50 protein-coding genes and 1 tRNA gene (2 of these 51 running past the window's edge) are annotated in these 56615 nt (G+C 64.5%); 19 read left to right on the top strand and 32 right to left on the bottom strand.

Annotated elements, in window-relative coordinates:
- The 3 genes from CKW37_RS13555 to CKW37_RS13545 all read left to right on the top strand — a co-directional run.
- Positions 1-1440, top strand: partial view of a bifunctional diguanylate cyclase/phosphodiesterase gene (locus tag CKW37_RS13555; RefSeq protein WP_095156215.1) — the 3' portion only. Its footprint begins 1251 nt before the window's first position; 1440 of the gene's 2691 nt are visible here — the last part of the coding sequence; the start codon falls outside the window, past its left edge; it ends in the stop codon at positions 1438-1440.
- A 90-nt stretch (positions 1441-1530) separates the two neighbouring features.
- Positions 1531-2196 carry a peptide-methionine (S)-S-oxide reductase MsrA gene (msrA, locus tag CKW37_RS13550; RefSeq protein WP_095156214.1) on the top strand — a complete coding sequence of 222 codons (666 nt, stop codon included), beginning with the start codon at positions 1531-1533 and terminating at the stop codon, positions 2194-2196.
- Between the two features lie 9 nt (positions 2197-2205).
- Positions 2206-2838, top strand: coding sequence for a glutathione S-transferase N-terminal domain-containing protein (locus CKW37_RS13545; protein WP_095156213.1), 633 nt, complete (start codon positions 2206-2208; stop codon positions 2836-2838).
- Positions 2839-3046: 208 nt separating this feature from the next.
- On the opposite strand, the gene creD is transcribed toward CKW37_RS13545, so the two are convergent.
- The 4 genes from creD to CKW37_RS13520 all read right to left on the bottom strand — a co-directional run bounded on the left by creD (position 3047) and on the right by CKW37_RS13520 (position 7153).
- A complete protein-coding gene (gene creD / locus CKW37_RS13535) occupies positions 3047-4381 on the bottom strand; it encodes a cell envelope integrity protein CreD (RefSeq protein ID WP_095156211.1) in 1335 nt (444 codons plus the stop codon).
- An 84-nt stretch (positions 4382-4465) separates the two neighbouring features.
- Entirely contained in the window at positions 4466-5899 is a 1434-nt protein-coding gene (gene creC, locus CKW37_RS13530; protein WP_095156210.1) for a two-component system sensor histidine kinase CreC, read from the bottom strand.
- Positions 5899-6585: a two-component system response regulator CreB gene (gene creB, locus CKW37_RS13525; RefSeq protein ID WP_095156209.1), complete on the bottom strand. Its 687-nt coding sequence runs from the start codon at positions 6583-6585 to the stop codon at positions 5899-5901. Before creB ends, creC begins: the two co-directional genes overlap by 1 nt.
- A 70-nt stretch (positions 6586-6655) precedes the next feature.
- Positions 6656-7153: an ATP-dependent zinc protease gene (locus tag CKW37_RS13520; RefSeq protein WP_095156208.1), complete on the bottom strand. Its 498-nt coding sequence runs from the start codon at positions 7151-7153 to the stop codon at positions 6656-6658.
- Positions 7154-7333: 180 nt separating this feature from the next.
- Between CKW37_RS13520 and CKW37_RS13515 the strand changes: the two genes are divergently transcribed.
- The gene (locus tag CKW37_RS13515) at positions 7334-8221 is read left to right on the top strand and encodes an acyltransferase (RefSeq protein WP_095156207.1); all 888 of its coding nucleotides are present in this window, start codon (positions 7334-7336) and stop codon (positions 8219-8221) included.
- On the opposite strand, the gene CKW37_RS13510 is transcribed toward CKW37_RS13515, so the two are convergent.
- The 8 genes from CKW37_RS13510 to CKW37_RS13480 all read right to left on the bottom strand — a co-directional run bounded on the left by CKW37_RS13510 (position 8213) and on the right by CKW37_RS13480 (position 17212).
- Entirely contained in the window at positions 8213-8800 is a 588-nt protein-coding gene (locus CKW37_RS13510; RefSeq protein ID WP_095156206.1) for a DUF2780 domain-containing protein, read from the bottom strand. The genes CKW37_RS13515 and CKW37_RS13510 overlap by 9 nt on opposite strands.
- Before the next feature lie 159 nt (positions 8801-8959).
- Positions 8960-9115, bottom strand: a complete 156-nt coding sequence (locus CKW37_RS32960; protein WP_177454421.1) for a hypothetical protein — start codon at positions 9113-9115, stop codon at positions 8960-8962.
- Entirely contained in the window at positions 9112-10224 is a 1113-nt protein-coding gene (locus tag CKW37_RS13505; protein ID WP_095156205.1) for a PepSY domain-containing protein, read from the bottom strand. The genes CKW37_RS32960 and CKW37_RS13505 overlap by 4 nt, the downstream gene beginning before the upstream one ends.
- Positions 10225-10380: 156 nt before the next feature.
- On the bottom strand, positions 10381-12807 hold the full coding sequence (locus tag CKW37_RS13500; RefSeq protein ID WP_095156204.1) for a TonB-dependent receptor: 2427 nt from the start codon (positions 12805-12807) through the stop codon (positions 10381-10383).
- Between the two features lie 148 nt (positions 12808-12955).
- A complete protein-coding gene (locus tag CKW37_RS13495) occupies positions 12956-13921 on the bottom strand; it encodes a FecR domain-containing protein (protein ID WP_095156203.1) in 966 nt (321 codons plus the stop codon).
- Entirely contained in the window at positions 13918-14436 is a 519-nt protein-coding gene (locus tag CKW37_RS13490; RefSeq protein WP_095156202.1) for an RNA polymerase sigma factor, read from the bottom strand. Before CKW37_RS13490 ends, CKW37_RS13495 begins: the two co-directional genes overlap by 4 nt.
- Positions 14437-14553: 117 nt before the next feature.
- Entirely contained in the window at positions 14554-15264 is a 711-nt protein-coding gene (locus CKW37_RS13485; RefSeq protein WP_095156201.1) for a PolC-type DNA polymerase III, read from the bottom strand.
- 10 nt (positions 15265-15274) lie between these two features.
- Positions 15275-17212, bottom strand: coding sequence for a DUF294 nucleotidyltransferase-like domain-containing protein (locus CKW37_RS13480; RefSeq protein ID WP_095156200.1), 1938 nt, complete (start codon positions 17210-17212; stop codon positions 15275-15277).
- Between the two features lie 199 nt (positions 17213-17411).
- Between CKW37_RS13480 and CKW37_RS13475 the strand changes: the two genes are divergently transcribed.
- On the top strand, positions 17412-17858 hold the full coding sequence (locus CKW37_RS13475; protein WP_095156199.1) for a response regulator: 447 nt from the start codon (positions 17412-17414) through the stop codon (positions 17856-17858).
- A gap of 120 nt (positions 17859-17978) precedes the next feature.
- On the opposite strand, the gene CKW37_RS13470 is transcribed toward CKW37_RS13475, so the two are convergent.
- The gene (locus CKW37_RS13470) at positions 17979-20156 is read right to left on the bottom strand and encodes a malate synthase G (RefSeq protein WP_095156198.1); all 2178 of its coding nucleotides are present in this window, start codon (positions 20154-20156) and stop codon (positions 17979-17981) included.
- Positions 20157-20596: 440 nt separating this feature from the next.
- Between CKW37_RS13470 and CKW37_RS13465 the strand changes: the two genes are divergently transcribed.
- Positions 20597-21115 carry a glycine cleavage system protein R gene (locus CKW37_RS13465; RefSeq protein WP_095156197.1) on the top strand — a complete coding sequence of 173 codons (519 nt, stop codon included), beginning with the start codon at positions 20597-20599 and terminating at the stop codon, positions 21113-21115.
- 237 nt (positions 21116-21352) lie between these two features.
- Here CKW37_RS13465 and rarD read toward each other — a convergent pair whose 3' ends face one another.
- From rarD to CKW37_RS13440, 5 genes are all read right to left on the bottom strand, one after another.
- Complete coding sequence (rarD, locus tag CKW37_RS13460) at positions 21353-22240, bottom strand: EamA family transporter RarD (protein ID WP_095156196.1); 888 nt, start codon at positions 22238-22240, stop codon at positions 21353-21355.
- Positions 22241-22300: 60 nt separating this feature from the next.
- On the bottom strand, positions 22301-23275 hold the full coding sequence (locus tag CKW37_RS13455) for a serine/threonine protein kinase (protein WP_095156195.1): 975 nt from the start codon (positions 23273-23275) through the stop codon (positions 22301-22303).
- Positions 23276-23450: 175 nt separating this feature from the next.
- Complete coding sequence (locus CKW37_RS13450; protein WP_095156194.1) at positions 23451-25352, bottom strand: PhoX family phosphatase; 1902 nt, start codon at positions 25350-25352, stop codon at positions 23451-23453.
- 64 nt (positions 25353-25416) lie between these two features.
- Complete coding sequence (locus CKW37_RS13445) at positions 25417-26181, bottom strand: TOBE domain-containing protein (protein WP_095156489.1); 765 nt, start codon at positions 26179-26181, stop codon at positions 25417-25419.
- A gap of 59 nt (positions 26182-26240) precedes the next feature.
- Entirely contained in the window at positions 26241-26978 is a 738-nt protein-coding gene (locus CKW37_RS13440; protein WP_095156193.1) for a ComF family protein, read from the bottom strand.
- A gap of 90 nt (positions 26979-27068) precedes the next feature.
- On the opposite strand from CKW37_RS13440, the gene bioB reads away from it, so the two are divergent.
- The 9 genes from bioB to CKW37_RS13395 all read left to right on the top strand — a co-directional run bounded on the left by bioB (position 27069) and on the right by CKW37_RS13395 (position 37476).
- Positions 27069-28127, top strand: coding sequence for a biotin synthase BioB (bioB, locus tag CKW37_RS13435; protein ID WP_095156192.1), 1059 nt, complete (start codon positions 27069-27071; stop codon positions 28125-28127).
- Positions 28128-28134: 7 nt separating this feature from the next.
- Entirely contained in the window at positions 28135-29307 is a 1173-nt protein-coding gene (bioF, locus tag CKW37_RS13430; protein ID WP_095156191.1) for an 8-amino-7-oxononanoate synthase, read from the top strand.
- Complete coding sequence (locus tag CKW37_RS13425; RefSeq protein WP_095156190.1) at positions 29300-30031, top strand: alpha/beta fold hydrolase; 732 nt, start codon at positions 29300-29302, stop codon at positions 30029-30031. The genes bioF and CKW37_RS13425 overlap by 8 nt, the downstream gene beginning before the upstream one ends.
- Positions 30024-30848: a malonyl-ACP O-methyltransferase BioC gene (gene bioC / locus CKW37_RS13420; RefSeq protein ID WP_095156189.1), complete on the top strand. Its 825-nt coding sequence runs from the start codon at positions 30024-30026 to the stop codon at positions 30846-30848. Before CKW37_RS13425 ends, bioC begins: the two co-directional genes overlap by 8 nt.
- A gap of 1 nt (position 30849) precedes the next feature.
- A complete protein-coding gene (bioD, locus tag CKW37_RS13415; protein ID WP_095156188.1) occupies positions 30850-31530 on the top strand; it encodes a dethiobiotin synthase in 681 nt (226 codons plus the stop codon).
- A gap of 149 nt (positions 31531-31679) precedes the next feature.
- Positions 31680-31976: a pyrroloquinoline quinone biosynthesis protein PqqE gene (locus CKW37_RS13410; RefSeq protein ID WP_095156187.1), complete on the top strand. Its 297-nt coding sequence runs from the start codon at positions 31680-31682 to the stop codon at positions 31974-31976.
- Positions 31977-32250: 274 nt separating this feature from the next.
- Complete coding sequence (locus CKW37_RS13405) at positions 32251-34056, top strand: phenylacyl-CoA dehydrogenase (protein ID WP_095156186.1); 1806 nt, start codon at positions 32251-32253, stop codon at positions 34054-34056.
- Between the two features lie 227 nt (positions 34057-34283).
- The gene (locus tag CKW37_RS13400) at positions 34284-35567 is read left to right on the top strand and encodes a GGDEF domain-containing protein (RefSeq protein WP_095156185.1); all 1284 of its coding nucleotides are present in this window, start codon (positions 34284-34286) and stop codon (positions 35565-35567) included.
- A 130-nt stretch (positions 35568-35697) separates the two neighbouring features.
- The gene (locus CKW37_RS13395) at positions 35698-37476 is read left to right on the top strand and encodes an acyl-CoA dehydrogenase C-terminal domain-containing protein (RefSeq protein ID WP_095156184.1); all 1779 of its coding nucleotides are present in this window, start codon (positions 35698-35700) and stop codon (positions 37474-37476) included.
- A gap of 229 nt (positions 37477-37705) precedes the next feature.
- Here CKW37_RS13395 and CKW37_RS13390 read toward each other — a convergent pair whose 3' ends face one another.
- Complete coding sequence (locus CKW37_RS13390; protein WP_095156183.1) at positions 37706-38626, bottom strand: LysR family transcriptional regulator; 921 nt, start codon at positions 38624-38626, stop codon at positions 37706-37708.
- Positions 38627-38729: 103 nt separating this feature from the next.
- On the opposite strand from CKW37_RS13390, the gene CKW37_RS13385 reads away from it, so the two are divergent.
- From CKW37_RS13385 to CKW37_RS13375, 3 genes are all read left to right on the top strand, one after another.
- Positions 38730-39428: an MOSC domain-containing protein gene (locus tag CKW37_RS13385; protein ID WP_095156182.1), complete on the top strand. Its 699-nt coding sequence runs from the start codon at positions 38730-38732 to the stop codon at positions 39426-39428.
- Positions 39425-40705: an aspartate aminotransferase family protein gene (locus tag CKW37_RS13380; RefSeq protein WP_095156181.1), complete on the top strand. Its 1281-nt coding sequence runs from the start codon at positions 39425-39427 to the stop codon at positions 40703-40705. Before CKW37_RS13385 ends, CKW37_RS13380 begins: the two co-directional genes overlap by 4 nt.
- Before the next feature lie 170 nt (positions 40706-40875).
- On the top strand, positions 40876-41034 hold the full coding sequence (locus tag CKW37_RS13375; RefSeq protein WP_003177654.1) for a YqaE/Pmp3 family membrane protein: 159 nt from the start codon (positions 40876-40878) through the stop codon (positions 41032-41034).
- 39 nt (positions 41035-41073) lie between these two features.
- On the opposite strand, the gene CKW37_RS13370 is transcribed toward CKW37_RS13375, so the two are convergent.
- The 11 genes from CKW37_RS13370 to panB form a co-directional block, all read right to left on the bottom strand.
- Entirely contained in the window at positions 41074-42894 is a 1821-nt protein-coding gene (locus tag CKW37_RS13370; RefSeq protein WP_095156180.1) for a S9 family peptidase, read from the bottom strand.
- A complete protein-coding gene (pqqE, locus tag CKW37_RS13365) occupies positions 42860-44020 on the bottom strand; it encodes a pyrroloquinoline quinone biosynthesis protein PqqE (protein WP_095156179.1) in 1161 nt (386 codons plus the stop codon). The genes CKW37_RS13370 and pqqE overlap by 35 nt, the downstream gene beginning before the upstream one ends.
- Positions 43992-44267 (bottom strand): pyrroloquinoline quinone biosynthesis peptide chaperone PqqD, encoded by a 276-nt coding sequence (gene pqqD, locus CKW37_RS13360; protein WP_095156178.1) that lies wholly within the window; start codon positions 44265-44267, stop codon positions 43992-43994. The genes pqqE and pqqD overlap by 29 nt, the downstream gene beginning before the upstream one ends.
- Positions 44264-45019 (bottom strand): pyrroloquinoline-quinone synthase PqqC, encoded by a 756-nt coding sequence (gene pqqC / locus CKW37_RS13355; RefSeq protein ID WP_095156177.1) that lies wholly within the window; start codon positions 45017-45019, stop codon positions 44264-44266. The genes pqqD and pqqC overlap by 4 nt, the downstream gene beginning before the upstream one ends.
- A gap of 14 nt (positions 45020-45033) precedes the next feature.
- On the bottom strand, positions 45034-45945 hold the full coding sequence (gene pqqB, locus CKW37_RS13350) for a pyrroloquinoline quinone biosynthesis protein PqqB (RefSeq protein ID WP_095156176.1): 912 nt from the start codon (positions 45943-45945) through the stop codon (positions 45034-45036).
- A gap of 151 nt (positions 45946-46096) precedes the next feature.
- Positions 46097-46168 carry a pyrroloquinoline quinone precursor peptide PqqA gene (gene pqqA, locus CKW37_RS13345; protein ID WP_003243383.1) on the bottom strand — a complete coding sequence of 24 codons (72 nt, stop codon included), beginning with the start codon at positions 46166-46168 and terminating at the stop codon, positions 46097-46099.
- A gap of 160 nt (positions 46169-46328) precedes the next feature.
- Positions 46329-48539, bottom strand: a complete 2211-nt coding sequence (gene pqqF, locus CKW37_RS13340; protein ID WP_095156175.1) for a pyrroloquinoline quinone biosynthesis protein PqqF — start codon at positions 48537-48539, stop codon at positions 46329-46331.
- Between the two features lie 41 nt (positions 48540-48580).
- Positions 48581-49381, bottom strand: a complete 801-nt coding sequence (locus tag CKW37_RS13335; protein WP_095156174.1) for a carbon-nitrogen hydrolase family protein — start codon at positions 49379-49381, stop codon at positions 48581-48583.
- A 13-nt stretch (positions 49382-49394) separates the two neighbouring features.
- Positions 49395-51077 carry an NAD(P)/FAD-dependent oxidoreductase gene (locus tag CKW37_RS13330; protein ID WP_095156173.1) on the bottom strand — a complete coding sequence of 561 codons (1683 nt, stop codon included), beginning with the start codon at positions 51075-51077 and terminating at the stop codon, positions 49395-49397.
- Between the two features lie 211 nt (positions 51078-51288).
- Complete coding sequence (locus CKW37_RS13325; protein ID WP_095156172.1) at positions 51289-51747, bottom strand: Lrp/AsnC family transcriptional regulator; 459 nt, start codon at positions 51745-51747, stop codon at positions 51289-51291.
- 57 nt (positions 51748-51804) lie between these two features.
- Positions 51805-52626 carry a 3-methyl-2-oxobutanoate hydroxymethyltransferase gene (panB, locus tag CKW37_RS13320; protein WP_095156171.1) on the bottom strand — a complete coding sequence of 274 codons (822 nt, stop codon included), beginning with the start codon at positions 52624-52626 and terminating at the stop codon, positions 51805-51807.
- Positions 52627-52711: 85 nt separating this feature from the next.
- Between panB and CKW37_RS13315 the strand changes: the two genes are divergently transcribed.
- The gene (locus CKW37_RS13315; protein ID WP_095156170.1) at positions 52712-53500 is read left to right on the top strand and encodes a helix-turn-helix transcriptional regulator; all 789 of its coding nucleotides are present in this window, start codon (positions 52712-52714) and stop codon (positions 53498-53500) included.
- Positions 53501-53553: 53 nt separating this feature from the next.
- On the opposite strand, the gene CKW37_RS13310 is transcribed toward CKW37_RS13315, so the two are convergent.
- Positions 53554-53630: transfer RNA gene (locus CKW37_RS13310), tRNA-Ile, on the bottom strand.
- A gap of 13 nt (positions 53631-53643) precedes the next feature.
- On the bottom strand, positions 53644-56615 hold the 3' portion of the coding sequence (locus CKW37_RS13305; RefSeq protein WP_095156169.1) for a bifunctional diguanylate cyclase/phosphodiesterase. The gene runs 772 nt beyond the window's last position; the window shows 2972 of its 3744 coding nt (coding positions 773-3744); its start codon lies beyond the right edge, outside the window — the gene reads right to left on this strand; its stop codon occupies positions 53644-53646.

Genomic DNA, 56615 nt, shown 5'->3' with positions numbered 1-56615 from the left:
TTCAAGAGCCGGCGCAAGAACCTCGAGCCGTACTGGGGACAACTGTCGATTTCCAAGGTGTATGGCGACAACCGCGAGTTGACCCACTACATCGGCATCTACGAAGACGTCACCCAGAACAAGCTCGCCCAGCAGCGCATCGAGCGCCTGGCCTACACCGACAACCTGACGGGCCTGGGCAATCGCCCGGCGTTCATCCGCAGCCTCGACGAGCGTTTCGCCCGCGACAGCGACACGCCGATCTGCCTGCTGCTGGTGGACATCGACAACTTCAAGCGGATCAACGACAGCCTCGGCCACCAGACCGGCGACAAGCTGCTGGTGAGCCTCGCCCGGCGCCTGCGCAACAGTCTCAGCCCCGGTGGTAGCCTGGCGCGTTTCGCCAGTAACGAGTTCGCCGTGTTGCTGGACAACACCGACATGGAAAGCGGGCAGCAGACCGCGCAATCGCTGCTCAATACCCTCGACAAACCGATGTTCGTCGACAACCAGTTGATCAACGTCACCGGCTCCGTGGGCCTGGCGTGCGCGCCGCTGCACGGCCGCGACCCGCAGACCCTGATGAAGAACGCCGGCCTCGCGCTGCACAAGGCCAAGGCCAACGGCAAGCATCAGGTGCAGGTGTTCACCGAGGCGCTGAATGCCGAGGCCAGCTACAAGCTGTTCGTCGAGAACAACCTGCGCCGGGCGCTGGCGCAGAACGAATTGCAGGTGTTCTACCAGCCCAAGCTGTGCCTGCGCACCGGCCGCCTGCTCGGCCTGGAAGCGCTGCTGCGCTGGAACCACCCGGAAAAGGGCATGATCCGCCCGGACCAGTTCATCAGCGTCGCCGAGGAAACCGGCCTGATCATCCCAATCGGCAAATGGGTGGCGCGCCAGTCGTGCCGCATGAGTCAGCAACTGGCCGCCGAGGGCATGCCCAACCTGCAGGTGGCGATCAACCTGTCGCCCAAGCAGTTCTCCGACCCGGACCTGGTCGCCTCGATCGCCAACATCCTCCAGGAAGAAGCGCTGCCGCCGCACCTGCTGGAGCTGGAACTGACCGAAGGCCTGCTGCTGGAAGCCACCGAAGACACCCGCCGCCAGCTCGACCAGCTCAAGCAACTGGGCCTGACCCTGGCGATGGACGACTTCGGCACTGGGTATTCCTCGCTCAGCTACCTGAAGAAATTCCCGATCGACATCATCAAGATCGATCGCAGCTTCATCAACGAAATCCCCGACAACCAGGACGACATGGAAATCACCTCGGCGGTGGTGGCCATGGCCCACAACCTCAAGCTCAAGGTGGTCGCCGAAGGTATCGAGACCGCCGAGCAGTTGGCGTTCCTGCGTCGTCACCGTTGCGATGTCGGCCAGGGCTACCTGTTCGACAAGCCGATCCCCGGCGATGAGCTGGTTGAAAAGCTCAGGCGCTATCCGCGTGGCCCGGTGGCCTGACAGTCACGCAACACTCGGGCACACTACGGGTCTATCCCAATAGACGACATCGCTCGGCGATGTCTCCTACCTGACAAGAGGAATGGGTCCATGGTCCTGCGTTCGGAAATCCTGGTGAACAAAAACGTCCTGCCTACCGCTGAACAGGCGCTGCCTGGCCGCGAAACCCCGATGTCCCTGCCTGAGCGGCATTTCGTGTTCAAAGAGACGCCGTTGCTCGGCCCGTTCTTTGAAGATGTCGATTTCGCGATTTTCGCCCTGGGCTGCTTCTGGGGCGCCGAGCGCCGTTTCTGGCAGCGTGATGGCGTGGTCAGCACCGTGGTCGGTTATGCCGGCGGCTTCACGCCGAACCCGACCTATGAAGAAGTCTGCTCGGGCCTGACCGGGCATACCGAAGTGGTGCTGGTAGTGTTCGACAAGGACAAGCTCAGCTACCGCGAACTGCTGGCGATGTTCTGGGAACTGCACAACCCGACCCAGGGCATGCGCCAGGGCAACGACATCGGCACCCAGTACCGCTCGGCGATCTACTGCACCAGCCCGCAGCACCTGGACGAAGCCGAGGCGAGCAAGGCGCAGTACCAGGCCGAACTGAGCAAGGCCGGTTTCGGCGAGATCAGCACCGAGATTGCCCAGGCGCCGACCGTGTATTTCGCCGAGGCTTACCACCAGCAGTACCTGGCGAAGAACCCCGAGGGCTATTGCGGCATCGGTGGTACCGGTGTCTGCCTGCCGCCCAGCCTGCAAGGCAACTGAGGACGCGCCATGACCACGCCGAGCATGACGTTGTACCACTCGCCGCTGTCGCCCTTCGTGCGCAAGGTCACGGTGTTCCTGCACGAGACCGGGCAGTTCGACCGGGTCGCGCTGAACACCATCAACATGAGCCCGGTGAACCCGGATGCCGGATTGAACCGCGACAACCCGGTCGGCAAGATCCCGGCACTGGTGCTGGGCAACGGCACCGTGCTGCATGACAGCCGGGTGATTCTCGAGTACCTCGACCTGCAACACGTCGGCAACCCGCTGATCCCGCGTGAGGGCGACGCGCGCTGGCGCCGCCTGAGCCTGGCTTCGCAGGCGGATGCGATCATGGACGCCTCGGTGCTGGCGCGTTATGAGCAGTTCTTGCGGCCCGCTGAGAAACAGTGGGACGAGTGGCTCACCGCGCAGCAGGAGAAGATTCGCCGCGGCCTGGCGGATTTTGAAGCCGAGCATATTGCTGAGCTGGCTTCGGTGTTCGACGTCGCGGCGATCGGTGCGGCCTGTGCGCTGGGCTATATCGACTTGCGCATGCCGAACTTCGGCTGGCGTGAGCAGCAGCCGAAGCTGGCGGCGTGGTATGCGGAGGTCAGTCAGCGCCCTTCGATGAAGCTGACTGCACCGCCGGCGGCCTGATTCGGCATTTCTGGGGCCGCTTTGCGGCCCTTCGCGACGGTTCGGCGCTCCGACAAGCTCGCTCCTACGGAGATTCGAGCCATTTCTATCTGCAGGAGCGAGCTTGTCAGGGCGCCGAGCCGTCGCGATTGCAACACCTCTGTTGCCCAGACTCCGACAATCCCCCGCACCAACTGCTCCCCGAACACCCGCTCCTCGCGCAACCCACTCATGCCGCCACCCCCTGACCCGCGCGATACCAGTCCAGCCGCCGCGTCAGCACCATGAACACACCCAGCAAGGCGAACAGCAGCAACGCCCCCATCAGCAGCGCGTAATCCTCGGCGCTGAGCAGCCCGTACAGCATCGCGTACAGCACCGCCAACCCCGCGCCGAAGCCCATCCCACGCGCCCGGCTGTGCAGCACATGGCACAGATAGAAACCGATCAACGCCACACAGCCACTCGCCGACAACCCATACGCCAAGGCAAAGCCAAGGTGCTCGGACAACGACAGCAGCAACAGGTAGAACAGCGCCAGGGCCGCGCCCACCAGAGCGTACTGGATCGGGTGGACGCTGAGGTTGCGCAGCACTTCGAAGAGGAAGAAGCCGGCGAAGGTCAGGGCGATGAACAGCAGCGCGTATTTGATCGCCCGCTCGCTTTTCAGGTACTGGTCCACCGGATCGACAAAGTTGACGCCGAAACGCCGGCTTTGGAAGTCCGTGCACTGGTCGGTCGTCACGCAGCGTTCGAGGGCGTCTTCCATGTTGGTGGAGAAGAACGAGGTCTGCCAGTGAGCGTTGAAGCCCTTGTCGGTGATCTCGCGGCTGGTGGGCAAGTAGTTGCCGATAAAGCCCGGGTGCGGCCAGTTGGCGCTCAGATTCACATTGCTGCTGCGGCCCACTGGCAACACGTGCAACTGCCCGGTGCCTTGCAGCTTGAGGTCGAAGGCGTAGTCCAGGCGCATTTCGTTCTGGCTATCGAGCCCCGGCACACTGGCGCGCACGCCGCCGCCGAGCCAGTCCACGCCGCTGCCGGCGGCGAAGTCGAGGGTCTGGCCATTGAGCTGCAACTGCAGGCCGTTCTGGATGCCGCGGATATCGCTGATGCCCACCGCGATAAACGGCGTTTCGAAGCGGTAGTCGTCGAGGTCGTTCTTGATGCCCCAGTTGGCCGGCACCTTGAACTGGCCGCTGACGTGGCTGTTGGCGTGGTACAGCCGCGCCTCGTAGATGCCCCGCGCGCGCAGCTCGGTGTTGGCGTCGGCATCGAGGACGAAGGTTTCCGGCAGAAAGGCCAGGTGGCTGGTGCGCACGCGGGTTTCCTGGAAGGTCCTGCCGTCCTGGGTTTTCCATACCCGCTCGGTCTTGCGGTACGGCACCACGAGGATCGGACCGCTGATCTGCTGGGCGTGGCTTGAGCTCTGGCCGATGTCCTCGACCACGCTGTCGCGCAGGGACTGCCGCTCGCTGATCAGGCCGCCGATCATCAGCAGGGGAATCAGCAGTCCGATCACCAGCAAGGCGATGATGCCGAGTTTGATACTCAGGGTTTTGTTCATGGAGGGGCTCCGCTTGAGAAGGAGCCCAGTCTGCGAGCGCTGTGTGGAGCGACGCGGGAGTGAATGTGGAGTTTGTGTGGAGATTCAGTCCAGGCGATTGGCTGGCAGCCACAACCGCACGCGCACGCCGTCCTCGACGTTGGCGATCTCCAGCGAGCCGCCGTGCAGTTGCATGACTTCCTCGACGAAGTTCAGGCCAAGGCCCGTGCTCTTGCGCCCGGTGCCGGGCCGGGGCAGCGAATAGAAGCGTTCGCAGAGGCGGCCCAGGGCGTAATCGGGAATCGCCTCGCCCTGGTTGTACAGGCTCAGGGCCACGCGCTGTGCATCGTGCTCCAGTTCGAACACCAACCGGCCGCCAGGTGGGGTGAAGTCCAGGGCGTTTTCCAGCAGGTTGCCGATCGCCTGACGCATCAGGAACGGCTCGCAGTACAGCCGCGCCGTCGCCGGTACTTGCTGACGCACCAGCAGGCCGGCGCTTTCGATGCGGGCGCCGCGGGCCAGCAGCAGGGCGTCGACCATCTCTGCCAGCGCCACCTGCTGCTGGTCTTCCAGGCCTTGACGCTGCTCGACCTGGGCCAGGTCCAGCAGGCGCTCGATCAATTGCTGCATGCGCGCGCTTTCGCTCTCGATGTTGTGGGTGAAGCGTTGGCGCTGCTCGTCCGGCATCGGTCCCTGCAACAGCTCGCTGGCGCCGCGGATCGCCGCCAGCGGGCTTTTCAGTTCGTGGGTCAGGGTGTGCACGTAGCGCTCGACGTAGGCCTTGCCTTCGAGTTGGGTGCGCATGCGCTCGACCGCATCCGCCAACTGCGCCAGCTCGCCGCCGCGGTAGTGCGGCAGGGCCACGCGCTCGCCGGCGCTGACGGCCTGGGCGTAGCGGGTCAGCCGGCGCAGCGAGCGGGTCAGCCACCACGACAGCGCCGCGCCTACCAGCAGGCCGAGCACGATCAGGCCGATACCGAGGGTGACCAGGTGTTGTTCCGAGCGGTCGACGTAGGGTTGCAGCGAGCGGTTGGGCTTGGCCACGGTGACCACGCCGATCAGCGTGCCGTTGTCGAGGATCGGTGCGGCGACGTGCATCACCGAGGAGTCCGGATCGTTGGGATCGCTGCGGGTCGAGCGGGCGCCGTACTGGCCGCGCAGGGTCAGGTAGACGTCGTTCCAGCGCGAGTAATCCTGGCCCAGCGCCTCGCCGCTGGAATCCAGCAGAACGATGCCCTTGGCGTCGGTGACGTAGATGCGGTGGTTCACCTCGTTCTTGGCCAGGCCCCAGATCTGCGCGTTGGGGCGGCGCTGGCCGTAGGCGGTGAGCAACTGCGGCAGGGCGCTCTGGCCGAGGGTGCCGGCCTTGACCTGATCGCGGAGGATTTCCGCCAGCAGGTTGGCGGTGTCCACCAGGGTTTCCTCGGTGGATTGGCGCACGGCGGGGCGCACCTGCTCGCGCACGGTATTGAGGACGAAATACGCGGTCAGCCCGACGAACAGGAAGTACACCAGGAAGATGCGGATACCCAGGCGCATCAGCTTTGGTCCGGGTTGTAGCTGTAGCCCAGGCCGCGGTGGGTCTGGATCGGCTCGGCTTCGGCGGCCACCAGGCGCAGCTTGGCGCGCAGGCTCTTGATATGGCTGTCGATGGTGCGCTCGTAGCCGACATCGGCCGCCACGCCAACGGCGTCCAGCAACTGCTCGCGACTGAAAACCCGCTGCGGCTGCTCCAGCAGGCACTGCAACAGGCGGAATTCGTGGCGGGTGAGGCTGAGCGGGTGCTCGCGGTAGTGGATCTGCATGCGCAGGGTGTCGATGCTGAACGGCGTGGTGCCGGTTGCAACGGCGGTGCTTGCCGCTGGCGCCATGCGCTTGAGGATGGCGCGCACCCGGGCGGCGACTTCCCGCGGGCTGAACGGCTTGACCACATAATCGTCGGCGCCGATTTCCAGGCCCACCACCCGGTCGATTTCGCCGTCGCGGGCGCTGAGGAACATGACCGGCACTTCACTGAAGCGGCGCAGTTGCTTGCAGGTCTCGAAACCGCTGATGTCCGGCAGGCCGATATCGAGGATGACCAGATCGGCCGGCTGCTGGCGCTGTCGCTCCAGCGCGGCCTGGCCGAGGGTCACCCACTCGGTGCTGTGGCCTTCGCCCTGCAAGGCGTAGATCAGGGTGTCGGCGATGGCCGCTTCGTCTTCAACGATCAGGATGTGGGGCATGGCGGCAACTGCAGGCGGCAAGTGGGAAGCGGCAAGTGTAAAGCGCTGTGCATCACTTTGCCGCGTTGCGTCAGCAGTCCGGCTTGTCGGCGGTGAAGCGGCGGGCCGGGTTTACTGCGGCGCCGAACTCGCGCAGGGCCTTGGCGCCGATCAGCAGCGGGTAGTTGAAGCTGCTGCGGTCGGTCAGGTTGACCTCGACGGTGCGCTTCACATCGCCCAGGCACAGCTCCAGGTCGATGACCGGGCGGTGGGCGATTTCGCTGCCTTCTTCGTCTTCTTCGTCGGCGCGGTTCTTGATCTTGCTGATGCGCGCCAGCTTGTGTTCGAAGACCTTGCTGCCGGCATCCTTGGTGGCCAGGCGGAAACGCACCCAGTCTTCACCGTCACGGCTGAACTGTTCGATGTCCTTGGCGGACAGCGAGGCGGTGAGGGCGCCGGTGTCCATCTTGGCTTTGAGGGTCTGGCCGATTTCCGGCAGGCCGATGTATTCGTAGCGACCATAGAGGGTCGGTTCAGCGGCCATCACTGGCAGGGACAGCAGGCCGAGCAGGGCGATCAGTGGTTTCAATGGAATGACTTCCTTGGGATGGGACGACCGTTAGACTGCCGTTGCGCTGTAGGTTCGGCAAGCTAGGGTAATGAACACAACGTGAAACATTTGTTCATGACACTCGCCGGACAGCATTTGGTGTTCCCGTCGCCGCTGCTTATCATTGCCGACCGTCTTTCCCACACTAAGAGTGGATTTATGCGCCGCCTGCTCACCGGCAGTTTCGTCACCCTGTTGCTGTTGCTCAACACCCTGGTCCTGATCGGACCGCTGCTGCTTTGCGCCGTGCTCAAGCTGGTCTTGCCCGGTCGCTACCGCGATCACGCCTCCCGGGCGGTGATGTGGTTCGCCGAGACCTGGGCCGAAATCGACAAACTGATCTTCGCCCTGTGCATCCCGACCCGCTGGGACGTGCGCGGCAATGCCAACCTGCGCCTGGACACCTCCTACCTCTGCGTCAGCAACCACCAGACCTGGGTCGATATCCCGGCGCTGATCCAGGTGCTGAACCGCAAGATCCCGTTCTTCAAGTTCTTCCTGAAAAAGGAGCTGATCTGGGTGCCGTTGCTGGGCCTGGCCTGGTGGGCGCTGGATTACCCGTTCATGAAGCGCTACAGCAAGGCCTTCCTCGACAAACACCCGCACCTCAAGGGCCAGGACCTGGCCATCACCAAGGCGGCCTGTGAACTGTTCAAGCGCCAGCCGGTGACCGTGGTCAATTACCTGGAAGGCACCCGTTTCACCGAGGCCAAGCGCCAGGAACAGCAATCGCCTTATCGGCACCTGCTCAAGCCCAAGGCCGGCGGCGTCGCCTTCGTGCTGGCGGCGCTGGGCGAGCAGCTCGACGCCCTGCTGGACGTGACCATCGTCTATCCCGGCGACAAGGCGCCGGGGTTCTGGGATCTGGTCAGCGGCGGCTTGCCGCGGGTGATCGTCGATATTCAGGTGCGCGAGCTGGACCCGGCGCTGTGGGCCGGTGACTACGAAACCGACCCGGCGGTGCGCCAGGCCGTGCAGGACTGGGTCAACCAGTTGTGGCGCGAGAAGGATGCGCGGATCGAGGCCCTGCGCGCGGAATTAAACTGACGGGCCCGGCGCCGGGGTGAGCGGTGCGGCCGTGCCGTTGCCCCAGATGCCGGCCAGATTCTGCAACAGCGACCCGGCCACGCCCTGTTGGCCGAGGTACTGCAGGATCAGCGGCGCGAAGCGGGCGATCATGCCGTTCTCCATGCCGAGGGCGCTGAAGGCGTTGTTCAGGTCCGTGCCGTTCTTTACCTCACCGCCGAGCGCATTGCTCAACGCTGAAGCCTGACCGCTCTTGCCGAGCAGATCCCCCAATCCCGCCAGCCCGCCGAGGGCGTTCTCGTCAGACAGCATGTCGAGGCCCGGCACGGCCTTGCTCAGTTGCTGGTAATCGCCCGTGCTCAACTGATTGCGCGCCAGGCCCAGCAGGGCGCCGGTGCCACCAATGGCTTGTTCCGGGGTGATCTTGAGTTCGCTGCCGAGGGTGTTGAGCAGATTGGCCGAAGCGGCGGGCGCCTGGACGGCGGCGTCATCGGATTTGCCTTGCATGGCGGACACGGCGTTGGCCGCGTCGTTGAGGTTGAAAGCGAAGGCCGAACTGGCGGCCAGGGTCATCAGGGTGACCAGCGCGAAACGTTTCATGGCAAAGACCTCGTCAGCCGTAAAGGCAGGGAAAACGAGGTGTTGGAGTGGATTGGCGGGGGAATGTTCCCGGAGGTGGCGTTGTTGCCCATCGCGAGCAAGCTCGCTCCTACAGGGTAGGGGTAGGAGCGAGCTTGCTCGCGATAAGGCAGCAGATATCTACCTGAAGAAGCCCCTGAACCCATACCAGACCGGCAACCCCAACCCAACCCACGCCAGCGCGTCCCACCAGCCATCCCCGAGCAGCGCCGCAAACAACCCCGCCGCCCCGAGCACCCCGATCAACAGCGGCATGCCAAACACCTTCATGTTCATCGCGCCCCCTCCGCGACCGTGCGCCGGCGCACCCACCAGAGATAGAGCCCGCTGCCCAGCACGATGATGGTCAGCACATCCAGCGCCGCCCACAGAATCTGCATCGGCCGGCCGCCGTAGTCGCCAAAGTGCAGCGGCTGCGACAGGCCCATGGCGTCCATGTACCACGGCCGCTCGCCCACGGCGGTGACCGCCAGGGTGCTGGCGTCGATCAGTACCGGTGTCAGCAGATGGGCGGTCAGGTGGCTGCTGCCCTTCATGAACACCGCGTAGTGGTGCTCACTGGAGAAGCGCGTGCCGGGGAAGGCGATGAAGTCCGGCGTCATGCCCGGCGCGGCCTCGGCGGCGATATCCAGCACCCGGCTGACCGGCGCCAACTCGGTCAGCGGCGGCGCATCACGGTACGGCGCGACCATCGCCGTCAGGCTGTCGTTGCGCCACGCGGCGATGACCAGGTCCGACAGCGCGCTGATCACCCCGGTGACGCCCACCACCAGCGCCCAGGTCAGGGTGACGACGCCGATCAGGTTGTGCAGGTCGAGCCAGCGCAGCCGCTGCGACTTGTCGTGGCGCACCGTGGCGAAGTCCAGCCGGCGCATGAATGGCGCATAGAGCACCACGCCGGAAATGATCGCCACGACAAACAGCACGCCCATGAACGCCAGCAGCAGCTTGCCCGGCAGGCCGGCGAACATGTCCACGTGCAGGCGCAGCATGGTCATCATGAAACCGCCGTTGGCCGAGGGCATTTCCACGACTTCGCCGGTGCGCGCGTCGAGCATGAAGGTGTGCGACGAGTTGGGCTCGGTGCCGGCGGTGGCGGCCATGATCGCCACCACGCCGTTGCTGTCGTCTTCGTCCCAGCCGAAGTACTGCATCACCTCGCCCGGACGATGGGCCTCGGCCTTGAGCACAAGCTGCGCGAGGTCCAGTTTCGGGGTGTCGGCGGGCATCACCTTCAGCTCGGGCGCGTCGCCCAGCAGGTGGTCGATTTCATGATGGAAGATCAGCGGCAGGCCGGTGACTGCCAGTAGCAGCAGGAACAGGGTGCTGATGAGGCTGGTCCAGGTGTGGATCGCGGACCAGCGGCGGATGGTTTTGGCTTGCATGGGGTTGGCTAACCGTCGGTAGAAAGCGGGACAGGTCTGCGCCTGTTTTGCAGATAATCGTGACGGTTCGGCGCCCCGACAAGCTCGCTCCTACAGGGAGAGGCGATCACCTGTAGGCGCGAGCTTGTCGGGGCGCCAAACTGTCGCGATGGGAGCTTAGAACTCCAACTGAGCCGAGAACTGCACAGTCCGTGGATCACCCAGGTAGAAGCTGTTCAGCCAGTATTCCTTGTTCGCCAGGTTGGCGACGTTGACCCGGAAGGTCACGTCGTTGTCCGCCACGTGGGTTTTGTAGCGCGCACCCGCATCGAAGGTGGTGAACGACGGCAGGCTCACGTGGTTGGCTTCATCGGCATATTGCTTGCCGGTGTAGTAGGCACCACCGGTCAGCGCTACGCCCGGCAGGGCGTCCAGATCGTACTCGGCGTAGACCTTGGCCAGTTGCTTGGCGACGTTAGTCGGGGCGTTGCCTTCGTTGGCGGTGATGGCGGTCTTCTTGACCTTCGGATCGAGCAGGGTGATACCGCCGACCACGGTCAGCTCAGGCAGCACTTTGCCGGTCACGCTGAACTCCATGCCGTTGTTTTCCTGGCGGCCGTCCTGGGTGTAGAGCCCGGCACTGTTCTTGTAGTTGTTCGGCTTGTCGATGTTGAAGAAGGCCAGGGTGAGCAGGGTGTCGCCCACGGTCGCCTTCGCGCCGATTTCATACTGTTCGCTGATCTGCGGCGCCAGCGCCTGACCGGCGTTGATCGCATCGCTTGGCGCTACGCCGCCGGCCTGCAGGCCTTCGATGTAGGTGGCGTAGGTGGTCAGCCAGGGCACTGGCTTGTAGATAAGCGAGATGTTTGGCGAAGTCTTGCTCTTGTTGTACTTGGTTTCGGTCTCCGGCGTGCCGAAGGCCTTGGCGTAGACGAACTCGTTGGTGTAGCTCTTGATCTGGGTCTGGGTCACGCCAAGGATGGTCGACCACTGCTCGTTGAAGGTGATGATGTCGCCGAGCAGGAAGTTGTTGGTTTCCGCGCTGTTGGCCAGACGCTGGTCGCCATGACCGATGGACCAGCCGGGCTTGGTCACTTGCGGCTGCTCGCTGATCGGCAGGGTGCCCACCGGAGACTGGTACTGCAAATCCAGAGACGGGATGTGGTCCTCGTACTGTTTAACCCGGGTGGTGTTGCCCTGGTAGCCCACGGTCAGCTTGTGGTCCAGCGGGCCGGTGGCGAAGGCGGCATCGAGGAACAGCGAGCCGGATTTTTCTTCGGTTTCGATCGGCGCGAACGCGTACAGCGGCTGGCTGTAGGTGGTGGCGCTGGTCAGGGTCGGGCCGGTGTAGGTGAACTCATCGGTGTACTGCTGGGCCGCGAAGGCCGCACGCACGGTGAAGGTGTCGTTCAGGCGCCAGTTGGCGCGCACGCCGGCCTTGTCGGTTTCGTTGTCGGAGAACGACCATTTCTGGCTGTACAGCTTGTCGTTTTTCAGCGACGAAGCATCAGGCCGCTCGATACCCGGCGCGACATACCAGTAGCTGCTCAGCCCATGCACCTGGTTGCGGCGGTGGGAGGCGTCGAACTGGATCTGCAGGTCGTCGTTGACGTTCCAGTCCAGTGCCGCGCTGATCATTTCGCGGCGGTGCTTCTGCAGATCGATGGCGGTCTCGCCGTCCTGCGCCAGCACGTTCAGGCGGTAGGCGAACACGCCGGCGTCGTCGATCTTGCCGCCGAAGTCGCCATGCATGTAGTAGTTTTCGCCGCCGGCGTTGCCGAGGGTGACGCTGTTGTAGCGCTCGTAGGTCGGGCGCTTGAGCACGTAGTTGACCAGGCCGCCGGGCGTGCCCGGGCCATACAGGAAGCCGGTCAGGCCGGTGATGATTTCCAGTTGCTCGGTGTCTTCGATGAAGTTGCCGGCATCGGCGCCGTTGCTGAAGCGCAGGCCGTCGTTGGCGATGTTCATGTTGCCGGAGCCGCTGAAGCCGCGGATCGCGACGGCGCTGGCATAACCGGCGGCGCGTGGCCCGTAGAGCTGGGTGGCGGGGTTGCGCTTGAACACGTCGTCGAGGCTGGTGGTCTGGGTGTTCTTGAGGAATTCCTGGGACACCACGCTCATGGAGTAAGGCGTGTCTTGCAGCTTCATGGCGCCGAGGGCGCCGACGTTCTTGATGGTTTCCGCGCGGTAGCCGGCGGCGGCGCTGCCGTCAGCGCTGGCGACCTTGGCGTTGATATCGGTGCTGGGCAGGGCGATGGCGTTTTCTTCCACGGCCACCAGGCTATACGTCCCGGCACTGCTCTGTTGCAGTTGCAGGCCGCTGCCGCGCAGGGCCTGTTGCAGGGCGCCGACGGCGTCGTACTGGCCTTTGACCGGGGCCGAGGTGCGCCCGCTGGCGAGTGCCGGGTCCAGGGTCAGGGCAATGCCGGCCTGGCTGGCGATCTGGTTCAGGGTGGTGGCCAGTGGCGCGGCCGGCAGGTTGTAGCTGCGCAGGTTGCCGGCCTGTTCGGCGGCGATCAGCGGGGTGCTGGCCAACGGTGCGGCGATGGCAATGGCCACGGCCAGCAGGCTTGGACGCAGGAAGCTTTCGATTGAGCGGGTCATGCGGGTCCTCGACGGGATATGTGCTAACTAGCCTCCTTGCCGAGCGAGAATTGAAAAGTGATAGGGCTGGATGAAAATATTTTCGATTTAGATTTCGGTGGTGGGTTTGGGGGCCTTATCGCTGGCAAGCCAGCGATGAGGCCCTCATTTACTTGTCGTTACGCGCCATCACCGTCACCCACCACGGCGTCCGCTGCTGCACCTGCACCGGCAGGGTCGGCAACAGCGATTTCAGCGCCAGGTCGGTGTCATGCAGCGGGAAGCTGCCGGTGATGCGCAAATCGGCGACTTCGGGCGCAACGCCCAGGTAACCGGCGCGATAACGCCCCAGTTCGCCCAGCAGGTCGCCCAGCCGCACGTTGTCCACCACCAGCATGCCGCGGGTCCAGGCGTCGGCGCCGGGCTTGAGGGTGTTGATGCGACCCAATTGGTCGTGGCTCATCAACACTTCCTGGCCTTCATGCACGATCTGCTCGTCGCCGCTGTCCTGCGGCTTGGCGGCCACGGCCGACTGCAACACGCTCAGGCGCGTGCCATCGCCTTCCAGACGCACCAGGAAGCGCGTGCCCAACGCCCGCATGCGGCCATCATCGGTGGCGACGACGAACGGACGGAGGTCGTTGGCCTTGTGCCCAGTCTCGATGGAAATCTCGCCGTCGTGCAGCACGATCAGGCGTTCGTTCTCGGTGAAGCGGATGTCCACCGCCGAATGGGTGTTCAGGCTGATCAGCGTGCCGTCGTCCAGGCGCAGGCTGCGCTGCTCGCCGGTGGCGGTGCGCTGGTCGGCGAGCCAGTAACCCAAAGTCTGGTGGGCGTTGACCCAACTGAGCAGGCCGCCCACCAGCAACAGGCTGGCGAGCCCGCTGCCGAGCTTGCGCAGGCTGACCCGTGATTGCATCAGGGCCTTGCGCGCCGGGCCTGCGGCGGCGGCGAAACGCTGGTCGAGCATGCCCAGTTGCAGCCAGGCGCGGGCGTGTTCTTCGCTGGCGGCGTGCCAGCGCTCGAAGTCGGCGCGTTCCTGGGCGTTGCCGCTGCCGGCATCCAGGCACAGTTGCCAGGCGATGGCGGCATCGAGCACACCGGCGGAAACCGGTCGGGCGTTCAGCGCGCTCATGTCGGCTCGCCGTACAGCGCGATGTAGCACTGGCGCATGCCTTGGGCGAGGTACTGGCGCACCCGCGGCACGGAGACGCCGAGTTTGGCGGCGATCTCGGCGTGTGTCATGCCGTCCAGGCGGTTGTACAGGAACGCCGCGCGGGCCTTGCTCGACAGCTTGCCGAGCAGGCGGTCGATGGCCTTGAGGTCTTCGAGGATCAGCAGCAGCGCTTCGGGGGACGGTTGTTCGGCCTCGGGCACCAGCAGCAGCTCTTCCAGGTACGCCTGCTCCAGCGCCGTGCGGCGGAAATGGTCGAACAGCAGGCCCTTGGCCACGGCCATGAGGAACGCCCGCGGCTGGCGTGGCGTCGGCAACTCGTCGCGACCGAGCAGGCGCACGAAGGTGTCCTGGCTCAGGTCTTCGGCGCGCTCCGCGCTGGCAAGGTTGCGGCGCAACCAGGCGAGCAGCCAGCTGCGGTGGTCGCGGTACAGCGCACCGACCAGCTCGTTGTGAGGGCTAGGCACGGACGACAAGGCGTTCCCCGGAAAAAAAGAATGCGTTAACTAACGAGAATTATTCGCGATTGTGTCAGAGCCCGTGGCACTGTGCAATTAACGCTCATCGGATTCAGCGCGGTCGGGGAAGGGCGATTACATCCCGTGGCTTTGCTGGCGCTTGCGCCGCCAGCCCTGGAGGCGTTGCTCCAGAGCCTTCGGGCTGTCCAGTTGCTGGCGCCGGGCCTGGCTGAACAGAATCAGCGCCAGTTCGGCGGTGACCTGGGCGTCGGCGCTGGCGTTGTGACGTTCCTCGACCAGCAGTTTGAAGTGCGCCACCCAGTCGTCCAGGCCGGCGTCGCGCATCACCACATCCGGGTTGAGCAGCGGCGCCAGTTCCGCCACGTCCATAAATGGGTGCGCCAGCTTGTAGCCGAGGCTGTCCTTGAGCGCGCGGCTGAGCATGCGCTGGTCGAAACCGGCGTGGAAGGCCAGCAGCGGGCTGTCGCCGATGAAGTCCATCAGGTCCAGCAGCGCTTCCGCCGGGTCGCAGCCGGCGGCGATGGCGCTGGGCGCCAGGCCGTGGATCAGCACGCTGGGCGCGAGCTTGTGGTCGTGGCGGTGCAGGGTGCGTTCGAACTGCTGGCTGAAATCGATGGCGCCGTCTTCGATCACCACGGCACCGATGGACAACACCTGATCGCGGTTGACGTTCAGGCCGCTGGTTTCCAGATCCAGCACCACCCAGCGCTGCTTGCCCAGCGGCGCTTCGCCCAGCACCGGCGGCGTGCCCAGCCCGGCCAGGCGCTGGCGCTGCACGTCGTCGAGGGTGGGTTGGCTGGGACGCAGCCAGGCAAACAGGCTCATAGCTGAAAACTCACAGTTGGTAACGCAGGGCCAGGCTGCTTTGCAGGCGTTGGGCCTGACGCAGCGATTCACGCAGGATGCGCCGGTCGAGGTCGTTGAGGCTGTCCGGGTCGACGCGGTTGGAGTAGGGCAGGTTTTGCCGGGTCTGCAACTGGTGCTGCTGCATGCGGGTCTGCTGGATGAAGTGGTAAGCCTCTTCGAAGGCGCCGCCGTCCAGCGGGTCGATGACTTCCTTTGCCACCAGTTGGCGCAGGCGCTCAAGGGTGTTGTTGGCGCTGATGCCGTTGGCCAGGGCCAACAGCCGCGCGCCGTCGACGAAGGGCGTCAGGCCCTGGACCTTGAGGTCGAGGGTGGCGGCCTTGTCGTTGCCGCTGCGGGTCAGGACGAACTCGCGGAAGCGCCCCACCGGCGGTTTCTGGCGCAGCGCGTTGTCCGCCATCATGCGTTGGAACAGGCGATTGTCGGCGACCTGGTCGAGGACGCTCTGGCGCAGTTGTTCGCAACTGTCGTCGTTGCCCCAGACCACCCGCAGGTCGAAATAGATGCTCGAAGCCAGCAGGTTTTCCGGGGTCGCCTCGCGGATAAAGGCGGCGAAGCGCCGCGCCCATTCGGCCCGCGACAGGCACAGCTCGGGATTGCCGGCCATGATGTTGCCCTTGCACAGGCTGAAACCGCACTGCGCCAGGCCCTGGTTGATATGTTGCGCCAGCGGCAGCAGGCGCCCGCGAATTTCGGCGGCTTCGGCCGCATCGCGGGCGTCGAAGATGATGCCGTTGTCCTGGTCGGTGTGCAGCGTCTGTTCGCGGCGGCCCTCGCTGCCGAAGCAGAGCCAGGTGAATGGCACGCCCGGGTCGCCCTTTTCCTCGATCGCCAGTTCGATCACCCGGCACACGGTGTGGTCGTTGAGCAGGGTGATGATGTGGGTGATCTGCGTCGAGGACGCGCCGTGGGCCAGCATGCGTTCCACAAGCTGGCCGATTTCGCCGCGCATCGCCACCAGGCTTTCCAGGCGCGGCGCGCTGCGGATGGTGCGGGCCAGATGGACCAGATCGACCCGTTGCAGGGAAAACAGATCGCGCTCGGACACCACGCCGCACAGGCGCCGGTCTTCCACCAGACAGACGTGGGCGATATGCCGTTCGGTCATGGCGATGGCGGCGTCGAAGGCGCTGGCCTGGGGCGTGAGGTAGAACGGCGAGGCGGTCATGTGGCCGGACACCGCCGAGTCGAAGTCGGTCTCGGCCCGGGCCACCACCTGACGCAGGTCGCGCAGGGTGAAGATGCCCACGGGGAAGCGCTCTTCGTCGACGATCACGATGCTGCCGACCTGGGTTTCATCCATCAGCCGTACCGCTTCGCGCAGGCTGGTCTGCGGCGTACAGGCCACCGGGTGGCGCATGGCCAGTTCGCCGAGGCGGGTGTTCAGCGAATACTGGTTGCCGAGGGTTTCCACCGCGCGGCGCTGGACCTGCTGGTTGACCTGGTCGAGCAGGCTGCTGACGCCGCGCAGGGCAAAATCGCGGAACACTTCGGACAAGGCGAACAGGCGGATAAACGCGGCTTTGTTCAGTTGCAGGCAAAACGTGTCTTCGCCGGCCACGTGCTCGGTGCGGGTGGCGCGCTCGCCCAGCAGGGCGGCCAGCGGGAAGCATTCGCCGCGGGCGATTTCGAAGGTGGTTTCAGTGTCGCCCTTGACCACATGGGTGCGTTCGCCGACCACGCGACCCTGTTTGACGATATAAAAGTGCTCGACCGGGCCGTCAGCGGGCTTGATGATGCTGTCGCCGGCCGCGTAGAACCGCAGTTGGCACTGCTCGACCAGATAGGCCAGATGGGCATTTTCCATCTGATTGAACGGCGGGAAGCGTTGCAGGAACTGCATGGTGCCCTGGATGTTCTGCATCACTGCAGTTTTCCCGGCTTGGGTGAAAGCGTCCATTTTGCTCATCGGCGTGACCGTTCCAGGGTTTCGTCCAGGGAAACCGTTTTGTTGTTATTGCCTTCATGGTCGGCTGCGGGCTACCCGGTGCCCATTGGACGTAAGTCTAAGGGAGGGGTGCCGGACGAAATACAGGTTGCAAGCACTCCGAATGCGGTCTGAACTTGATTTACGGGACATTCTGCAGGTCACCGACGATGAGACATCCATGCCCGATCACGATGATTTACTGAGCGACGCCGAACGTGCGGCGCTGGCGGAGCTTACGGCGCCCCCAGCCAGCCCGCAGAAAGTGCTGATCGTCGATGACGACGAAGACGCCCGCGCGCTGCTGGCCGAGATCCTCGAGTTCCACGGTATCGAGTGTGTAACGTTGACCGCTGCTGACGATGCACTGCTGGTCATCGCGAGCGACCGGCGCATTGGTTTGTTGATCACGGATTTGCGGATGGGGCCGTTCGATGGCCTGGAGCTGATTCGCAAGGTGCGCGAATCGGAGTGGGCGCAACTGCCGATCATCATCATTTCCGGCGATGCCGACGTACAGGACGCGATCACGGCGATGCATTTGAGCGTGGTGGATTTTCTGCTCAAGCCGATCGATGTGGACAAGCTGATGGAGTTGGTGCGGCGGGAGTTGGGGATTCAGGAATGAACGGGGGCCGCTTTGCGGCCCCATCGCGACGCTTCGGCTCGCGCCTACATTGTACGAACCTGTAGGAGCGAGCTTGCTCGCGATCAGGCTGCACAGCAGCCCCACATTCAGCGCCTGCGATCAGAGACTGTTACGCGCCTTGTACTCACGACGACGACGATGCAGCACCGGCTCGGTGTAGCCGTTCGGCTGCTTGGTGCCTTCGACGACCAGCTCGACCGCCGCCTGGAAGGCGATGTTGTTGTCGAAGTCTGGCGCCAGCGGGCGGTACAGCGGGTCGTTGGCGTTCTGCTTGTCCACCACCGGGGCCATGCGCTTGAGGCTTTCCAGCACCTGCTCCTCGCTCACCACGCCATGACGCAGCCAGTTGGCCAGCAGTTGGGCGGAGATACGCAGGGTGGCGCGGTCTTCCATCAGGCCGACATCGTTGATGTCCGGCACTTTCGAGCAACCCACGCCCTGGTCGATCCAGCGAACCACGTAGCCGAGGATGCCTTGGGCGTTGTTGTCCAGCTCGTTGCGGATTTCGTCGGCGGACCAGTTGGTGTCCGGTGCCAGCGGGATGGTCAGGATGTCATCGACCGAAGCCGGTGCGCGCTTGGCCAGTTCAGCCTGACGGGCGAACACGTCGACCTTGTGGTAGTGCAGCACGTGCAGTGCAGCGGCAGTCGGCGACGGCACCCAGGCGGTGTTGGCACCGGCCAGCGGGTGAGCGATCTTCTGCTCGAGCATGTCGGCCATCAGGTCCGGCATGGCCCACATGCCTTTACCGATCTGTGCGCGACCTTGAAGGCCAGCAGCCAGGCCGATGTCGACGTTGGAGTTTTCGTAGGCGCCGATCCACTTCTGCGTCTTCATGGCGCCCTTGCGCACCATGGCGCCGGCTTCCATCGAGGTGTGGATTTCGTCACCGGTACGGTCGAGGAAGCCGGTGTTGATGAACACCACGCGCTCGCTGGCAGCCTTGATGCAGGCCTTGAGGTTGACCGTGGTGCGGCGCTCCTCGTCCATGATCCCGACTTTCAGGGTGTTGTGCGGCAGGCCCAGCATGTCTTCGATGCGGCCGAACAGCTCGTTGGTGAACGCCGCTTCTTCCGGGCCGTGCATCTTCGGTTTGACGATGTAGACCGAACCGGTGCGGCTGTTCTTGCGGGTGGCGCTGCCGTTGAGGTTGTGGATCGCCGCGAGGTTGGTGACCAGGCCGTCGAGGATGCCTTCCGGCACTTCGTTACCGTCCTTGTCGAGGATCGCGTCGATGGTCATCAGGTGGCCGACGTTACGCACGAACAGCAGCGAACGACCGTGCAGGGTGACGGTGCCGCCATTGGGCGCGGTGTATTCGCGGTCCGGGTTCATGGTGCGGGTGAACGTCTGGCCGGCCTTGCTCACGCTTTCCGCCAGGTCGCCCTTCATCAGGCCGAGCCAGTTGCGGTAGACCACGACCTTGTCGTCGGCATCGACGGCTGCCACGGAGTCTTCGCAGTCCATGATGGTGGTCAGTGCGGCTTCGACCAGGACGTCTTTCACGCCGGCGGCGTCGGTCTGGCCGACCGGGGTGGTTGGATCGATCTGGATCTCGAAGTGCAGGCCGTTGTGCTTGAGCAGGATGCCGGTTGGCTCGGAAGCCTGGCCCTGGAAGCCGATCAGTTGCGCGTCGTCACGCAGGCCGCTGTTGCTGCCGCCTTTGAGGGCGACGATCAGCTTGCCGCCGTCGATGCTGTAGCGGGTGGCGTCGACATGGGAGCCGGCGGCCAGTGGCGCGGACTCGTCGAGGAAGGCGCGGGCGAAGGCGATGACCTTGTCGCCGCGAACCTTGTTGTAGCCTTTGCCTTTTTCCGCGCCATCGGCTTCGCTGATCACGTCGGTGCCGTAGAGCGCGTCATACAGCGAGCCCCAGCGAGCGTTGGAGGCGTTCAGGGCGAAGCGGGCGTTCATCACCGGGACGACCAGCTGCGGGCCGGCCATGCGGGCGATTTCGTCGTCCACGTTCTGGGTGGAGAGCTGGAAATCCGATGCTTCTGGCAGCAGATAACCAATTTCCTGAAGGAATGCTTTGTAAGCCACGGCGTCGTGGGCCTGGCCTTTGCGCGCCTGGTGCCAGGCATCGATCTGCGCTTGCAGGGTGTCGCGTTTGCTCAGCAGGGCTTTGTTCTTTGGAGCGAGGTCGTGGATGATCTTTTCCGCACCTGCCCAGAACTTCTCGGCGCTGACGCCGGTTCCGGGAATGGCTTCGTTGTTCACGAAGTCGAACAGGACTTTGGCGACCTGAAGGCCACCGACTTGAACGTGTTCAGTCATTGCTTGCCTCACTCTGCTCAGCTATTACGCTTTTCTATTTATGCCTTACGCGCTTCTCTAAACACGGCACCAGGGCATGCCCTTGCGGGCGACTGGGTGCGGCCTTCCAGACGGGCTGGCGGGCGGTTGCGCATTTTCACAGGCGCTTGGCAGACATCGGATCGGAACGTTTTGTAGTCCGCGCCGCGGCATACTACATGATGCGCTGCGCTTGTGAAAATTAGACTAAATACGTCGTTCTGCGACCGTTTGGTCGCATGGGGTCACGCTGGGAAGGCGTATGTTCGCAAAATTTGTGTGGATTGTTCCAGATAAATCTTAAAACAGTACACGATTTGATTTTCGAAAGGCCTGCGGCAGGTTGCCGCGCCTTGCCTATACTTTCCCGGCGCGCCGTTGCCATGGGCGTTTCCACGGGTTTTCCAGCAGAGGTCGTCCGCGTGAATCATCTTGTACTCACTGTCATCGCCGCCGACAAGGCCGGCCAGGTGGAGCGTATCGCTCAATGCATCGCCGAGCATAATGGCAATTGGCTGGAAAGCCGCATGTCACGGATGGCCGGGCAGTTCGCCGGGATCCTGCGGGTGGCGGTGCCGGCCGAATCCCACGAAGAACTGGTGGACGCCTTGCAGGCGTTGGGCGAGCGCGGCATCCGTGTGCTGATCGCGGAAAGCGGTATCGAACCGTCCTGCACCTGGAAACCCATTGCCATGAGCCTGGTGGGCAATGACCGTCCCGGTATTGTCCGCGACATCACTCGTCTGCTGGCCGAGCAGGGCGTCAACGTCGAGCGCTTGAGCACGGATGTACGGCCGGCGCCGATGAGCAGTGAACCCCTGTTTCACGCCGATGCATTGCTTGCTGTGCCGCTGACCCTGTCGCTGGATGACTTGCAGTCGCGTCTCGAAGCGCTCGCCGACGACCTGATGGTGGACCTGGAACTGCGCCCGGAAGAGTAGTTATCCCCAATTCCCTGCTGTTTCACTTATCCCGTTTTATCGGGGACCCGCCTGTGGATAAGCTGGGGAGTCACGGCGCCAGGCCACACGGGCCGTGGCTTTCCGGCGTTTGAGCAAAAAATCACCAGAATTCAGGGGCTTGTGCACAAAGCACGGGGATGAGGGTGTGGATAACCTTGGGAGAGGTTGCTGGAGGCCACGAACGGCGTGGCCTCCGCAGGTTTGTACATTTTTTGATCAGGCGCGGCGACGCAAACTCATCCAGGCATCGACGCTGTAGAGCGCCAGACCGGCCCAGATAAACATGAACGCCACCAGCGTGCTGCTGGACAAATGTTCATCGAACAACAGCACGGCCTGCAGCAACACCAGGGTTGGCGCGAGGTATTGCAGGAAGCCCAGCGTGGTGTACGGCAGGTGCCGCGCGGCGGCGTTGAAGCACACCAGCGGGACCAGCGTCACCGGGCCGGCCGCCATCAGCCACAGCGCTTCGCTGCTCATGTAGAACGCCGGTTGGGCGCTGTGTGCGTCCGGGTGCAGCAGCAGCCAGCCGAGCGCCAGCGGCACCAGCATCCAGGTTTCCACGACCAGGCCGGGCAGGGCGGCGACCGGCGCCTGTTTGCGGATCAGCCCGTAGAAGCCGAAGGTCAGCGCCAGCACCAGCGACACCCAGGGCAAGCTGCCCACCTGCCAGACCTGCTGCGCCACGCCCAGCGCCGCCAGGCCCACCGCGACCCATTGCAGGCGCCGCAGTCGCTCGCCGAGCAACAGCATACCCCACAGCACGTTTACCAACGGGTTGATGTAGTAACCGAGGCTGGCTTCGAGCATGCGCCCGTTGTTCACCGACCAGACGTAGGTCAGCCAGTTGGCCGCGATCAACACGCCGCTGACCGCCAGCACCGCCAGGCGACGCGGATTCTCGCGCAGCTCGCGCCACCAGCCAGGATGCTTCCAGACCAACAGCAGCAAGGAGCCGAACAGCGCCGACCAGAGCGCCCGGTGGACGATGATTTCCAGCGACGGAACGCTCTGCAGCGCTTTGAAGTAGAGCGGGAACAGGCCCCAGATGATGTAGGCGGTAAGGCCCAGGATGTACCCGCGGCGCGGGTTTGCGGCAGTCATGCAGGTTCCTTGCTTAGCTAGCTAAATACGCCGCCATTGTAGACAGAGCGCCAGACACATTTAGAACAATTTCAGCGGCGCTTCGTCCAGCGCCGCGCACTGTTCGCGCAGGGCGAGAATCTGGTCGCCCCAGTAACGCTCCTGGCCGAACCAGGGGAAGCTGCGCGGGAACGCCGGGTCGTCCCAGCGCCGTGCCAGCCAGGCGCTGTAGTGCAACAGGCGCAGGCCGCGCAGGGGTTCGATCAGGGCCAGCTCACGCGGGTCGAAGTCGTGGAATTCGTTGTAGCCGTCCATCAGCTCGGCCAACTGGCCCAGGCGTTCTTCGCGGTTGCCGGCCAGCATCATCCACAGGTCCTGCACGGCAGGGCCCATGCGGCAGTCATCGAGGTCGACGATATGGAATACGTCGTCGCGGCACATCATGTTGCCGGGGTGGCAGTCGCCGTGCAGGCGAGTGAGCTTGTGCGGAGTGCGGGCGTAGATGGCCTCGATGCGCTTGAGCAGGTCGCGCGCCACGGATTCGAAGGCCGGCAGCAGACTCTTCGGCACGAACCCGCCGTCGAGCAGGGTGGCCAGCGAGGCGTGGCCGAAGTTATCCACCGCAAGGTGTTCCCGGTGGGCGAATGGACGGGTGGCGCCCACCGCGTGCAGGCGGCCAAGCAATTGGCCAAGGCGGTAGAGCTGATCCAGGTTGCCCGGCTCCGGCGCGCGGCCACCGCGGCGCGGGAACAGCGCGAAGCGGAAACCGGCGTGCTCGAACAGGGTCTTGCCGTTGTGCGCCAGCGGCGCGACGACCGGCACTTCGCAATCGGCCAGTTCGGCGGTGAAGGCATGTTCTTCAAGAATCGCGGCGTCGGTCCAGCGGTCAGGCCGGTAGAACTTGGCGATCACCGGCTCGGCGTCTTCGATGCCGACCTGATAGACGCGGTTCTCATAGCTGTTCAGGGCCAGCACCCGCGCGTCGCTGAGCAGGTCCTGGCTTTCAATGGCATCCAGGACCAGATCGGGAGTGAGGGTATTGAAGGGATGAGACATGCGCGACTCCGGCTGTGCGGCAGGTGAGCGGCCGCATCGATTCGGCATGGTAACTCAGGGCGCAAACCTTGTAGGAGCGAGCTTGCTCGCGAAGGGCGGCATTAGCGGCTCCGAGGCCGCCTGGTGGCCCTTCGCGAGCAAGCTCGCTCCTACAGAGGATTTTTTTGTGACGGGATCAGGCGCCGATCACCCCGCCATCCTCGCGCACAATCGCCATCACCGACGAGCGAGGCTTGCCGTTCGGCAAGTGCTCGGGGAAGGTCGAGCCGCCGGTTTCACCCGGGTGCTGGATACCGACGAACAGGGTCTTCTGGTCCGGCGCGAAGGCGATACCGGTCACTTCACACGCCACCGGCCCGACCATGAAGCGACGGATTTCGCCAGTCGCCGGGTCGGCGCAGAGCATCTGGTTGTTGCCCATGCCGGCGAAATCTCCGGCGTTGCTGTAGTCGCCATCCGTGAGGATCCACAGCCGGCCATCCGCATCGAAACCCAGGCCGTCAGGGCTGTTGAACATGTTCTGCGCGGTGACGTTGGTCGAGCCGCCCTTGGCCGCACCCGGATGCACCTCGGGGTTGCCGGCGACCACGAACAGGTCCCAGTCGAATGTCATCGAGGCGTGATCGTCCGCGGTTTCGCGCCAGCGCAGGATTTGGCCGTAGACGTTCTTCTCGCGTGGGTTGGGTCCGCCCACCGGTTGGCCTTCTTCGCCACGTTTGACGTTGTTGGTCAGGGTGCAATAGACCTGGCCGTCCTTGGGGCTGACCACGATCCACTCGGGGCGGTCCATGCGCGTGGCTTTGAGCAGGCTGGCGGCCAGGCGCGCGTGGATCAACACTTGCGCCTGGCTGGCGAAGCCGGCGGCGGCGTTGAGGCCGTTCTTGCCATGGCTCAGTTCCAGCCACTGGCCCTTGCCTTTCGGGTGCCCGGGATTGCCGTCGCCTTCATCGAAGCGCGCCACATACAAGGTGCCGTGGTCGAGCAGGTTGCGGTTGGCGGTGGGGTTTTTGTGGTCGATGCGGTCACGGCTGATGAACTTGTAGATGAACTCGCCCCGCTCGTCGTCGCCCATGTACACCACCGCGCGGCCATCGCGGGTTTCGCCGAGGGCGGCGTTTTCGTGCTTGAAGCGGCCGAGGGCGGTGCGCTTGACCGGCGTGGACTTCGGATCGAACGGGTCGATTTCCACCACCCAGCCGTGGCGGTTCAGTTCGTTGGGGTTCTTCGCCAGGTCGAAGCGCGGGTCGTGCGGGTGCCAGCCGACTTCCTTGCCGGTCACCGAGGCGCCGTAGCGTTTTTGCGCGGCATCGAACGCCTGCTGTGGGTCGCTGCTGCCGAAGCAGTCGGTGAAGTTTTCTTCGCAGGTCAGGTAGGTGCCCCACGGCGTCTTGCCGTTGGCGCAGTTCTGGAAGGTGCCGAGGACCTTGGTCGCGCTGTTGTCGGCGGCGGTGCGCAGCCAGGCGTCGCCGGCGGCCGGGCCGCTCAGGCGGATTGGCGTGTTGCCGTGGATGCGGCGGTTGTAGGGCGAGTCCTCGACGAACTGCCACTGGCCGTCCTTGCGCCGCACTTCGATCACCGAGACGCCTTCGGCGGCCTGGGCCTTGTGCACGTCTTCGGCGTTGGCGGGCTGGCCACCGTGGTCGAACAGGTAGCGGTAGTTGGTGTATTCGTTGTTGATCGCCATCAGCGCCCGGTGTTCATCGCCGGGGAAGGGGAACAGGCTCATGCCGTCGTTGTTGTCGCCGAACTGGATTTCCTGGGCCTTGGCCGTGCCCTTGCCGGACGGGTCGAAGGCTGGCGCCTTGGCGCTCAGCGGCTGGCCCCAACTGATCAGCACCGAGGCCTTGTAGCCCGGCGGCAGGCTGATGCCATCGGCGGTCGACGCGGGAATGCCGGCGAAGCCGAGCAGGGTGCTGCTGGCGGCGCTGACGCTATCGGCCAGCACGCTGCGGCTGAGGAGGTTGCCACCGAGAAACAGCGCCGCACCACACAAGGCGCCGGCGCCGATGAAGCGGCGACGGCTGAGACCGACCATCTGTTCGAGGTCGGTCAGTTGGTTTTCTTCTAATAGGTTCATGACAGGCTTCCTGCGGTTTAGGCAGTCACCTTAATCAGCCGTTATGACATTTATATGGCGAATTTTAGACCGGTGTTCCGAGAAGAACGTAGGTCGGAAGGAAGCGAACCTGTACGACGTTTCCGACGCCAAGACCGTGGGTCCGCAGCCACTCCGGCTCGGCGAACGCACAGAGAATCTGCCCGCTGCTCAACGTCAGGCGCAGCTCGCTGGGGCCCTGTGGATCGTCGAGCAATTCTTCGATTTCCGCGTTCAGGCTGTTGCTGCCCGCGGGCACCGGTTCGTCGAGGGTGGCCAGTTCCAGCCAGCCGGCCTTGATCAGCGCGACCACCGCGGTGCCGATCTCCAGCTCCAGGCGATGGGTGCTGTCGTGTGTGATCTGCGCTTCGATGCGCAGACCGCCGGCGAGGGTCAGTTCGATGGTGTCGTTGCGCCCTTGCGGATGGATCGCGCTGACCCGGCCATGCAACTGGTTGCGCGCGCTGGTGCGCAGCATCAGGCGGCCGAGCAGGTCGAGGTCGCTGCTGTCCTCGGCTTCTTCGAGGATCTGCGCCTGCAGGATCTGCAGGCGTTGGTACAGGCGCAGCACCCGGCGTCCTTCATCCGACAGGCGGGCGCCGCCGCCGCCGCGGCCACCGGTGCTGCGTTCCACCAGCGGTCGGGCGGCGAGGTTGTTCAGTTCGTCGATGGCGTCCCACGCGGCCTTGTAGCTCATGCCGGCGGCTTTTGCGGCACGGGTGATCGAGCCTTGCTCGTCAATGTGCTGCAACAGGCCGATACGTTGCGGACGGCGGACGATGTGCTGGGTCAGGGGCGCGGGCAAGGGCATAGGATGGGTACGAAAGATGACGATGATCGGCAGGAAAGTGCCCGCCTGCCTGCTGCAAGTCAAGCGTCGCCGGGTCGCGGGGTGCGCGCCAGGCAGTAGACATCGACCCGTTTCGCCCCGGCATCACACAGCAGGCGCGCCAGTGCCTGGGCTGTTGCGCCGGTGGTCAGGACGTCATCGACCAGCGCCAGATGGCGGCCCTGGATGCCCTCCGCGGTCGCGAGGGCGAAGGCGCCGTTGAGGTTGCGCTTGCGTGCGCGGGCGTTCAGGTCCTGTTGCGCCGGGGTGTCTCGCAATCGGTCCAGCAGTTGTGAATTGCAGGGAATCTTCAGTTGCGCACTGATCCACTCGGCGAGCATCTGCGCCTGGTTGTAGCCGCGTTGGCGCAGGCGCCGGGTTGCCATGGGTACCGGCAACAGCAGGTCCGGGCGCGGCAGGCCTTCGTCGAAGCGATGGCCGAGCCAGTTGCCGAGCATCTGCGCCAGCAGCCGGCCCAGTGGCCATTGGCGCTGGTGCTTGAAGTGGGTGATCAGCGCATCCACGGGAAAGCCGTAATGCCAGGGCGCTTCGACCTGCCGGAACGCCGGACGCCGGCGCGCGCACTGGCCGCAGAGCAGACCGCGCATCGGCAGCGGCAGGGCGCAGATCCGGCAGTGTTCATCGAGCCAGGGCAGCTCGCTTTCACAAGGCACGCAAATCGGGTGCGGCTGCTCGGACGCTTCATCACACAATAAGCAGGTCTGGTTGTTATTTGTACAGATGTAAACCGGTGGTTCTTGATGTGGTTGACAGCGCATGAGGCTTCCTTAACTATGCGGGCTATCCGTGATGCGCTGGCGGGGCATTCCTGTTCCGGCGCCAGTACAAGCCTAAACAAGGAAACGCCCATGAGCGCCAGCGCAACTGCAACGCTTCGTCACGACTGGTCCCTGGCCGAAGTCAAAGCCCTGTTCCAGCAGCCGTTCAATGACCTGCTGTTCCAGGCGCAGATGGTGCACCGGGCGCATTTCGACCCCAATCGCGTACAGGTCTCGACGCTGCTGTCGATCAAGACCGGCGCCTGCCCGGAAGATTGCAAATATTGTCCGCAGTCCGGTCACTACAACACCGGGCTGGAAAAACAGAAGCTGATGGAAGTGCAAAAGGTGCTGGAAGAGGCCGCCCGAGCCAAGGCCATCGGCTCCACCCGTTTCTGCATGGGCGCGGCGTGGAAGCACCCGTCGGCCAAGGACATGCCCTACGTCCTGCAGATGGTCAAAGGGGTCAAGGCCCTGGGCCTGGAAACCTGCATGACCCTGGGCAAGCTCGACCAGGAGCAGACCGTCGCCCTGGCCGATGCTGGCCTGGATTACTACAACCACAACCTCGACACCTCGCCGGAGTTCTACGGCAGCATCATCACCACCCGCACCTACAGCGAGCGCCTGCAGACACTTGCCTATGTGCGTGACGCCGGGATGAAGATCTGCTCGGGCGGGATCCTTGGCATGGGCGAGTCGCTGGACGACCGTGCCGGCCTGCTGATCCAGTTGGCCAACCTGCCGGAGCACCCGGAATCGGTGCCGATCAACATGCTGGTGAAAGTCGCCGGCACGCCGCTGGAAAACGCCGAGGAGGTCGATCCGTTCGACTTCATCCGCATGCTGGCGGTCGCCCGCATTCTGATGCCGCAGTCCCATGTCCGGCTGTCCGCCGGGCGCGAAGCGATGAACGAGCAGATGCAGGCGCTGGCGTTCATGGCCGGGGCCAACTCGATCTTCTACGGCGAGAAACTGCTGACCACCGCCAACCCACAGGCCGACAAGGACATGCAGCTTTTCGCACGCCTGGGCATCAAGCCCGAAGCCCGCGAAGAGCACGCCGACGAAGTGCATCAGGCCGCCATCGAGCAGGCATTGATCGAGCAGAAGAGCAGCGAGCTGTTCTACAACGCCGCGTCGGTCTGAGGCAGCCATGAGCTTCGATCTCCGTGCGCGCCTCGAACAGCGGCGCGCCGCTGACCTGTATCGTCAGCGCCCGTTGCTGCAAAGCCCGCAGGGGCCGCAGGTGGTAGTGGACGGCCAGCCGCTGCTGGCCTTCTGCAGCAACGATTACCTTGGCCTGGCCAACCACCCCGACGTTATCGCCGCCTGGCGTGCCGGCGCCGAGCGCTGGGGCGTGGGCGGTGGCGCCTCGCACTTGGTGGTTGGTCACAGCACGCCGCACCATGAACTGGAAGAGGCCCTGGCCGAGTTCACCGGGCGCCCGCGGGCGCTGCTATTCACCACCGGCTACATGGCCAACCTCGGCGCCATTACCGCGCTGGTGGGGCAGGGCGATACCGTTCTGCAAGACCGCCTCAACCACGCCTCGCTGCTGGATGCCGGGTTGCTCAGTGGCGCGCGCTTCAACCGCTATTTGCACAACGACGGCGACAGCCTCGACAACCGCCTCGATAAAGCCGAAGGCAATACCCTGGTGGTTACCGATGGCGTGTTCAGCATGGACGGCGATATCGCCGACCTGCCGGAACTGGTCAACCGCAGCCGTGACAAGGGCGCCTGGTTGATGGTGGACGACGCCCACGGCTTCGGCACCCTGGGTCGCAAGGGCGGCGGGGTGGCCGAGCACTTCGGCCTGAGCCTGGAAGAACTGCCGGTACTGGTTGGCACGCTGGGCAAGGCGTTTGGTACGGCGGGTGCGTTCGTTGCCGGCAGCGAAGAGCTGATCGAGTGCCTGATCCAGTTCGCCCGCCCGTACATCTACACCACCAGCCAGCCACCGGCGCTGGCCTGCGCCACGCTGAAAAGCCTCAGCCTGCTGCGCGACGAATACTGGCGGCGCGAACATCTGGCGGCGCTGATCGCCCAGTTCCGCGGCGGCGCCGAGCAGATCGGCCTGCAACTGATGGACAGCTTCACGCCGATCCAGCCGATCCTGATCGGTGATGCCGGACGCGCCATGGCGCTGTCGCGGATGCTGCGCGAGCGCGGCCTTTTGGTGACCGCGATTCGTCCGCCCACCGTGCCCGCCGGCAGCGCCCGCTTGCGCGTGACCCTGACCGCCGCGCACAGCCAGGCGCAGGTGCAGCTATTGTTGAATGCATTGGCCGAGTGCTATCCGCTGTTGGAGCCTGTCGATGCGTAACCATCTGATTCTGCTGCCGGGCTGGGGCCTGGGCAGTGCCGCGCTGGAGCCGCTGGCGGCCAGTCTGCGGGCGCAGGATGCCGGCCTTCGGGTCGAACTGGCGACGTTGCCGGAACGGGTCAGCGATGACCCGAACGTCTGGCTCGACGAGCTGGACCGGCGCCTGCCCAAGGACACCTGGCTGGGCGGCTGGTCGCTGGGCGGGATGCTCGCCGCCGAGTTGGCGGCGCGGCGCGGCGACCGCTGCTGCGGGCTGCTGACCCTGGCCAGCAACCTCAGTTTCGTCGCCCGTCCCGACTGGCCGGATGGCATGGCAGCGGACACCTTCGAGGCGTTTGTCGACGGTTGTCGGGGCCACACCTCCGTCACCCTCAAGCGCTTCAAATCGCTCTGCAGCAAGGGCGCGCAGGAACAGAAAAGTGTTCTGCGCCAATTGGAAGTCGGCGTGCCGGACACCGATCCCGTGCTGCTGGTGAATGGCCTGGAAATCCTCGGCCGACTGGACACCCGCGCGGCGCTGCAAGCCTACGGCGGACCGCAACTGCATCTGTTTGCCGGTGCTGATGAGCTGGTGCCGGCCAAGGCCGCCCGGGCCCTCAGCGACTTGTTGCCGGATGTGGAAGTGGGGCTGGTGGAAGAGGCTTCCCACGCCTTCATCCTCGAATACCCGCAAGACCTGGCCGCGGCCATCAAGACCTTCCTGCACGAGAGCGGCGATGACTGATCTATCCCTGCCGGGGTTGCCCGGCGCCTTGCCCGACAAGCGCCAAGTGGCCGCGTCGTTTTCCCGTGCCGCCGCCAGCTACGACAGCGTCGCCGAATTGCAGCGCGCCGTGGGCGGCCACTTGCAAGGGCTGCTGCCGAAGGATCTGCAGCCGCGGTGCTGGATTGATCTGGGCAGCGGCACCGGTCATTTCAGCCGTCAGTTGCAGGTACGTTATCCACAGGGGCTGGGTGTCGCTGTCGATATCGCCGAAGGCATGCTGCGCCATGCCCGCGAGGCGGGTGGCGCGCACTTTCATGTGGCCGGGGATGCCGAGCGGCTGCCGCTGCGGCATAGCTGCGCGGAGCTGATGTTCTCCAGCTTGGCGGTGCAGTGGTGCGCGGACTTTCGCGCCGTGCTGAGCGAGGCGCGGCGCGTGTTGCAGCCGGGTGGCGTGCTGGCCTTCTCCAGCCTGTGCGTTGGCACCCTGCATGAGCTGCGGGCCAGTTGGGAGGCGGTGGATGGGCTGGTGCATGTCAACCGCTTCCGCCGGCTCGAGGATTATCAGCGCCTGTGCGGTGAGAGCGGCCTTGAGGTAGTTGGGTTGCATGCACAACCGCATGTCTTGCACTACCCTGATGTGCGCAGTCTGACCCATGAATTGAAAGCGTTGGGCGCGCACAACCTCAACCCCGGTCGACCCACCGGACTGACCGGACGGGCGCGGATGCAGGGGCTGTTGCGGGCTTACGAGCAGTTCCGCCAGCCGCAAGGCCTGCCGGCCACCTATCAGGTGGTATACGGGGTTTTGCACAAGCCGCTGACACAAGGGGAGTGACATGACCGCGGCCTATTTCATCGCCGGAACCGATACCGATGTCGGCAAGACCACCGTCGCCGCCGGCCTGCTGCATGCGGCGCAACTGGCTGGCCTCAGCACCCTCGGCGCCAAGCCGGTGGCCTCGGGCTGCGAAGTGACGCCCAAGGGCCTGCGCAATGCCGATGCCCTGGCACTGATCGCGCAGAGTTCGATCAAGTTGCCCTACGAACAGATCAATCCCTTCGCCTTCGAGCCGGCCATCGCGCCGCACCTTGCCGCCCGCGAAGCCGGTATCGACCTCAGCGTGCAGGGGCTGCTCGGGCCGATGCGCGAGATTCTCGCCCGGCAGGCGGATTTCACCCTGATCGAAGGCGCGGGCGGCTGGCGGGTGCCGCTGTCGCACCACGCCAATCTGTCCGACCTGGCGGTGGCGCTGAAGCTACCGGTTATTTTGGTGGTCGGCGTGCGGCTGGGCTGCATCAACCACGCACTGCTCAGCGCCGAGGCAATTGCCCGCGATGGCCTGCAACTGGCGGGCTGGGTGGCCAACATCATTGATTCGCGCACCTCGCGGCTGGAAGAGAACCTCGCCAGCCTTGCCGAGCGGCTGCCCGCACCCTGTCTGGGACGTGTGCCACGGCTCAAGCCGGCGAGCGCGGAAGCGGTGGCGGAGCATCTGCAAATCGACCTGCTGGACTGACGCGACCGTGCAAGGTCTGGTCGGTCGCTAGCGGTTCTCTATTGCAGGGCAGGGTGCCATTAGTGTTTTTGACGGGCCTTTTGCGCCGGCCTCTGCTTCAATAGCCACTGTATTGCCACTCTCGCCTTCAAGCTTTTTGGAGTATTGAAATGGAAATCTCGGGCAGTTCCGCATTCTATGCCGGCCTGGGCGCCATTCAGGCCGGTCAGCACCGCGTCGATCAGGCTGTCAGCCAGATCGCCAACAGCACCGTCGAGCGTGCCGTCACCAGCCAGTCCAGCGACTACCAGGCCGAGCGCCTGCGTTCGGTCGATCGCAGCCAGCAATTGGACCTGGCCACCAACACCGTTGAGCAGGCCCTGGGCAAGCAGCAGGTCGAACTCGGTGTCAAAGTGGCCAAAGCGTCGGACGAAATGCTCGGCACGCTGATCGATACCTACGCCTGAGGCCCGCCGCTTCAGGCTTCATCTTTCCCCGATACCCTTTATTCATCAGCGCCTTGGCAATTGTGCCGGGCGTTCGGCTGCGTGTTTTCTACACTTTCTTGCAGGGTTTCATGCAAACGGAGGATGACAAAAGTGCCACCGGCGGGGTGCTTGACAAGCTTTCGGCGTAAACGTATGTTTCAAACAACTGTTTGACCGAAAGCCGCCAAGAGCTGGTCGGTGTGTCGCGGTCTCTCCCACCCCATCCAGGATTCATCAGCAGAGGTTCATCGCTATGCCTGAATACAAAGCCCCCTTGCGTGATATTCGTTTCGTCCGTGATGAACTGCTCGGCTATGAAGCGCACTATCAGAGCCTGCCGGGTTGCCAGGACGCCACGCCTGACATGGTGGATGCCATCCTCGAGGAAGGCGCCAAGTTCTGTGAACAGGTATTGGCCCCGCTGAACCGCGTTGGTGACCTGGAAGGCTGTACCTGGAGCGAGTCGGGCGTGAAAACCCCTACCGGTTTCAAGGAAGCCTACAAGCAGTTTGTCGAAGGCGGCTGGCCGAGCCTGGCGCATGACGTCGATCACGGCGGCCAGGGCCTGCCGGAGTCGCTGGGCCTGGCGGTCAGCGAAATGGTTGGCGAGTCGAACTGGTCCTGGGGCATGTACCCTGGCCTGTCCCACGGCGCGATGAACACCATCTCCGAGCACGGCACCCCCGAGCAGCAAGAGGCTTACCTGACCAAGCTGGTGTCCGGCGAATGGACCGGCACCATGTGCCTGACCGAGCCGCATTGCGGCACCGACCTGGGCATGCTGCGGACCAAGGCCGAACCTCAGGCCGACGGTTCCTACAAAGTCACCGGCACCAAGATCTTCATTTCCGCTGGTGAACACGACATGGCCGACAACATCGTCCATATCGTCCTGGCCCGCCTGCCCGATGCACCGGCCGGCACCAAAGGCATTTCCCTGTTCATCGTGCCGAAGTTCCTACCGACCGCCGAAGGCACTGTCGGCGAGCGCAACGCTGTTTCCTGCGGTTCCCTCGAACACAAGATGGGCATCCACGGCAACGCCACCTGCGTGATGAACTTCGACGCCGCCACCGGCTACCTGATTGGCCCGGCCAACAAAGGCCTGAACTGCATGTTCACCTTCATGAACACCGCTCGCCTGGGGACCGCGCTGCAAGGCCTGGCCCACGCCGAAGTGGCCTTCCAGGGTGGCCTGAAATACGCCCGTGACCGCCTGCAAATGCGCTCGCTGACCGGTCCGAAAGCACCGGAAAAAGCGGCTGACCCGATCATCGTCCACCCGGACGTGCGCCGCATGCTGCTGACCATGAAGGCCTTCGCCGAAGGCAACCGCGCCATGGTCTACTTCACCGCCAAGCAAGTGGACATCGTCAAGTACAGCCAGGACGAAGAAGAGAAGAAGAAAGCCGACGCACTGCTGGCCTTCATGACGCCGATCGCCAAGGCCTTCATGACCGAAGTCGGCTTCGAAGCCGCCAACCACGGCGTGCAGATCTACGGCGGCCACGGCTTCATCGCCGAGTGGGGCATGGAGCAGAACGTTCGCGACAGCCGTATCTCCATGCTGTACGAAGGCACCACCGGCATCCAGGCCCTGGACCTGCTGGGCCGTAAAGTCCTGATGACCCAGGGCGAAGCGCTGAAGGGCTTCACCAAGATCGTCCACAAGTTCTGCCAGAACCAGGAAGGCAACGAAGCTACCAAGGAATTCGTCGAGCCACTGGCCGCGCTGAACAAAGAGTGGGGCGAACTGACCATGAAGGTCGGCATGGCCGCCATGAAGGACCGCGAGGAAGTCGGCGCCGCTTCGGTGGACTACCTGATGTACTCCGGCTACGCCTGCCTGGCCTACTTCTGGGCTGACATCGCCCGCCTGGCGGCCGAGAAACTGGCTGCCGGCACCAGCGAAGAAGCCTTCTACACCGCCAAGCTGCAGACCGCGCGCTTCTACTTCCAGCGCATCCTGCCGCGTACCCGCACTCACGTTGCCACCATGCTGTCCGGTGCGAACAACCTGATGGCGATGGACGAAGCGAACTTCGGCCTGTCTTACTGATTGCTCTGCTGTACCGAAAAACGCCTGCCCTAACCGGCAGGCGTTTTTTTTGTCTGCTGAAATCCTGTCGCCGGCGATGAGGCCGGTTTGATCCAACAGATGAGGTTCAAGCTTCAGGCTATTGCTGCCGTTAAAGAAATTGACGTCAAAAATTTATCTATTCATGTGCATTGCCGATACAGTAGAGGCACAATGACATTATCGATCTGCTGGATCGGAGAGTTCTCTTGTTCCGTTTTTCCGCTGTAAAAGTCAGTCACTTCCTTCCCGGCGCCTGCTTGCTGCTGTCCGGACTCGCGGCCGCCTATGTGCGGGACTTGTCGGTGTTCTTCACGTCGCTGTTCAACGTGCTGCCGACCTTGGTGCTGCTGCTCGGCGGCGCCTACTGCGCGGTGTATCGGCGTCAGCGCGAGCTGTTCCTGATGATCACCGTGTACATCGCCTACTACCTGCTCGACACCCAGACTGATTTCTATCGTGACAACGGCCGGGTCCGCGAAGATGCGGCGGTGGTGTTCCACCTCGTCTGCCTGCTGTTGCCGATCCTGTTCGCGCTGTTCGGCGCCTGGCAGGAGCGCACCCACCTGTTCCAGGACATGGTGGCGCGCTTCGCCGTGCTGCTGGCGGTGGGCAGCGTGGCGCTGGGCCTGGAGCAGAGTTACCCACAGGCGCTGCTGGGCTGGCTGGCGGAGATCCGCTGGCCGGCGTTGCACGGCAAGTGGATGAGCCTGATCCAGTTGTCCTACCCGGTGTTTTTCCTCGCCTTCGTCGTGCTGGTGGTGCAGTACCTGCGCGAGCCGCGGCCCCTGCATGCGGCGCAGATCATTGGCCTGATCGGCATTTTCTGGATGTTGCCGCAGACGTTCATCCTGCCGTTCACCCTGAACATCATGTGCAGCCAGGTGATGCTGATGATCGCCGCCGCAGTGTCCCACGAGGCTTACCAGATGGCCTTCCGCGACGAACTCACCGGCCTGCCCGGTCGTCGCGCGCTGAACGAGCGCATGCAGCGCCTGGGCCGTAACTATGTGCTGGCGATGACCGACGTCGACCACTTCAAGAAATTCAACGACACCCATGGCCACGATGTCGGTGACCAGGTGCTGCGCCTGGTGGCGAGCAAGCTGTCCAAGGTGACCGGCGGCGGCCGTGCCTATCGCTACGGCGGTGAGGAATTCGCCCTGGTGTTTGCCGGCAAGACCATCGAGGAATGCATGCCGCACCTGGAAGCGGTGCGCGAGATGATCGCCAACTACGCCATCCAGTTGCGCAATCAGGACAACCGCCCGCAGGACGACCAGCAAGGCCGTCAGCGCCGCGGCACGGCGGGCGCCAGCAGCGTTTCGGTGACCGTCAGTATCGGCGCCTGCGAACGCCAGCCCGAGCACCGCGGCCCGGACGAAGTGCTCAAGTCCGCGGACCAGGCGCTCTACAGCGCCAAAGGCGCGGGACGCAACTGTGTGATGGCCCATGGGCAAAAAGATCGGCGTGGAGCGATGCGCGTGGCGTGACCGTAACTGACTGTTCGGTCTCTTGATGACCCTATGTGTCGCAAAAGTTGTTGGGTTAGACTTTGGACCTTGGTTCTTAGTACCGGTCCTACAATGGGATCGCCCACGACTCACGGTTTGAGAGGTTGCCATGGCTGACTATAAAGCGCCGCTGCGCGATATGCGCTTCGTCCTCAATGAGGTCTTCGAAGTCTCGAAGTTGTGGGCCGATCTGCCCGCGCTGGCCGAGACGGTGGACGAAGACACCGCCATGGCGGTGCTGGAAGAAGCCGGCAAGGTCACCGGCAAGAGCATCGCGCCGCTGAGCCGCGCCGCCGACGAAGAAGGCTGCCACTGGGACAACGGCGCAGTACGCACCCCGGCCGGGTTCATCGAGGCCTACCGCACCTACGCCGAAGGCGGCTGGGTCGGCGTTGGCGGTGACCCGGTGTACGGCGGCATGGGCATGCCCAAGGTGATCTCGGCCCAGGTCGAGGAAATGGTCAACTCCTCCAGCCTGTCCTTCGGCCTGTACCCGATGCTGACCGCCGGCGCCTGCCTGTCGATCAACGCCCACGCCAGCGACGAGTTGAAGGAACAATACCTGCCGAACATGTACGCCGGCGTCTGGGCCGGGTCCATGTGCCTGACCGAGCCGCATGCCGGCACCGACCTCGGCATCATCCGCACCCGCGCCGAGCCGCAGGCCGACGGCAGCTACAAGGTCAGCGGCACCAAGATCTTCATCACCGGCGGCGAACACGACCTCACCGAAAACATCATCCATCTGGTGCTGGCCAAGCTGCCGGACGCCCCGGCCGGTCCGAAGGGCATCTCGCTGTTCCTGGTGCCGAAATTCCTGGTCAATGCCGACGGCAGCCTGGGCGCGCGCAACCCGGCCACCTGCGGTTCGATCGAACACAAGATGGGCATCCAGGCCTCGGCCACCTGCGTGATGAACTTCGACGAAGCGGTCGGCTATCTGGTCGGCGAGCCGAACAAGGGCCTGGCGGCCATGTTCACCATGATGAACTACGAGCGCCTGGGCGTTGGGATCCAGGGCCTGGCCTCGGCCGAGCGCTCGTACCAGAACGCCGTCGAGTACGCCCGTGACCGTCTGCAGAGCCGCGCGCCAACTGGCCCGCAGGCCAAGGACAAGGTCGCCGACCCGATCATCGTCCACCCGGACGTGCGCCGCATGCTGCTGACCATGAAGGCCCTGAACGAAGGCGGCCGGGCGTTCTCCACCTACGTTGCTATGCAACTCGACACCGCCAAGTTCAGCGAGGAGGCGACCGCCCGCAAGCGCGCCGAGGACCTGGTAGCGCTGCTGACGCCGGTGGCCAAGGCCTTCCTCACCGACCTCGGCCTGGAAACTGCCGTACATGGCCAGCAAGTGTTCGGCGGCCACGGTTACATCCGCGAATGGGGTCAGGAGCAACTGGTGCGTGATGTGCGCATCACCCAGATCTACGAAGGCACCAACGGCATTCAGGCACTTGACCTGGTGGGCCGCAAGATCGTCGGCAGCGGCGGCGCGTTCTACACGCTGTTCGCCGACGAGATTCGCCATTTCACCGCCACGGCGGGCAGCGAACTGGCCGAGTTCACCGCGCCGCTCAACGCCGCCTTGAATGACCTCGACGAACTGACCGCCTGGGTACTGGATCGCGCCAAGGGCAACCCCAACGAGATTGGTGCGGCTTCGGTGGAATACCTGCACGCCTTCGGCTACACCGCCTACGCCTACATGTGGGCGTTGATGGCGCGCACCGCGCTGGCCAAGCAGGGCGACGACACGTTCTACGCCAGCAAACTGGGCACCGCGCGCTTCTACTTCGCCCGCCTGCTGCCGCGTTTGCAGTCGCTGTGCGCCTCGGTCAAGGCCGGTAGCGAGTCGCTGTACCTGCTCGACGCCGAGCAGTTCTGACGTAAATGCGCCATGTAAGCATTTACTTACATGGCGTGGTGGTCTTTGGCGTCTTCCGGAATATTGGATCCACAGTTAATCTTTCTCACATGGACGTCGCGCAGGACGCGCAATGAACAACCAGGGATGAACGAAGGATTCTCACCAGGATGGTGGGGCGAAAGGGAAGTCAAAAGGGAAACAGTCTGCAAAACCCCGCTTCGGCGGGGTTTTCTTTTGCCTGCGATTTTTATCCCAGCACGTCCAGCGGCGACACGCCCATCTGCCGCGGATCAATTTCCTCTTCCAGCAATGTGCGCAGCAGCTCGACCGACGCCTGCTGACGCTGAGCATCGCGGAACACCAGCCCGACCTTCAGCGGCACCCGTGGCTCGCTCAACGGCTTCCAGAGCAACTCCGGATCTTCCGACCCCTCCTGCGCCCGCCCCGGCAACACTGTCGCCAGCGAAGTGTGCGCCAGGCTGTCGAGTATCCCGCCCATATTGTTCATTTCCGCTTGCACCTGCGGGCGCCGGCCCAGGTTGGCCAGTTGCCCCTGCCAGATCTGCCGCACCTGGAATTCCTCGCCGAGGAGGATCATCGGCAGTTCGGCGGCCTGTTTCAGCGAGACCTTCTTGAACTCGCGCAGCGGGTGCGTGTGCGGAATCACGACTTGTAACTCGTCTTCGTACAGCAGCAACCCGTGCAGCCCCGCTTGGCGCGGGGGCAGGTAGCTGATGCCGATGTCCAGCGTGCCGTTGAGCAGACGCCGTTCGATCTCCATCCCCGACAGTTCGTAGATCTGCACCACCAGGTGCGGCTGGGCCTTGCGCACCCGGTCAAGCAACTGCGGCACCAGGCTCGGCCGTACCGTTTGCAGCACGCCGATGGCCAGGGTACGCAGGGCCTGGCCCTTGAAGTTGCGCAGTGCTTCGCGGGCCCGCTGCAGACCGTCGAGCAGGGGCACGGCGTGGTTGTAGAGGGTGTGCGCGGCCAGGGTCGGCAGCAGGCGCTTGTTGCCGCGCTCGAACAGGCTGACATCGAGGCTGTGCTCGAGCTGGCGGATCTGTTGCGACAGCGCGGGCTGCGACAGCGACAGGCGCTCGGCGGCGCGGCCGACATGACCTTCTTCATACACCGCGACGAAATAACGCAGTTGGCGAAAATCCATAACTTCTACTTATCGAAAAAGCTCGAAAAACGAAATGGCCGCAACGGCCCGAGACGCCTAGTCTATGCCCGTATTCACAAGGTTTACAGGGCCAGAAGGCGCGATGAACACCGTATATGTGGATGGCGTTTACATAGGCAAGGCAAAGAATCTCGGTCACGGCTTGATGACCGATATCGATAAGGAAGAGGTTGCGCGGCGGCTTTGGTTATGGCCGCAGGGGCTTGGAAGCGATGAACACGGCGACCCACGTTTCCATACCGGCCCGGAACGGGCCCTGCACCACTATCCGGCCGAGCACTACGCCTGGTGGCGGAAACGTTATCCACAGATCGACTGGCGGGCACCGGCGTTTGGCGAAAACCTCTCGACCCACGGCGTCACCGAAGAACAGGTGTGCCTGGGCGACCTGTTCCGCTGGGGCGGGGCGTTGCTGCAAATCAGCCAGCCGCGCTCGCCCTGCTACCGCCTGAGCCACCGCTGGGGACTGTCGGAGCTGCCGCAACAGGCGCAGGACAGTGGCCGCTGCGGCTGGTTCTACCGGGTGCTCAAGCCCGGCTTCGTCAGCGCCGACGAGCCTTTTGAACTGATACAGCGCAGTTATCCCGGCCTCACCGTGGCTTGGGCGCTGCACACTTTTTACCGTGAACCTCTGGAGCATGCGGGTTTGAAGAAGCTGGTGGATTGTCCGGCCCTGTCGTCACGCTGGCGTGATATCGCGATCAAGCGTCTGCGCAGCGGCAGGGTCGAAGACTGGAGCGCACGCTTGCTCGGCCTGCCACTGGAAGGACTGCGCGCATGAACCTGTTCAACCTGCGGCGCCAGGCGGCACGCGCCGTCGAAGCGGCGCCGGCTCCGGCGCTGGCCGACCCCGTCGATCCGCTGTCTCGCGAGCACCTGATGCCGGCCATCGAACGTGCCGCGCAAGTCTTCGTCCGTGGCCAGGGCTCCTGGCTGTGGGACAGCGAAGGCCGGGCCTACCTCGACTTCACTCAGGGCAATGCGGTCAACAGCCTCGGCCACAGCCCCAAGGCACTGGTCCAGGCCCTGAGCGGTCAGGCCCAGGCGCTGATCAATTCCGGCGCGGGGTTTCACAACCGCGGCCAGCTCAAGCTGGTCAACCTGCTGTGCCAGAGCACCGACAGCGACCAGGCCTATCTGCTCAACAGCGGCGCCGAAGCCTGTGAAGGGGCGATCAAGCTGGCGCGCAAATGGGGTCAGCTTCATCGCAACGGCGCTTACCACATCATCACCGCCAGCCAGGGCACCCACGGCCGCAGCCTCGGTGCGCTGTCCGCCTCCGACCCGCTGCCGTGCAACCGCTGCGAGCCGGGCCTGCCGGGTTTCAGCAAAGTCCCGTTCAACGACCTGCCGGCGCTGCATGCGGCAGTGGACTCGCGCACCGTGGCGATCATGCTGGAACCGATCCAGGGCGAGGCCGGCGTGATCCCGGCGACCCAGCATTACCTCAAGGGTGTGGAGCGGCTGTGCCGCGAGCTGGGCATTTTGCTGATCCTCGATGAAGTGCAGACCGGCGTGGGCCGCTGCGGTGCGCTGCTCGCGGAAGAAACCTACGGCGTGCGCGCCGACATTCTGACCCTCGGCAAGGGCCTCGGCGGCGGCGTGCCGATCGCCGCGCTGCTGGCCCGCGGCACAGCCTGCTGCGCCGAGGCCGGTGAACTGGAAGGCAGCCACCACGGCAACGCGCTGATGAGCGCGGCGGGTCTGGCGGTGCTGGAAACGGTGCTGGACAGCGGTTTCCTGAGCCAGGTGCAAGACGCCGGGCGTCACCTGCGTGACGGTTTGAGCCGTCTGGCTGGGCGTTACGGCCAGGGCGAAGTCCGTGGCCAAGGCCTGTTGTGGGGGCTGGAACTGAACGAGCCTCTGGCGGCCGAGGTGGTCAAGGCGGCGTTGCAGGAAGGCCTGCTGCTCAATGCGCCGCAGCCGAATGTGCTGCGCTTCTCGCCGGCGCTGACCGTCAGCCACGGCAATATCGACGAAATGCTGCTGCGTCTGGCCCGGGCCTTCTCCCGTGTCCACACCGCGCAACTGAGCCGGCGCCGCGAGGCCAACGCCTGACCCGGACTCAGTCACGAATCAAACGAACCGTCTCGCGTTCCTGCGCGTCGCCCCGGACCTGTTGTTTTTGGTCTGGGGCGTTTTTTTTCGGCAATGGCGACTGGCTATGCTGTGGGAACCACGGCGCAGAGGCCGGGGTCAGAACAGGACATCATTCGAGGAGATGTTTCATGGACTTCATCCGCATCATCATCGCCATCCTCCTGCCACCGTTGGGGGTGTTTCTGCAGGTGGGGTTTGGCGGCGCATTCTGGCTGAACATCTTGCTGACGCTGCTGGGGTACATTCCGGGGATCGTGCATGCGGTGTATATCATCGCCAAGCGCTGAGCTTTTGAGCCTCATCGCCGCATCGCAGCGATGAGGCCATCAACCCGCGCCCAAAACCTTGCAGTAAAACCGCCACTCTTCCTCCAACGCATGCGCCAGGTTCGCTGCCGTCCTGAACCCATGCCGCTCGGTCGGATAGAAATGTCCCACCGCCTCGATCCCATTGGCCTTCAGCGCCGCCAACATCGAGCGGGTCTGTTCCGGCACTACCACCGCGTCCAGTTCGCCCTGGAAGAAAATCACCGGCACCTTGATGTTTCCCGCGTGCAGTAGCGGCGTGCGGGCGTGGTAGCGCTCGGCATCACGGTGCGGGTCGCCGATCAGCCAGTCCAGATAATCCCCTTCGAACTTGTGCGTGGCCCGGGCCAGTGCAACGGGATCGCTGACCCCATACAGGCTGGCTCCGGCGCGGAACACGTCGTGGAAGGCGAGGGCGCACAAGGTGGTGTAGCCGCCCGCGCTGCCACCACGGATAAACGCCTGGGCCGCATCGACCAAGCCTTCAGCCGCCAGGTGCGCGACTGCCGCGCAGGCGTCTTGCACATCCACCTCGCCCCAGCGCAGGTGCAGCGCCTGCCGGTAGGCCCGGCCATAGCCGCTGCTGCCGCGGTAATTGAGGTCGGCCACGGCGAACCCGCGCTGCGCCCAGTACTGGATGCGCGGGTCGAGCACCGGATAACAGGACGAGGTCGGCCCGCCATGGATGAACACGATCAGCGGCGTCGGGCCGCTGCCGTTCATGGCCGGGTAGAAGAAACCGTGAGCCTCGCCGTCGCCGCTCGGGTAGCTGAAGCCGCGCGGGCGGCTGATGCCGTCGGCCGGCAGCGGCAGCACGCCGCCCGCCAGCACCTGGACCGCATGGCTATGACGGTCGATGGAGATCACCGCTGGCGGGCTGACCGGTGAGGCGGCGATGGCGTAGATCGACGTGTCGTCCAGATCGAGGCTGCGGAAGCGGCTGTAGTCGCCGCTGAAGTCGTCCAGTTCACCGTTCGCCGTGCGCAGGCCGAGGCGGGCGAAACCGCTTTCGAACCAGCTCGCCAGATAGCCATCGCCCACCGGCAGCCAGGTGCTGGCGCCCAGTTGCCACGGCGCGCCGGCATGGTCGGCGTTGGCGGCGGGCAGCGGCTGCCACTGGCCGTCGATTTCGCCCCAGGGTTGCCAGTAGCCGTTGCGGTCGGACAGGCAGTAAAGCCGGCCATCGCGGTCGAATCGCGGCTGTTGCAATGATTGCGGGGTGTCGTCGCCGGCGATGCAGCGCGGCGCTTGCTGCCCGTCACGAACATAGAGCCGGGTCGCGGTCCAGGGCTGGTCGGGCCGGCTCCATTCGATCCAGGCCAGGCGCTGGCCGTCATCGCTCAAGGTCGGCGCGGCGTAGAAGTCTGCGCCTTCGGCCAGTACCTCGCGATCACCGTCGGCGGCAATGGCGACCAGCCGATGTTCCACTTGTTCGGGGGCGTGGGTTTCTTCCACCGCCAGCACCCGGCCGATGGCCCAGAGCAGGTCGCCATAGCGGCGCTGGCCTTGGGTCAGGGCTTGCGGTGGTGTGCCGTCGAGGGTTTGGCGGTAAAGCTGCTGGTCGCTCTCATTGACGAACACCAGCCCGTCGTCGCTCAGGCAGAACGAACCGCCGCCGTATTCGTAGACCCGGCTGCGCACGCTGAAGCCATCCGGGGTCAGGCAGCGGGCCAGGCCGTCGCGCCAGTGCCAGATCCGGCAGGCGCCGTCGAGTGGGCGGAATTCGTTCCAGAACAGGCCGTGGGCACCGACCTTCAGTTCGGCGAAGTCGGTGCCGGCGGCGACGGCCTGCTCGGCGCTGAAGCGCTCAGCCGCGAGCGATGAGTCGGGAGTTTCGATCATTGCGGAAGGTCATCTGGTCGATGGTCAGGCTGGCGGTCTCGGCCTCCTCCCGCGCCGCGAGAATCATGCCGTGGTCCGCCGATTTGGCACACACCGGATCAGCCTTGCTGGCGTCGCCGGTGAGCATGAACGCCTGGCAGCGGCAGCCGCCGAAATCACGTTCTTTCTCATCGCACGAGCGGCACGGCTCAGGCATCCAGTCATAACCACGATAGCGGTTGAAACCAAAGGAGTCGTACCAGATGTGCTGCATGCTGTGCTCGCGCACGTTGGGAAACTGCACCGGCAGTTGCCGCGCGCCGTGGCAGGGCAGGGCCGTGCCGTCCGGGGTGACGGTGAGGAACACGCTGCCCCAGCCGTTCATGCAGGCCTTGGGGCGTTCTTCGTAGTAGTCCGGGGTGACGAAGATCAGCTTGCACGGGTTGCCTTCGGCCTTGAGCCGGTCGCGGTATTCGTTGGTGATGCGCTCGGCGCGCTCCAGTTGCGCGCGGGTCGGCAGCAGGCCGACGCGGTTCAGGTGCGCCCAGCCATAGAACTGGCAGGTGGCAAGCTCGACGAAGTCGGCTTCGAGGGCGATGCACAGCTCGATGATGCGGTCGATGCGGTCGATGTTGTGCCGGTGGGTGACGAAGTTCAGCACCATCGGATAGCCCTGGGCCTTCACTGCCCGGGCCATTTCCAGCTTCTGCGCAAAGGCTTTCTTCGAGCCGGCGAGCAGGTTGTTCACCTGTTCGTCGCTGGCCTGGAAGCTGATCTGGATATGGTCGAGCCCGGCCTTCTTGAAGGCGGCGATCTTCTCCTCGGTCAGGCCGATGCCGGAGGTGATCAGGTTGGTGTAGTAGCCCAGTCGCCGGCCTTCGCCGATCAGCTCGGCGAGGTCCTGGCGCACCAGCGGCTCACCGCCGGAAAAGCCCAGTTGCGCCGCGCCCATTTCCCGCGCCTCGGCCATCACCTTGAACCACTGTTCGGTGGTCAGTTCCTGGCCCTGGGCGGCGAAGTCCAGCGGGTTGGAGCAGTACGGGCATTGCAGCGGGCAGCGGTAGGTCAGCTCGGCCAGCAGCCACAACGGCAGGCCAACCTCGGGTTTGCCGGGTTGCTCACTCAAGGGTGATCCAGTGTTCGGCACGGGCCACCTCCATGAATTGCTCGATGTCTTCGGGAAGTTCGGGCACGCCGGGGAATTTCTCGTCGAGCAGGGCGATGATCGCGTTCACGTCGCGCTCGCCGTCGATCAACTCGCCGATCAGCGCCGCGCTCTCGTTGAGCTTGATCATGCCCTCGGGATACAGCAGTACGTGGGCTTTCTGCGCCGGCTCGTACTGGAAGCGGTAGCCGGGACGCCAGCGCGGCGTCAGGTATCGGTCGAGGCTCATAGGGCGATCCCCCGGTGCCAGACCCGCGCGTCGGTGACGCTGTGATAGGGCGGGCGGTTGAGTTCGTAGGCCATGCTCATGGCGTCGAGCATGCTCCAGAGAATATCCAGCTTGAACTGGAGAATTTCCAGCATGCGCTGCTGGCCTTCTACCGTCGTGTAGTGCTGCAGGGTGATGGTCAGACCGTGTTCGACGTCACGCCGCGCCTGGCTCAGGCGGTTGCGGAAGTAGGTGTAGCCGGTCGGGTCGATCCACGGGTAATGCTGCGGCCAGGTGTCCAGGCGCGATTGGTGGATCTGCGGGGCGAACAGTTCGGTCAGCGAGCTGCTGGCCGCTTCCTGCCAGCAGGCGCGGCGGGCGAAGTTGACGTAGGCGTCCACGGCGAAACGCACGCCGGGCAGCACCAGTTCCTGCGACAGCACTTGCTCGCGGTCCAGCCCCACCGCCTCGGCCAGCCGCAGCCAGGCTTCGATGCCGCCGTCTTCGCCGGGTGCGCCATCGTGGTCGAGGATGCGTTGCAGCCATTCGCGGCGCACGTCGCGGTCCGGGCAGTTGGCGAGGATTGCCGCGTCTTTCAGCGGAATGTTCACCTGATAGTAGAATCGGTTGGCGACCCAGCCCTGGATCTGCTCGCGGGTCGCGCGGCCTTCGTACATCGCCACATGGTAGGGGTGGTGGATGTGGTAGTAGGCGCCCTTGGCGCGCAGGGCCTGCTCGAATTCGGCGGGGGACAGCGGTTTCGCGTCGCTCATTACCTGGCGGCTCCTCAGAGTTCGATGCTCATGCCGTCGAAGGCGACTTCCACGCCACGGCGGTCCAGTTCGGCGCGCTCGGCCGAGTCCTCATCGAGAATTGGGTTGGTGTTGTTGATGTGGATAAGCACCTTGCGCTGCGCGGGGAAGCCTTCCAGCACCTGGAGCATGCCGCCGGCGCCGTTTTGCGGCAGGTGGCCCATTTCGCTGCCGGTGCGGGTGCCGACACCGCGGCGCTGCATTTCGTCGTCGTTCCACAGGGTGCCGTCCACCAGCAGGCAGTCGGCGTCCTGCATGCGTTGCAACAGGCTGTCGTCCACCTTGCCGAGGCCCGGCGCGTAGAACAGTTTGCCGCCGGTGCTCAGGTCTTCGACCATCAGCCCGAGGTTGTCGCCGGGGTGTGGGTCAAAGCGATGCGGCGAGTAGGGCGGTGCGGCGCTGCGCAGTGGGAAAGGGCTGAAACGCAGGTTGGGGCAGGCGTCGATGGTGAAGCTGCCGTCCAGTTCGATGCGGTTCCAGGCCAGGCCGCCGTTCCAGTGTTCGAGCATGTTGAACAGCGGGAAGCCGGTGGTCAGGTCCTGATGGACCATCTCGGTACACCAGACCTGATGCGGACAGCCTTCGCGCAGGCTGAGCAGGCCGGTGGTGTGGTCGATCTGGCTGTCGAGCAGGATGATCGCGTCGATGCCGCTGTCGCGTACGGCGCGGGCCGGCTGCATCGGGGCGAACGACTGGAGTTGGGCGCGGATATCCGGCGAGGCGTTGCAGAGGATCCAGTGCACGCCGTCGTCGGACAGGGCGATGGACGATTGCGTACGCGCCTTGGCCCGCAGCGTGCCGTCGCGGTAGCCCTTGCAGTTGGGGCAATTGCAGTTCCACTGCGGGAAACCACCGCCGGCGGCGGAACCTAGAATCTGGACGTACATGGCCTACTCCTGCCCCGTCTGAAAATGAAAACGCCTCGGGCGATTGGGTTGGGAGGGCCATCGCGAGCAAGCTCGCTCCTACAGGGAGCGAGCTTGCTCGCGATGGGTCCCCAACCTCATTGGCGACCGAGGCGTCGTTCCGCGAATCGACTCAGCGATTGGCGAAATACATGGTCACTTCAAAGCCAATACGCAGGTCAGTGTAAGCAGGTTTGGTCCACATGGGATTACTCCTTCGGGATAGGTCTGAGAGGGCACCGCTACTCATTTAGTCCACCTTTCGAGTGGGCGTTCAAAGTCTCGGGATTGCGCAATCTTACCGAAACAAATTAACTGAACGGTTAAATATTTTTACAGAAAAGCTTTTGCAAAAACCGTAACAGTCATAGCCAGCCGCTCTGCGGCGGCGGTCCGTTGGCCAGCAGCAGCCAGTTTTTTTCACTGCCCAACTGCTTCCAAGCACGGTCGATATCCACTTGCCTGCGCGCGAGGATGGCTGCCGACAGGCGGTCCAGAGTTAAACCGTCGTTGCCGGCCAGATGGGTTTGCCACGCCCATTCGGCGACGTCGGCATTGGGCATTGCCGGTTCGGCCAGTTGCACGGCGAGGGCTTCGCGAGCGCTGCCGAGGTCCGGCGCGGGCCGGGCCAGGAACGCGCGGATATGGGCGAGGATTTCCTCATGACTGGCGTTCGGCGATTGCACGCCGAACATCAGTCCGTTGTGCCCCTGGATCTGCCGGAACGCGCTGAACACCGCGTAACCCAGTTGCAGTTCGCTGCGCAGGCGCTGGTAGAACGGGCCCTGAATCAGTTGCGCGAGCAGCCGCCCGCTGGCTTCGTCAGGGATCGGGCAGAACAGCAGCAGCGCCGCTTCGCCGCTGGCCTCGGCGTAGCGATGCCATTGGCGGGCCGGCGGTGTGGGAGGCGGCAGTGTTATCGGGTTACCGGGGAGGTTGGCCAGCAACAGGTTGAGAGCATTCTGCGCCGCCTCGTCAAAGCCGGTGGACAACGCGGTCCAGCCTGGCTTGGCGGGGGTGAGCAAGTGGTGTGGCAGTTCCCGCATCAGCGCGCGGATCGGGATCAGCGGCGGCTCCGCGCCCGGCTCGGTGGCGCTGGCTTCGCCCAGTTGCGACAGCGCCTGTTCGATCACCGCCAGCACTGGCGCGGGCGCGCCGGCACAGCGCAGTTGCCAGGTGTTGGCCGCGCGGGTCCATTGCAGTTCCACGGCGGCGCGGCTGGCGCGTTCGGTCAGAGGCTTCAGCACATCGCGAAGGTGCTCGGCGCGGTCTTCGAACTGCTGGCGCAGGTACAGCGCGGCGTACTGGCGAGCGGCGGGAAGGGCGGGACTGATGGTTAATCCGGCGGGTACGGGCGCGGCGCCGGCTTCGGCGATCGTCGCGGCGAGCAGCGGCTCCGGTTCCGGCAATCGCCACGGCTGACGAGACACGCCGGTGTCCGCCAGCAATACCCGCAGCGCCGTCTGACCCTGCTGATCCAGCGCCCGGAACGGCCGCTCGCGCCGCGCCAGCTCCAGCGCGCCGGCGCTGGCTTCGCGACACGCTTGCAGGCGCTGATATTCCAGGAGCAGGGCGCGGTGATCCGCCTCGCGGAAGAACGCCAGCCAGTCGTGCAATAACGCTTCGGCTTCGGCCGTATCGGCGCTCGCGCTCAGTTTTAGCCGGACATGCAGCAGCGCCTGTCCGCCGAACTGGTACAGCGAGGTGAAGCTCAAATCCTCGAGCCAGCCGCGCCGGCGCAACTCTGCCGGCAGACCGCCAGGGCGGGTGTCGGTGATCCAGGTGGTGAGGTAATCGATGGCCTCGTCGGCGCCGTCCGGCAGATGCTCATGGGCGAACAGCAGGTCCAGTTGGCCGTCGATGGGTGGCACACGCAGCGGTCCGTCGAGCAAGGCCGGTGGCGCGGTTTGCTCGATCCGCGTTCCCGTCGCGAACAGCTTGCCGAATTTGCGCGCGGCCCGTTCCAGCTCATCCAGTGATTGCGGCCCGCTCAGGTTCAGGGTCATTTGCCCGGCCTGATAAAAGCGCTGATGAAAGGCGGAAAGCGCTTGCTGAAAGGCCGGCTCATCGGTTGGCAGGCTGTCGCGATTGCCCGCATGAAAACCGCTCAGCGGATGCTTCGCCGACACGCTGCGCAACAGCGCGTACTGGCGCTGCGCCTCGGTATTGCCCGACCAGGCGACCCACTCGGCATGGATCACCTCGCGCTCGGCGCGCTGGCGCTCCAGCGTCAGCAGCGGATTCGCGAGCATCTCGCACAACCGCTCCAGCGCACCGGGGAATGCCGCCGGCGGCACTTCGAAAAAGAACTCGGTGGTACGCTCGCGGGTGCTCGCATTGAGCTGTCCGCCTTCGCGTTGGACGAAACGCATCAGCCCGTCTTCCACCGGAAAACGGACGGTGCCGAGAAAGAACAGGTGCTCAAGAAAATGCGCCAGGCCGGGATAGTCGGCGGGCGCGTCATGGCTGCCGGCATGCACCCGCACCGCCGCCGCGCAGCGCTTGAGGTGCGGCGCGTGGCGCAGGTTGACCCGCAGGCCATTGCTCAGGATGAGGTGCTGGAGGGGGCTGGACATGACGGCTCCGAAACGCGCGAGCCATCATGCTAGCGGATAAATCAGTCGCTGCGCGGCTCGCGGTGCAGCTCGCTGCGCAGGTCTTGCAGGTAGGGCGTGTGGGCACGGCCTTCGTGGACCCGACGCAATTCCAGGTCGGCCGACAACAGCGCGCTGTCGCGCCCGGCCATGGCGAGGATGCTGCCGTCGGGGCCGACGATGCTGCTTTGGCCGCAGTAGTGGATCTCGCCCTCGGCGCCGCAGTAGTTGGCGTAGACCAGGTAACACTGGTTCTCCTGGGCACGGGAGCGCACGGTCACCTGGCAGATGAAGTCGTAGGGCTCCATGTTCGCCGTCGGCACCAGGATCAGCTCGGCGCCGGCCATGGCCAGGCGGCGGGCGTTCTCCGGGAATTCGATGTCGTAGCAGATCAGCATGCCGACCTTCCAGCCGTTGAGTTCCACCACCGGGAAGTGGTTGTCGCCGGGGCTGAACATCGCCCGGTCGAGGCCGCCGAACAGGTGGGTCTTGCGGTAGTTGCCGAGGCTGCTGCCGTGGGCGTCGATCAACTGCACGCTGTTGAAGATCCGTCCGTCGTCGCCCAGCTCCGGGTAGCCATAGACGATGGCGATACGGTTGGCCTGGGCGATTTCCACCACGCGCATCGCCGACGCGCCGTCGTCGGCTTCGGCCAGGCGGGCGACGGCTTCGCTGCCGATGTTGTAGCCGCTGAGGAACATCTCCGGGCACACCAGCAACTCGGCGCCGCGGGAGGCGGCAACCTGCGCCTGCTGCTGCAGACGCTCAAGGTTGCCGGCAACGTCCAGCGGCTGCGGCGAGCCCTGGTAGAGGGCGATACGCATGGCAAATCTCCTGTCAGTCGGCCAGGGCAATCGGGCCGATTTCGTTGAACACATCGCCCGGGCCGGGGTTGTCGGCGTGGGTGCGACCGCCGAAGTGATTCATGATGCCCCAAACCGCGTTGAGCGAGGTCTGCACCGCGCCTTCGACCCAGGCCGGGGTCCAGGATACATCGTCACCGGCGATGAAAATGCCGCGCTGTTCGGCGGGCATGTCCTGCTGCATGAAGTGCGCGTACATGCGCTGGTTGTAGCGGTAATGTCCTGGCAGCGCGCCCTTGAAGGCGCCGAGGAAATACGGATCGGCTTCCCACGACACGGTGATCGGATCGCCGATGATATGCCCGGCGATATCGACCTTCGGGTAGATCTTCTTCAGCGCATCCAGTGCCAGCTTGACCCGCTTTTCCACCGGGTGCGGCAGCATCTTCAGCGCGTCGCTCATCCACGAATAAGACAGGCAGATGACCCCCGGCTTGTCGTCGCCGTTGTCGAACAGGTAGGTGCCGCGGGTCAGGCGGTCGGTGAGGGTCATGCTCATCAGGTCGCGGCCGGTTTCCGGGTCCTTGTCCTTCCAGAACGGCCGATCGACCATCACGAAAGTCTTCGACGACTGCATGTAGCGGGTGCGGTCCAGGGCCATCCACATCTTCTGCGAGAACAGCGACTCTTCGCACTCGATCTGGGTGGTCAGCAGCCAGCTCTGGCAGGTGGTCAGCACGGCTGCGTAGTTGCGCGTATCGCCCCAGTTATCGGTGACCGCCACGCTGCCGTCGGCATTGCGGGCGATGCGCTTGACCCCCGGCCGCGGCGCACCCCGGTGCAACGAGGCCAGGCTGGTGCCGGCCGGCCAATGGTCGCAGCGCTCGGGCACGTGCTTCCAGATACCCAGCGGCACCTGCTCGACGCCGCCGACCACCAGATGCTGATGGTCGTCGCAGTTGGTCATCACCACGCGGAAGATTTCCAGCATCGAGTTGGGGAAGTCCGAGTCCCAGCCGCCGGTGCCGAAACCGACCTGACCGAACACTTCGCGGTGCAGGAAGCTCAGCTTGGCGAAGGCTTTCGAGGTGGCGACGAAGTCGTAGAAGGTGCGGTCGTCCCACAGCGGAACCAGCGTGTTCCACAGTTCTTTCAGACGCGGTACATCGCGGTCGCGGATCGCCTGCTGGATATCGCCGAAGCGCGCGCCGTCTTCCAGGGCATCGGCCCAGGCGTCGGCGACTTCCTGGAACAGGGCCGGAAGGTCGCTGATCTTTTCCGCGTAGTGGGTCTGGCCTTCGAGGTCGATCACCGTGCTGCCCGAGGCGGGCGTCAGCGGGTTGGGGAAGGGCTTGGTCTCGAGGCCAAGCTTGTCGACGTAGTGATAGAAGGCCGTGGACGACACCGGAAAGCGCATGCCGCCCAGCTCGGCGACGATGCCTTCGGTCCCGGCGAAGGCTTGCGAACGCAGGCGCCCGCCCATCTTCGAGGCCTCGTAGACCACCGGCTTGAGGCCCAGCTTCATCAGCTCATAGGCCGCCACCAGCCCGGCGATACCGGCACCGACGATCGCCACTTCTTCACCATGACGTTCGGCGGGAATGCTGCCCAGGCCGGCCGGATGCTCAATCCAGTCATCGAAGGCGAAAGGGAAGTCGGGACCGAAGATGGTGACAGGCTTCTTGCCGTCGGCGGGGTGGCGGTTGTTCTTGTTCATGATTGACCTTGCCAGGGGCTGCGCAGGATGCGGAGCCTGAGTATAGGAAATGCCTGGGGACCAATTTTAGGGAGTGGGGTGTTCGTAATTAAGATGCAGAGTGTTGTCGTTTTGTGGTGTTTTTGGTCGATGTGACGGGTTGGGTTTGCAGAATGACAGTTGCGCTTGTTTTCGCGAGCGAGCTCGCTCCTACAGATCAGGCCGCCGCCAGCTAAACCGGCTGCCCCCGATCCACCTTGCTACTCAGAATGATCGACGTGGTGGTTTTCTCCACCCCTTCCAGGCTGCCGATCTGGTCCAGCAACTGATCGAGCTGTTCCGGCGACTCACTGCGCAGCCACGCCACATAATCGAACTCGCCACTCACCGCGCAAAGCTGCTGCACCTGCCCCATGGCGCTCAACCGCCGCACCACCTCCCGCCCGGAGCGCGGTTGCACGGTGATGCCCACGTAGGCCTGCAACCCGCCGTCGATCACCCGCTGACCCAGGCGCACGCCGTAGCCGCTGATCACCTTGGTCTTCTCCAGCCGCGCCAGCCGCGAGGTCACCGTGGTGCGGGCGATGCCCAGTTGGCGGGCGAGGGTGGCGACGCTTTCGCGGGCGTTGATCTGCAAGGCGGCGATAAGCTGGCGGTCGATTTCATCGAGGGCGGTGCGGCTGTCGGACATGGGATTCCCGGGTACAACGGTGAAGGTCGGCCCAGTGTACAGACGGCGCCGGGCGACTCAACCCGCCGCCTTGAAGCAGTGCTCCAATGCCGGGAAAACCCCCGCGCGCACTTCCCGCGCATACTCGCCCAGCGCCCGGTCGATCGGCCCCTGCAGCTCGGCGTAGCGTTTGACGAAGCGCGGCTGGTATTCGCCGAACAGCCCCAGCAAGTCCTCGGTCACCAGCACTTGCCCGTCGCAGGCCGGTGACGCGCCGATGCCGATGGTGGGAATTTCCAGTTCCTCGCTCAAGGCTCGCGCCAGTGGCTCGGCGATACCTTCCAGCACCACCGAGAACGCGCCGGCTGCCTGCATCGCCAGGGCGTCGCGACGCACCTTCGCCGCGCTTTCTTCGTCCCGGCCCTGGGCCTTGAATCCGCCTTGGCTGTTGACCTGCTGCGGCATCAGTCCGACATGCGCCATCACCGGAATCCCGCGCTGACTGAGGAACGCCACCGTCTCGGCCATCTCCTCGCCGCCTTCCAGCTTGATGCCTTGGGCGCCGGTGTCGCGCAGCAGCTTCGCGGCATTGAGAAACGCCTGCTCGGGCGAGGCCTGGTAGCTGCCGAACGGCATGTCCACCACCACGCAGGCGCGCTGCGTGCCGCGCATCACCGCCTGGCCGTGGGCGATCATCATGTCGAGGGTTACGCCTAAGGTGCTGGGCATGCCGTACAGCACCATGCCCACCGAGTCGCCGACGATGATGATGTCGGCGTGGGCATCCACCCAGCGCGCCATCGGCAGGCTGTACGCCGTCAGCGCCACCAGGCTGCCAGCCCCCTTGCGCTGGCGGATGGTGGGAATGGTCAGGCGGCTTGCGCGGATCTGTGTGCTCATGACGTGTGCTCCTGGCGTTGTTCAACGAGACGCGGCGCAGGCTACCATCGGCTTTTCTGGCTCACTTGAGCAAAGGGGACTAACAATGCCGCACACGGGACAACCCGCCCCGGTACCGCCAGTGCCGGGGCAACTGACCCGGTCCGTGCACGGGCGCATGTTCGATATCCCGGCGGGCTATCGGGTGGACATGCATTGCCATGACTGGGTGCAGTTCACCTACGCCAGTGCGGGGATCATGCAGGTGCTGACCGAACGCCACAGCTATCTGCTGCCGCCGCAGTGCGCCGTGTGGATTCCGCCCGGCGTGCGCCACACCGTCTACAGCGAGCGGGCATTGGCCTTTCGCAGCCTCTATCTGGGCGACGGCATCCTAAAGGGCTATGCGCGGGATTGCGCGGTGCTGCAGGTCACGCCGCTGGTGCGCGAGCTGATCGACAAGGCCAGCCGCTTCGCTAACGACTACCCCGAGCAGGGACCGCAAGCGCGGCTGTTGCAGGTGCTGGTGGATGAAGTGCGCGAGCTGCCCGAGGCGCCTTTCAGTCTGCCGCTGCCCAGCGACCCGCGCCTGCGCCGCATCACCGACGCCTTGCAGGCCGAACCGGGCGACAACCGCGGCATCGAGGAATGGTCGCAACAGGTCGGCGCGTCGCGACGCACCCTGGTGCGGTTGTTCCAGGCCCAGACGCAACTGTCGTTCCAGGCTTGGCGGCAACGCCTGCGCTTGCTGGCGGCGCTGCCGATGCTGGCGCAAGGCACGAGCGTCACGGCGGTGGCGAATGAGTTGGGGTATGACTCGGTGTCGGCGTTCATCGCGCTGTTTCAGCGGCACTATGGCGAGACGCCCGGCGCTTATGCGCTCGGCCTGGGCTGAGGCCCGACCGGGAGAAATGAAAAAGCCGCGCATGTGCGCGGCTTTTTGGTATCTGGTGGGCCCACACGGACTCGAACCGTGGACCAAAGGATTATGAGTCCTCTGCTCTAACCGACTGAGCTATAGGCCCCAGAGGTCGCGGATTATATCGAGGGATTCCAGGCAGTGCCATCCGAAAGATCCGAAAGTACTATGCGTAAAAACGACTCGGCAAAGGCGTGTGGCGGCAGCGGCAGGCTGACGATGTAGCCCTGGATCTGTTCGCAGCCTTCGGCGGCGAGGAATTCCTGCTGGGCCTGGGTCTCGACGCCCTCGGCAATGATGGTCAATTGCATGCTGCGGCCCAGGGCAATGATGGCGCGGGCGATGGCGGCATCGTTGGGATCGTCGGGCAGGCCGCGGATGAACGATTGGTCGATCTTGAGGATGTCCAGCGGCAGGCGCTTGAGGTAACTGAGGGACGAGTAACCGGTGCCGAAGTCGTCGATCGCCAGTTGCACGCCCAGGTGCTTGAGCTGGTGGAGGATGGCCAGGCCTTCCTCGGCCTGGCTCATGATGAAGTTCTCGGTGATCTCCAGTTGCAGGTCGCCGACCTTGAGCTGGTAAGTCTTGAGCAGTTGCTCGATGCGCCGCACCAGCCCCGGCTGGCGCAATTGCGCGCCAGCAAGGTTGACCGAGAGCGGACCGAAGGCCTGGTAGTGGCGCTTCCATTCGTGCATCTGCTGGCAGGCACGCTCCAGCACCCAATCACCGAGCAGCAGGATCATGCCGTTCTCTTCCGCCAGCGGGATGAAGTGCTCGGGCGGGACCTCGCCGAAGGTCGGGTTGGTCCAGCGGATCAGGGCTTCGGCGCCAACCAGGGTGTGGTTCTCCAGGCTCAGCTTGGGCTGGAAGTACAGGCTCAGCTCGTTGCGCTCGATGGCCCGGCGCAGTTCATGCTCCAGGGCGATGCGCTCGCTGGCCTGGGCAGTGAGGTCACGGGTGTAGGACTCGACCCGGTTGCGCCCCTTGGCCTTGGAGCGGTACATCGCCGCGTCGGCGTTGCGGATCAGTGAGGCCACATCGGCGCCGTCCTGCGGGTACAGGCTGATGCCGATGCTGGCGCTGGAGAAGAACTCGTGGTCGCCGGCCTGGAACGGTGCGTTGAAGCAGGTCAGCACTTTCTGTGCGATGTGCTCGGCATCGCTGGCCTGATGCAGGCCGGGCAGCAGGATGATGAATTCATCGCCGCCAAGCCGGGCCACGGTGTCGATGTCGCGCACCTGTTCCTTCAGTCGATGGGCGATGGCCTTGAGCAGCAAGTCGCCTACCGGGTGGCCGAGGCTGTCGTTGATGTGCTTGAAACGGTCCAGGTCGAGGAACAACACCGCGCCCTGGCGGCTCGATGCTTGCGTGCAGTGCAGCGCCGCTTGCAGACGGTTCTCGAACAGCGTGCGGTTGGGCAGGCCGGTGAGTGGGTCGTGGTGGGCCTGGTAGTCGAGCTTGGCCTGGGCGTGCTTGAGGCTGGAAATATCGGCGAACACCGCGACGAAATGCGTGGTGCCCAGTTCCGGGTTGCGCACGGCGCTGATGGTCAGCCAGCCGGGGTAAAGCTCGCCGTTCTTGCGCCGGTTGAGGATCTCGCCCTGCCAGTGGCCTTCCGCGCTCAGTTGATGCCACATGGCGGCGTAGAAGGCGCTGTCGTGCTGGCCGGAGGCGAGCAGGCGCGGGGTCTGGCCGAGCACTTCGGCTTCGCTGTAGCCGGTGATTTCGCTGAACGCCCGGTTGACCGCACTGATGTGTTGCTCGGTGTCAGTGATGAGCACGCCTTCGGCGGTGTTTTCAAAGACGGTCGCCGCCAGTTGCAGTTTTTCCTGCATCTGCTGGCGGTCGGTGATGTCGCGGGCGATGGTCAGCATGCAGTCGATGCCGCCGATGGGCAGCGGCCGGGCCGACAGTTCGCACAGGCGGATCTGCCCGTCGCTGCGCCTCAGGTTGCAGGTGAAATCGCGGACGAAGCCATCCTTTTTCAGTAACTCCAGCATTTGCCGGCGTTCGTTCAGGTTGACCCAGATGCCCAGGTCGATGGCGGTGTGGTCGAGGGACGAATGGCTGTCGAAGCCGGTCAGGCGGCAAAAGCCTTCATTGACCTCCAATAGCAGCCCATCGCTCTGACGCGACAGCAGCATGCCGTCGGGAGAAGCGTGGAAGGCCTTGGCGAACTTCTCTTCGGAAATCTGCAGTTGCTGTTGGGTTTCCTTGAGCTGGCTGATGTCACGCACCGCCACCACCAGCGCCGGGGTGCTTTCCAGGTCGAAGGATTCTGCCGAAATCAGGCCGGTGAACAACTGGCCGTTACTGCGACGGAAACTCATCTCCAGATTGCGCACGCTGCCCCGCTGCAGGCGTTCCAGCAGGCCGGCGCCAATGCCTTCGACGCCCCAGATGTTCAATTCGGTGGCGGTTCGGCCAACGACCTGGGAAGGGCTGAGGCCGATCTGTTCCACGAATGTTTCGTTGACCTCCAGCAGGCAGCCGTCGCTGAGTCGAGCGATGACCAGGATGTCGGGGCATTGATGGAAGACCGACGCGAACTTCTGTTCTGACAGGCGCAGCGCTTGCTCGGTGTATTTGGCCTCGCTGATGTCGATCATCAGGCCGCGCATTACCGGCCGGTGGCCGTGTTCGATCAGGCTGACGATGTCGCGGATCCACAGGGTTCGGCCATCGGCGCGGATCACCCGATAATCGAGGCTGTGATCGCGGCCGGCGGCGGTTTCCGCGTCGCAATAAGCCTGCGCCCAGAGCGCATCTTCTGGGTGCAGGATAGAGCGCCAGAAGCCGGGCTCCAGCCAGCGGCTGAGCGGGTAGCCAAGGAGGTCCTCGGCGTGGGGCGACACGTAGTTGTAGGTGAAGTCGTTGGCGTCGGCTTCCCAGGCGATGGCCGACAGGCTCTCGACTAGGCCGCGATAGTGGTATTCGCTGCTGCGCAGTTCCTGTTCCAGTGCGATGCGCCTGGAAATCTCGGAGCTGAGGCGGCGGTTGACGCGCATGACCCCCGCCAGTATCGCCACCATGAACAGCACGCCGGGCAGGCCGTAGGTCAGCAGGTCGTACCAGAAGGTGCGGTGGTCCA

Source organism: Pseudomonas sp. Irchel 3E13, assembly GCF_900187455.1.
Classification (GTDB): domain Bacteria; phylum Pseudomonadota; class Gammaproteobacteria; order Pseudomonadales; family Pseudomonadaceae; genus Aquipseudomonas.
This window is presented reverse-complemented; position numbering and strand designations above follow the sequence as displayed.

Bases quoted from the DNA above. Each gene is read 5' to 3' on its own strand.
- pqqD (WP_095156178.1), bottom strand. From the start codon at position 44,267: ATGAGCCTCGACCGATACCTGACGCCGCGCTGGCGTCCCGGCTACCGC.
- CKW37_RS32960 (WP_177454421.1), bottom strand. From the start codon at position 9,115: ATGAACATGAAGGTGTTTGGCATGCCGCTGTTGATCGGGGTGCTCGGG.
- panB (WP_095156171.1), bottom strand. From the start codon at position 52,626: ATGAGCACACAGATCCGCGCAAGCCGCCTGACCATTCCCACCATCCGC.
- CKW37_RS13380 (WP_095156181.1), top strand. From the start codon at position 39,425: ATGAACCTGTTCAACCTGCGGCGCCAGGCGGCACGCGCCGTCGAAGCG.
- CKW37_RS13395 (WP_095156184.1), top strand. From the start codon at position 35,698: ATGGCTGACTATAAAGCGCCGCTGCGCGATATGCGCTTCGTCCTCAAT.
- CKW37_RS13480 (WP_095156200.1), bottom strand. From the start codon at position 17,212: ATGAGCAAAATGGACGCTTTCACCCAAGCCGGGAAAACTGCAGTGATG.
- CKW37_RS13445 (WP_095156489.1), bottom strand. From the start codon at position 26,181: ATGCCCTTGCCCGCGCCCCTGACCCAGCACATCGTCCGCCGTCCGCAA.
- CKW37_RS13485 (WP_095156201.1), bottom strand. From the start codon at position 15,264: ATGAGCCTGTTTGCCTGGCTGCGTCCCAGCCAACCCACCCTCGACGAC.
- bioF (WP_095156191.1), top strand. From the start codon at position 28,135: ATGAGCTTCGATCTCCGTGCGCGCCTCGAACAGCGGCGCGCCGCTGAC.
- CKW37_RS13545 (WP_095156213.1), top strand. From the start codon at position 2,206: ATGACCACGCCGAGCATGACGTTGTACCACTCGCCGCTGTCGCCCTTC.
- CKW37_RS13475 (WP_095156199.1), top strand. From the start codon at position 17,412: ATGCCCGATCACGATGATTTACTGAGCGACGCCGAACGTGCGGCGCTG.
- pqqF (WP_095156175.1), bottom strand. From the start codon at position 48,539: ATGTCCAGCCCCCTCCAGCACCTCATCCTGAGCAATGGCCTGCGGGTC.
- CKW37_RS13510 (WP_095156206.1), bottom strand. From the start codon at position 8,800: ATGAAACGTTTCGCGCTGGTCACCCTGATGACCCTGGCCGCCAGTTCG.
- CKW37_RS13500 (WP_095156204.1), bottom strand. From the start codon at position 12,807: ATGACCCGCTCAATCGAAAGCTTCCTGCGTCCAAGCCTGCTGGCCGTG.
- CKW37_RS13390 (WP_095156183.1), bottom strand. From the start codon at position 38,626: ATGGATTTTCGCCAACTGCGTTATTTCGTCGCGGTGTATGAAGAAGGT.
- bioD (WP_095156188.1), top strand. From the start codon at position 30,850: ATGACCGCGGCCTATTTCATCGCCGGAACCGATACCGATGTCGGCAAG.
- CKW37_RS13335 (WP_095156174.1), bottom strand. From the start codon at position 49,381: ATGCGTATCGCCCTCTACCAGGGCTCGCCGCAGCCGCTGGACGTTGCC.
- CKW37_RS13315 (WP_095156170.1), top strand. From the start codon at position 52,712: ATGCCGCACACGGGACAACCCGCCCCGGTACCGCCAGTGCCGGGGCAA.
- CKW37_RS13385 (WP_095156182.1), top strand. From the start codon at position 38,730: ATGAACACCGTATATGTGGATGGCGTTTACATAGGCAAGGCAAAGAAT.
- pqqB (WP_095156176.1), bottom strand. From the start codon at position 45,945: ATGTACGTCCAGATTCTAGGTTCCGCCGCCGGCGGTGGTTTCCCGCAG.
- CKW37_RS13515 (WP_095156207.1), top strand. From the start codon at position 7,334: ATGCGCCGCCTGCTCACCGGCAGTTTCGTCACCCTGTTGCTGTTGCTC.
- CKW37_RS13410 (WP_095156187.1), top strand. From the start codon at position 31,680: ATGGAAATCTCGGGCAGTTCCGCATTCTATGCCGGCCTGGGCGCCATT.
- CKW37_RS13450 (WP_095156194.1), bottom strand. From the start codon at position 25,352: ATGAACCTATTAGAAGAAAACCAACTGACCGACCTCGAACAGATGGTC.
- CKW37_RS13505 (WP_095156205.1), bottom strand. From the start codon at position 10,224: ATGCAAGCCAAAACCATCCGCCGCTGGTCCGCGATCCACACCTGGACC.
- rarD (WP_095156196.1), bottom strand. From the start codon at position 22,240: ATGACTGCCGCAAACCCGCGCCGCGGGTACATCCTGGGCCTTACCGCC.
- CKW37_RS13370 (WP_095156180.1), bottom strand. From the start codon at position 42,894: ATGATCGAAACTCCCGACTCATCGCTCGCGGCTGAGCGCTTCAGCGCC.
- CKW37_RS13425 (WP_095156190.1), top strand. From the start codon at position 29,300: ATGCGTAACCATCTGATTCTGCTGCCGGGCTGGGGCCTGGGCAGTGCC.
- CKW37_RS13375 (WP_003177654.1), top strand. From the start codon at position 40,876: ATGGACTTCATCCGCATCATCATCGCCATCCTCCTGCCACCGTTGGGG.
- creC (WP_095156210.1), bottom strand. From the start codon at position 5,899: ATGCGCCTGGGTATCCGCATCTTCCTGGTGTACTTCCTGTTCGTCGGG.
- bioB (WP_095156192.1), top strand. From the start codon at position 27,069: ATGAGCGCCAGCGCAACTGCAACGCTTCGTCACGACTGGTCCCTGGCC.
- CKW37_RS13405 (WP_095156186.1), top strand. From the start codon at position 32,251: ATGCCTGAATACAAAGCCCCCTTGCGTGATATTCGTTTCGTCCGTGAT.
- pqqC (WP_095156177.1), bottom strand. From the start codon at position 45,019: ATGAGCGACGCGAAACCGCTGTCCCCCGCCGAATTCGAGCAGGCCCTG.
- CKW37_RS13495 (WP_095156203.1), bottom strand. From the start codon at position 13,921: ATGAGCGCGCTGAACGCCCGACCGGTTTCCGCCGGTGTGCTCGATGCC.
- CKW37_RS13455 (WP_095156195.1), bottom strand. From the start codon at position 23,275: ATGTCTCATCCCTTCAATACCCTCACTCCCGATCTGGTCCTGGATGCC.
- CKW37_RS13440 (WP_095156193.1), bottom strand. From the start codon at position 26,978: ATGCGCTGTCAACCACATCAAGAACCACCGGTTTACATCTGTACAAAT.
- CKW37_RS13330 (WP_095156173.1), bottom strand. From the start codon at position 51,077: ATGAACAAGAACAACCGCCACCCCGCCGACGGCAAGAAGCCTGTCACC.
- msrA (WP_095156214.1), top strand. From the start codon at position 1,531: ATGGTCCTGCGTTCGGAAATCCTGGTGAACAAAAACGTCCTGCCTACC.
- CKW37_RS13470 (WP_095156198.1), bottom strand. From the start codon at position 20,156: ATGACTGAACACGTTCAAGTCGGTGGCCTTCAGGTCGCCAAAGTCCTG.
- CKW37_RS13325 (WP_095156172.1), bottom strand. From the start codon at position 51,747: ATGTCCGACAGCCGCACCGCCCTCGATGAAATCGACCGCCAGCTTATC.
- creB (WP_095156209.1), bottom strand. From the start codon at position 6,585: ATGCCCCACATCCTGATCGTTGAAGACGAAGCGGCCATCGCCGACACC.
- bioC (WP_095156189.1), top strand. From the start codon at position 30,024: ATGACTGATCTATCCCTGCCGGGGTTGCCCGGCGCCTTGCCCGACAAG.
- creD (WP_095156211.1), bottom strand. From the start codon at position 4,381: ATGAACAAAACCCTGAGTATCAAACTCGGCATCATCGCCTTGCTGGTG.